Annotated in this window: 58 protein-coding genes and 2 tRNA genes (2 of these 60 only partly in view); 39 read left to right on the top strand and 21 right to left on the bottom strand. The window is 66.5% G+C overall.

From position 1 onward, the window contains the following. The 3 genes from H3309_RS12060 to H3309_RS12070 all read left to right on the top strand — a co-directional run. Positions 1–226, top strand: partial view of a DEAD/DEAH box helicase gene (locus tag H3309_RS12060; protein WP_182294942.1) — the end only. The gene continues 1,289 nt to the left of window position 1, outside the view; only the last 226 of its 1,515 coding nucleotides appear in the window; its start codon lies off the left edge, out of view; it ends in the stop codon at positions 224–226. A 166-nt stretch (positions 227–392) separates the two neighbouring features. Further along, complete coding sequence (locus H3309_RS12065) at positions 393–629, top strand: DUF4160 domain-containing protein (protein ID WP_182294943.1); 237 nt, start codon at positions 393–395, stop codon at positions 627–629. After that, positions 616–1,032 carry a DUF2442 domain-containing protein gene (locus H3309_RS12070; RefSeq protein WP_182294944.1) on the top strand — a complete coding sequence of 139 codons (417 nt, stop codon included), beginning with the start codon at positions 616–618 and terminating at the stop codon, positions 1,030–1,032. Before H3309_RS12065 ends, H3309_RS12070 begins: the two co-directional genes overlap by 14 nt. A 55-nt stretch (positions 1,033–1,087) precedes the next feature. On the opposite strand, the gene H3309_RS12075 is transcribed toward H3309_RS12070, so the two are convergent. Beyond that, entirely contained in the window at positions 1,088–2,080 is a 993-nt protein-coding gene (locus H3309_RS12075) for an adenosine kinase (RefSeq protein WP_182294945.1), read from the bottom strand. A 70-nt stretch (positions 2,081–2,150) separates the two neighbouring features. On the opposite strand from H3309_RS12075, the gene H3309_RS12080 reads away from it, so the two are divergent. Further along, positions 2,151–2,489: a hypothetical protein gene (locus H3309_RS12080; protein WP_182294946.1), complete on the top strand. Its 339-nt coding sequence runs from the start codon at positions 2,151–2,153 to the stop codon at positions 2,487–2,489. On the opposite strand, the gene queG is transcribed toward H3309_RS12080, so the two are convergent. Further along, the gene (gene queG / locus H3309_RS12085) at positions 2,486–3,517 is read right to left on the bottom strand and encodes a tRNA epoxyqueuosine(34) reductase QueG (RefSeq protein WP_182294947.1); all 1,032 of its coding nucleotides are present in this window, start codon (positions 3,515–3,517) and stop codon (positions 2,486–2,488) included. The genes H3309_RS12080 and queG overlap by 4 nt on opposite strands. Continuing rightward, a complete protein-coding gene (locus tag H3309_RS12090; protein WP_182294948.1) occupies positions 3,498–4,163 on the bottom strand; it encodes a glutathione S-transferase family protein in 666 nt (221 codons plus the stop codon). Before H3309_RS12090 ends, queG begins: the two co-directional genes overlap by 20 nt. 211 nt (positions 4,164–4,374) lie before the next feature. On the opposite strand from H3309_RS12090, the gene H3309_RS12095 reads away from it, so the two are divergent. Continuing rightward, a complete protein-coding gene (locus H3309_RS12095) occupies positions 4,375–5,583 on the top strand; it encodes an acyl-CoA dehydrogenase family protein (protein WP_182294949.1) in 1,209 nt (402 codons plus the stop codon). 110 nt (positions 5,584–5,693) lie between these two features. Next, positions 5,694–6,830, top strand: a complete 1,137-nt coding sequence (locus H3309_RS12100; RefSeq protein ID WP_182294950.1) for an acyl-CoA dehydrogenase family protein — start codon at positions 5,694–5,696, stop codon at positions 6,828–6,830. Positions 6,831–6,994: 164 nt separating this feature from the next. Here H3309_RS12100 and H3309_RS12105 read toward each other — a convergent pair whose 3' ends face one another. Next, a complete protein-coding gene (locus tag H3309_RS12105; protein ID WP_182294951.1) occupies positions 6,995–8,434 on the bottom strand; it encodes a TolC family protein in 1,440 nt (479 codons plus the stop codon). Between the two features lie 388 nt (positions 8,435–8,822). Between H3309_RS12105 and H3309_RS12110 the strand changes: the two genes are divergently transcribed. The 3 genes from H3309_RS12110 (at position 8,823) to H3309_RS12120 (ending at position 10,542) form a co-directional block, all read left to right on the top strand. Next, on the top strand, positions 8,823–9,428 hold the full coding sequence (locus H3309_RS12110; RefSeq protein ID WP_182294952.1) for an outer membrane beta-barrel protein: 606 nt from the start codon (positions 8,823–8,825) through the stop codon (positions 9,426–9,428). Positions 9,429–9,497: 69 nt separating this feature from the next. Then, positions 9,498–10,211: a helix-turn-helix domain-containing protein gene (locus H3309_RS12115; protein ID WP_182294953.1), complete on the top strand. Its 714-nt coding sequence runs from the start codon at positions 9,498–9,500 to the stop codon at positions 10,209–10,211. A gap of 76 nt (positions 10,212–10,287) precedes the next feature. Beyond that, on the top strand, positions 10,288–10,542 hold the full coding sequence (locus H3309_RS12120; RefSeq protein ID WP_182294954.1) for a hypothetical protein: 255 nt from the start codon (positions 10,288–10,290) through the stop codon (positions 10,540–10,542). A 42-nt stretch (positions 10,543–10,584) separates the two neighbouring features. Here the strand turns inward: H3309_RS12120 and H3309_RS12125 are convergent, their stop codons facing one another. Further along, positions 10,585–10,749, bottom strand: coding sequence for a hypothetical protein (locus tag H3309_RS12125; RefSeq protein ID WP_182294955.1), 165 nt, complete (start codon positions 10,747–10,749; stop codon positions 10,585–10,587). Between the two features lie 3 nt (positions 10,750–10,752). On the opposite strand from H3309_RS12125, the gene H3309_RS12130 reads away from it, so the two are divergent. The 11 genes from H3309_RS12130 to H3309_RS12180 all read left to right on the top strand — a co-directional run bounded on the left by H3309_RS12130 (position 10,753) and on the right by H3309_RS12180 (position 19,918). Next, on the top strand, positions 10,753–11,565 hold the full coding sequence (locus H3309_RS12130) for an LpxL/LpxP family acyltransferase (protein ID WP_182294956.1): 813 nt from the start codon (positions 10,753–10,755) through the stop codon (positions 11,563–11,565). 29 nt (positions 11,566–11,594) lie between these two features. Then, the gene (locus H3309_RS12135; RefSeq protein WP_182294957.1) at positions 11,595–12,797 is read left to right on the top strand and encodes an HlyD family secretion protein; all 1,203 of its coding nucleotides are present in this window, start codon (positions 11,595–11,597) and stop codon (positions 12,795–12,797) included. Next, positions 12,752–14,935 carry a peptidase domain-containing ABC transporter gene (locus H3309_RS12140; RefSeq protein ID WP_182294958.1) on the top strand — a complete coding sequence of 728 codons (2,184 nt, stop codon included), beginning with the start codon at positions 12,752–12,754 and terminating at the stop codon, positions 14,933–14,935. The genes H3309_RS12135 and H3309_RS12140 overlap by 46 nt, the downstream gene beginning before the upstream one ends. After that, complete coding sequence (locus tag H3309_RS12145; RefSeq protein WP_182294959.1) at positions 14,928–15,197, top strand: acyl carrier protein; 270 nt, start codon at positions 14,928–14,930, stop codon at positions 15,195–15,197. Before H3309_RS12140 ends, H3309_RS12145 begins: the two co-directional genes overlap by 8 nt. Positions 15,198–15,223: 26 nt before the next feature. Then, complete coding sequence (locus H3309_RS12150) at positions 15,224–16,402, top strand: beta-ketoacyl-[acyl-carrier-protein] synthase family protein (protein ID WP_243453717.1); 1,179 nt, start codon at positions 15,224–15,226, stop codon at positions 16,400–16,402. After that, positions 16,395–17,006, top strand: a complete 612-nt coding sequence (locus H3309_RS12155) for a DUF6932 family protein (protein ID WP_182294961.1) — start codon at positions 16,395–16,397, stop codon at positions 17,004–17,006. The genes H3309_RS12150 and H3309_RS12155 overlap by 8 nt, the downstream gene beginning before the upstream one ends. Beyond that, on the top strand, positions 17,003–17,473 hold the full coding sequence (locus H3309_RS12160) for a DUF6932 family protein (RefSeq protein WP_182294962.1): 471 nt from the start codon (positions 17,003–17,005) through the stop codon (positions 17,471–17,473). The genes H3309_RS12155 and H3309_RS12160 overlap by 4 nt, the downstream gene beginning before the upstream one ends. Before the next feature lie 23 nt (positions 17,474–17,496). Beyond that, the gene (locus H3309_RS12165) at positions 17,497–18,282 is read left to right on the top strand and encodes an alpha/beta hydrolase (RefSeq protein ID WP_182294963.1); all 786 of its coding nucleotides are present in this window, start codon (positions 17,497–17,499) and stop codon (positions 18,280–18,282) included. Positions 18,283–18,405: 123 nt separating this feature from the next. Next, complete coding sequence (locus H3309_RS12170; RefSeq protein ID WP_182294964.1) at positions 18,406–18,885, top strand: helix-turn-helix domain-containing protein; 480 nt, start codon at positions 18,406–18,408, stop codon at positions 18,883–18,885. 185 nt (positions 18,886–19,070) lie between these two features. After that, positions 19,071–19,487 (top strand): hypothetical protein, encoded by a 417-nt coding sequence (locus H3309_RS12175; protein WP_182294965.1) that lies wholly within the window; start codon positions 19,071–19,073, stop codon positions 19,485–19,487. Continuing rightward, on the top strand, positions 19,427–19,918 hold the full coding sequence (locus H3309_RS12180) for a winged helix DNA-binding protein (protein WP_182294966.1): 492 nt from the start codon (positions 19,427–19,429) through the stop codon (positions 19,916–19,918). The genes H3309_RS12175 and H3309_RS12180 overlap by 61 nt, the downstream gene beginning before the upstream one ends. Positions 19,919–20,215: 297 nt before the next feature. Here the strand turns inward: H3309_RS12180 and H3309_RS12185 are convergent. Then, positions 20,216–20,306 (bottom strand) — tRNA-Ser (locus H3309_RS12185). Between the two features lie 53 nt (positions 20,307–20,359). Further along, positions 20,360–21,766, bottom strand: coding sequence for an MFS transporter (locus tag H3309_RS12190; protein WP_182294967.1), 1,407 nt, complete (start codon positions 21,764–21,766; stop codon positions 20,360–20,362). Positions 21,767–21,863: 97 nt separating this feature from the next. Between H3309_RS12190 and H3309_RS12195 the strand changes: the two genes are divergently transcribed. Genes H3309_RS12195 through tmk form a run of 4 tightly spaced genes read left to right on the top strand, consistent with a single transcriptional unit; the run spans position 21,864 to position 25,329 of the window. After that, positions 21,864–22,790, top strand: coding sequence for a Coq4 family protein (locus H3309_RS12195; RefSeq protein ID WP_182294968.1), 927 nt, complete (start codon positions 21,864–21,866; stop codon positions 22,788–22,790). Between the two features lie 40 nt (positions 22,791–22,830). After that, positions 22,831–23,928, top strand: coding sequence for a lytic murein transglycosylase (locus H3309_RS12200; protein WP_182294969.1), 1,098 nt, complete (start codon positions 22,831–22,833; stop codon positions 23,926–23,928). Continuing rightward, positions 23,906–24,721 carry a septal ring lytic transglycosylase RlpA family protein gene (locus H3309_RS12205; RefSeq protein ID WP_243453718.1) on the top strand — a complete coding sequence of 272 codons (816 nt, stop codon included), beginning with the start codon at positions 23,906–23,908 and terminating at the stop codon, positions 24,719–24,721. The genes H3309_RS12200 and H3309_RS12205 overlap by 23 nt, the downstream gene beginning before the upstream one ends. Continuing rightward, positions 24,718–25,329 carry a dTMP kinase gene (gene tmk / locus H3309_RS12210; RefSeq protein WP_182294971.1) on the top strand — a complete coding sequence of 204 codons (612 nt, stop codon included), beginning with the start codon at positions 24,718–24,720 and terminating at the stop codon, positions 25,327–25,329. Before H3309_RS12205 ends, tmk begins: the two co-directional genes overlap by 4 nt. Positions 25,330–25,537: 208 nt before the next feature. Here the strand turns inward: tmk and H3309_RS12215 are convergent. The 6 genes from H3309_RS12215 to H3309_RS12240 all read right to left on the bottom strand — a co-directional run bounded on the left by H3309_RS12215 (position 25,538) and on the right by H3309_RS12240 (position 32,350). Continuing rightward, positions 25,538–25,614, bottom strand: a tRNA-Arg gene (locus H3309_RS12215). A 63-nt stretch (positions 25,615–25,677) separates the two neighbouring features. After that, positions 25,678–25,959 (bottom strand): ETC complex I subunit, encoded by a 282-nt coding sequence (locus tag H3309_RS12220; RefSeq protein ID WP_182294972.1) that lies wholly within the window; start codon positions 25,957–25,959, stop codon positions 25,678–25,680. 10 nt (positions 25,960–25,969) lie between these two features. After that, on the bottom strand, positions 25,970–27,193 hold the full coding sequence (locus tag H3309_RS12225) for a M48 family metalloprotease (RefSeq protein WP_243453719.1): 1,224 nt from the start codon (positions 27,191–27,193) through the stop codon (positions 25,970–25,972). A gap of 41 nt (positions 27,194–27,234) precedes the next feature. After that, positions 27,235–29,661, bottom strand: a complete 2,427-nt coding sequence (gene hrpB, locus H3309_RS12230) for an ATP-dependent helicase HrpB (RefSeq protein WP_182294973.1) — start codon at positions 29,659–29,661, stop codon at positions 27,235–27,237. Between the two features lie 103 nt (positions 29,662–29,764). Continuing rightward, complete coding sequence (locus tag H3309_RS12235; protein ID WP_182294974.1) at positions 29,765–30,361, bottom strand: PEPxxWA-CTERM sorting domain-containing protein; 597 nt, start codon at positions 30,359–30,361, stop codon at positions 29,765–29,767. 219 nt (positions 30,362–30,580) lie between these two features. After that, positions 30,581–32,350, bottom strand: a complete 1,770-nt coding sequence (locus H3309_RS12240; RefSeq protein ID WP_182294975.1) for an acyl-CoA dehydrogenase — start codon at positions 32,348–32,350, stop codon at positions 30,581–30,583. 44 nt (positions 32,351–32,394) lie between these two features. Between H3309_RS12240 and H3309_RS12245 the strand changes: the two genes are divergently transcribed. From H3309_RS12245 to parC, 9 genes are all read left to right on the top strand, one after another. Beyond that, the gene (locus tag H3309_RS12245; protein WP_182294976.1) at positions 32,395–33,354 is read left to right on the top strand and encodes an L-threonylcarbamoyladenylate synthase; all 960 of its coding nucleotides are present in this window, start codon (positions 32,395–32,397) and stop codon (positions 33,352–33,354) included. A gap of 65 nt (positions 33,355–33,419) precedes the next feature. Beyond that, on the top strand, positions 33,420–34,424 hold the full coding sequence (locus H3309_RS12250; RefSeq protein WP_182294977.1) for a DUF3011 domain-containing protein: 1,005 nt from the start codon (positions 33,420–33,422) through the stop codon (positions 34,422–34,424). A gap of 41 nt (positions 34,425–34,465) precedes the next feature. Beyond that, positions 34,466–35,989, top strand: a complete 1,524-nt coding sequence (locus H3309_RS12255; RefSeq protein ID WP_182294978.1) for a S10 family peptidase — start codon at positions 34,466–34,468, stop codon at positions 35,987–35,989. Between the two features lie 190 nt (positions 35,990–36,179). Continuing rightward, positions 36,180–38,462 carry a TonB-dependent receptor gene (locus tag H3309_RS12260; RefSeq protein WP_207791504.1) on the top strand — a complete coding sequence of 761 codons (2,283 nt, stop codon included), beginning with the start codon at positions 36,180–36,182 and terminating at the stop codon, positions 38,460–38,462. Positions 38,463–38,500: 38 nt separating this feature from the next. Next, entirely contained in the window at positions 38,501–39,217 is a 717-nt protein-coding gene (recO, locus tag H3309_RS12265) for a DNA repair protein RecO (protein ID WP_182294980.1), read from the top strand. A 97-nt stretch (positions 39,218–39,314) separates the two neighbouring features. Continuing rightward, positions 39,315–39,683, top strand: a complete 369-nt coding sequence (locus tag H3309_RS12270; protein WP_182294981.1) for a type II toxin-antitoxin system RelE/ParE family toxin — start codon at positions 39,315–39,317, stop codon at positions 39,681–39,683. Next, positions 39,667–39,996, top strand: coding sequence for a helix-turn-helix domain-containing protein (locus H3309_RS12275; RefSeq protein WP_182294982.1), 330 nt, complete (start codon positions 39,667–39,669; stop codon positions 39,994–39,996). The genes H3309_RS12270 and H3309_RS12275 overlap by 17 nt, the downstream gene beginning before the upstream one ends. 3 nt (positions 39,997–39,999) lie before the next feature. Beyond that, the gene (locus H3309_RS12280; RefSeq protein ID WP_182294983.1) at positions 40,000–40,464 is read left to right on the top strand and encodes a hypothetical protein; all 465 of its coding nucleotides are present in this window, start codon (positions 40,000–40,002) and stop codon (positions 40,462–40,464) included. 173 nt (positions 40,465–40,637) lie between these two features. Continuing rightward, positions 40,638–42,881 (top strand): DNA topoisomerase IV subunit A, encoded by a 2,244-nt coding sequence (gene parC / locus H3309_RS12285; protein WP_182294984.1) that lies wholly within the window; start codon positions 40,638–40,640, stop codon positions 42,879–42,881. 32 nt (positions 42,882–42,913) lie between these two features. Here parC and H3309_RS12290 read toward each other — a convergent pair whose 3' ends face one another. Then, positions 42,914–43,204, bottom strand: coding sequence for a hypothetical protein (locus H3309_RS12290; RefSeq protein ID WP_182294985.1), 291 nt, complete (start codon positions 43,202–43,204; stop codon positions 42,914–42,916). Between the two features lie 177 nt (positions 43,205–43,381). On the opposite strand from H3309_RS12290, the gene H3309_RS12295 reads away from it, so the two are divergent. After that, positions 43,382–44,602, top strand: a complete 1,221-nt coding sequence (locus tag H3309_RS12295) for a DUF418 domain-containing protein (RefSeq protein ID WP_182294986.1) — start codon at positions 43,382–43,384, stop codon at positions 44,600–44,602. Between the two features lie 45 nt (positions 44,603–44,647). Here the strand turns inward: H3309_RS12295 and H3309_RS12300 are convergent, their stop codons facing one another. The 5 genes from H3309_RS12300 to uvrB form a co-directional block, all read right to left on the bottom strand. After that, on the bottom strand, positions 44,648–45,412 hold the full coding sequence (locus tag H3309_RS12300; protein WP_182294987.1) for a THxN family PEP-CTERM protein: 765 nt from the start codon (positions 45,410–45,412) through the stop codon (positions 44,648–44,650). Positions 45,413–45,554: 142 nt separating this feature from the next. Then, complete coding sequence (locus tag H3309_RS12305) at positions 45,555–45,872, bottom strand: HigA family addiction module antitoxin (RefSeq protein ID WP_317983323.1); 318 nt, start codon at positions 45,870–45,872, stop codon at positions 45,555–45,557. Beyond that, positions 45,844–46,125, bottom strand: a complete 282-nt coding sequence (locus H3309_RS12310) for a type II toxin-antitoxin system RelE/ParE family toxin (protein WP_182294988.1) — start codon at positions 46,123–46,125, stop codon at positions 45,844–45,846. Before H3309_RS12310 ends, H3309_RS12305 begins: the two co-directional genes overlap by 29 nt. An 8-nt stretch (positions 46,126–46,133) precedes the next feature. Beyond that, on the bottom strand, positions 46,134–46,691 hold the full coding sequence (locus H3309_RS12315; RefSeq protein ID WP_182294989.1) for a hypothetical protein: 558 nt from the start codon (positions 46,689–46,691) through the stop codon (positions 46,134–46,136). A gap of 76 nt (positions 46,692–46,767) precedes the next feature. Beyond that, a complete protein-coding gene (gene uvrB / locus H3309_RS12320) occupies positions 46,768–48,945 on the bottom strand; it encodes an excinuclease ABC subunit UvrB (protein WP_182294990.1) in 2,178 nt (725 codons plus the stop codon). A gap of 115 nt (positions 48,946–49,060) precedes the next feature. On the opposite strand from uvrB, the gene H3309_RS12325 reads away from it, so the two are divergent. Continuing rightward, a complete protein-coding gene (locus H3309_RS12325; RefSeq protein WP_182294991.1) occupies positions 49,061–49,558 on the top strand; it encodes a DUF3617 domain-containing protein in 498 nt (165 codons plus the stop codon). A 79-nt stretch (positions 49,559–49,637) separates the two neighbouring features. Further along, positions 49,638–50,153: a sterol desaturase family protein gene (locus H3309_RS12330; protein WP_182294992.1), complete on the top strand. Its 516-nt coding sequence runs from the start codon at positions 49,638–49,640 to the stop codon at positions 50,151–50,153. 99 nt (positions 50,154–50,252) lie between these two features. On the opposite strand, the gene H3309_RS12335 is transcribed toward H3309_RS12330, so the two are convergent. Further along, positions 50,253–51,557, bottom strand: coding sequence for an aminotransferase (locus H3309_RS12335; RefSeq protein ID WP_182294993.1), 1,305 nt, complete (start codon positions 51,555–51,557; stop codon positions 50,253–50,255). Next, positions 51,557–52,999 (bottom strand): pyridoxal phosphate-dependent decarboxylase family protein, encoded by a 1,443-nt coding sequence (locus H3309_RS12340; RefSeq protein WP_182294994.1) that lies wholly within the window; start codon positions 52,997–52,999, stop codon positions 51,557–51,559. Before H3309_RS12340 ends, H3309_RS12335 begins: the two co-directional genes overlap by 1 nt. A 41-nt stretch (positions 53,000–53,040) precedes the next feature. Between H3309_RS12340 and H3309_RS12345 the strand changes: the two genes are divergently transcribed. The 3 genes in view from H3309_RS12345 to H3309_RS12355 are tightly spaced (at most 7 nt apart) and all read left to right on the top strand, a layout consistent with a single transcriptional unit that may run on beyond the window. Further along, the gene (locus H3309_RS12345; protein ID WP_182294995.1) at positions 53,041–54,351 is read left to right on the top strand and encodes an MFS transporter; all 1,311 of its coding nucleotides are present in this window, start codon (positions 53,041–53,043) and stop codon (positions 54,349–54,351) included. 7 nt (positions 54,352–54,358) lie between these two features. Further along, entirely contained in the window at positions 54,359–54,598 is a 240-nt protein-coding gene (locus H3309_RS12350; RefSeq protein ID WP_182294996.1) for a DUF1272 domain-containing protein, read from the top strand. Further along, positions 54,595–55,634, top strand: partial view of an FAD-binding domain-containing protein gene (locus H3309_RS12355; protein ID WP_182294997.1) — the 5' portion only. Its footprint extends 145 nt past the window's final position; 1,040 of the gene's 1,185 nt are visible here — the first part of the coding sequence; its start codon is at positions 54,595–54,597; the stop codon falls past the right edge of the window. Before H3309_RS12350 ends, H3309_RS12355 begins: the two co-directional genes overlap by 4 nt.

The raw sequence follows: 55,634 nt of genomic DNA on the forward strand, positions 1-55,634 counted from the left end.
CGACCGCGGACCGCGTCCCCAAGTCGCGCGCGACAGCCAGCGTCCGCAGGGGGCGCGCGACGGCGAGCGCACCGGCGGTGACCGCAGCATGACCACAGCACCGCGTGGCGACCGTCCCCAGGGCCAGGGCCACAGCAACGGCCGTGGCCCCGGCGCCTCGTCCGGCGGCCAGCGCCGCTTCGGCAACAACCGCCCCACCGGCAACCGCACCCGCGCCCAGGGCTGACCCCAACCCCCTCTCCCGCATGCCGGGGTCCCCACGAACTTGTTCGTAGGGTAGCTCGGGAGAGGGGCAAGAGGAACCCATGGCACAGCCATGGGAGGGTGAGGGCATGTCCCCGACCTCGCCATTCATCCTTGAAAACCCAATCCGCTTGGGTTACTCCTCAGCCATGGTCACCGTCCACCGCGCCCATGGCCTACGGTTCATCATCTATACCCAGGATCATGAACCCGCCCATGTCCATGTTCGCGGGCAGGCCGGCGAAGCGCGGATTTCGCTGCGGGAACATGGGCTCGTCAGCAATGCCGGCCTTTCGCGCACCGAACTGCGGCGGGCGATGGCCGAAGTACAGATCGAACGCGAGCGCCTGCTCGCCGAGTGGGAGCGTATCCATGGACCTGTCTGACACCGACATCGCCACGGCGAACATGCGTGGCCAAAGCCTGCTGGCCACCCAACCCCGCGCGCTCACCGCCCGCTATGATGCCGGCAGCGGCCGCATCATCCTCGATCTCACCAATGGCTGCCTGTTTGCTTTCCCCGCCCGGCTGGTCCAGGACCTGCACGGCGCCACCGACGAAGACCTGGCCCAGATCGAAGTTCCCAAGCCCGGTCTCGGCCTTTATTGGCCGCGCCTCGATGCCGACGTCTATGTTCCCGGCCTCGTCGCCGGCATTTTCGGCACCCGCTACTGGATGGCCAGCGAGATGGGCAGGCGCGGCGGCACCGCCCGCTCGCCCGCCAAGACCGCCGCCGCCCGCCAGAACGGCGCCAAAGGTGGCCGCCCGAAAAAAGCCGTCAAAAGCTAGACTCAAGCCCCTCCCGCGCCGGGGGGGTGGCAGCCGCAGGCTGGCGGAGGGGGCCCTACCCCAGCCGCGCCCGCACCAGCGCCTTCAGGTCTGCCTCCGGCCGCGCGCCATAATGGTCGATCACCTCGGCCGCCGCGATCGTGCCCATCACCGCGCTGTCCGAAAGCGACCGCCCCTGCGTGAACCCCGTCAGGAAGCCGGCGGCGAACAAATCCCCCGCGCCCGTCGTGTCGCGCACCCGCTTTGCCGGCGACACCGGCACCGCATGCCGCGCGTCCCCTTCCACCACCACCGCACCGGCGGCGTTCAGCGTCACCACCGCCAGCGGCAACCGCCGCGACAGTTCGGCCATCGCCGCCGCGGTGTCGGTCGTCCGGAACAGCGCCTGCACCTCATTCTCGTTGCCGAACAGCAGGTCGACATGCGCCCCCAGCAGCCCCAGCATGTCATCCCGAAAGCCATTCACGCAAAACACGTCGGACAGGGTGAACGCCACCGTCCGCCCGGCCGCCCGCGCCACGGCCATCGCCTTCTTCAGCGCCCGCGTCGGCGCCGGCGGATCCCACAGATAGCCTTCCAGATAAGTCACCTTCGCCGCGCGCACCATCGCCTCGTCGATGTCGCTCTCGTCCAGCTCCTGGCAGCTTCCCAGATAGGTGCTCATCGTCCGCTGTGCGTCGGGCGACACGATGATCAGGCACTGCCCCGTCGGCCGGCCGCCATGGCTCATCGGCACCCGATATTCCACGCCCGCGGCGCGGATGTCATGCGCGAACACCCGCCCCAGCTGGTCGTCGGACACCCGCCCCACGAACGCCGCGCGCCCGCCCAACGCGGCAATGCCGGCCGTGGTGTTCGCCGCCGACCCGCCCGACACCTCGCGCCCCGGCCCCATCTGCGAATAAAGCGCTTCCGCCTCCTCCGCCGAGATCAGCCGCATCGAGCCCTTGGGAATGGCCAGCCGCTCCAGCAGGTCATCGTCCGCCGCCGCCAGCACATCGACAATGGCATTGCCCACCGCCAGCACATCATAATCGTCGCTCATCATGGCTCCCGAAAGTGTCCGCGCGCCGCGCTACAATGGACAGCGCGAATAGGCCAGCGCATTACGTCACATCATGCGTACCCTTCCCCTCCTGCTGCTCCTCGCCGCCTGCGCCACCACCCCCGCCGCACCGCCCCCGCCCGCGCGCCAGGCGGCCCCGCCACCGCCACCCGGCATGGAGCGGCTGATCGGCAAGCCTCCCGAAACCGCCCTCACCCTCCTCGGCACCCCCCGCCTCGACCGCCGCGAAGGCCCCGCGCGCATCCTGCAATTCGCCGGCAAGGCCTGCGTCCTCGACCTCTTCTATTACCCCCGCCCCAACACGCCGGTCGCCACCTATGCCGCCGCCCGCGACCCCGCCGGCACAAGCATGGCCCCCGCCACGTGCCTCGCCCTCCTTGCCCCCCGCTAGTCCTCCAACCGCCCCACCGCCCAGCCCGCCGCCTCGGCCACCACCGCGTCCGTGTCCCCCATCAAGCGCCGCAACGCCGGCAAAAACCGCAACGCGCCGCTGTTTCCCGCCGCGACCGCGGCATTGCGCACCAGCCGCCCCCGGCCGATCCGTTTCACAGGTGAACCCGCGAACAACTGGCGAAACGCCGCGTCATCCAGCGCCAGCAAATCCCCCAGGTCGGGCGCCAGCAGCTCGCCGCGCGGCACGAATTCGCTCGGCGCTCGCGCGAACCGGTTCCACGGGCACACCGCCAGGCAATCGTCGCAGCCATAGACCCGGTTGCCCATCGCCGCCCGCAACACCGGCGGGATAGGACCCTTATGCTCGATGGTCAGGTATGAAATGCACTTCCGCGCATCCACCACATGCGGCGCCACGATCGCCTCCGTCGGGCAGGCGGCAATACAGGCGCTGCATGTCCCGCAACTGGCCACGCTCCCGTCGTCGCCGAACGGCTCCAGCACCGCCTCGCTGTAGATCGCCGCCAGGAACAGCCAGCTGCCATGCCTGCGGCTCACCACATTGCTGTGCTTCCCCTGCCAGCCGATCCCCGCCGCCGCCGCCAGCGCTTTCTCCATCACCGGCGCGGTATCGACAAAGACCTTCAGCGCGGCCCCGGTCTCCCGCGCCAGCCACCCCGCCACCGCCTTCAGCCGCCGCTTCACCAGGTCATGATAGTCCGCCCCCAGCGCATAGACGCTGACCACGCCGACCTCCGGCGACCCGGCATGCCGCAGCGGATCCACCACCGGCGTATAGGGAAAACCCAGCACCACCACCGAGCGAACATCCGCCCACAGCGCGCGCGGGCTCTCCCGCTCCGGCCGCTCCATCCACAACATGTCGCCATGGCACCCCGCCGCCAGCCACGCCCGCAACCGCGCCCCCGCCGCCGGCGCCGCGTCGGCCCCACACACCCCCACCGCCACGAACCCCTGGCCCTCAGCCTCGCGCCGCAACGCCCCGTTAAAAGTCGAGCTGGTCATAATGCGGCGGCGGCCGAACGCCTTCCATGCGGTCGCTCAGCAGACTGCGGAAACTCGGCCGCGATTTCAGCGCCGAATACCAGGTGCGCGCCGCCTCATGCCCGCCCCACTCGATGCCCATCAGATAATCCGCCACCGAAATCTGCGCCGCCGCCACCACATCCGCCACGCCGAAGGTCGGCCCCGCCAGCCAGCGGTTATGATCGAGCAGATATTCCAGATATTGCAGCTGCACCTCCGCCGCCCGCCCCGCCAGCCGGATCGCGTTGCCGTCGGGCGGCTCGCGCGTCACCACGCGCTTGTACATCCGCTCCCGCAGCAGCGGCGCCGTCACCTCGCCATAGAATCGCTGCGCGAACCAGGCCGCCAGCCGCCGCCCCTCGGCCCGCTCCGCCGCGCCCGCTCCCAGCAGCGGCGCGCGCTCCACCGTCTCGTCGAAATATTCCAGGATCGCCATGCTGTCGCACAGCGTCAACGTGCCATTCTCCAGCACCGGCGTCTGCCCCGCCGGGTTCATCGCCACCAGGGCATCGCGCCCGCCCCACGGCGTCACCGGCACCAGCTCCACCACCACGCCCTTCTCGGCGAGCGCGAAGCGCACGGCGCGGCTGAACGGACAAAGCGGAAACTGGTGCAATCGCCACATGTTGCGTCATCGTGTAGCAATCCCTTCCCGCTTGTGCCAGCTTGGCAGCCATGATTCCGGTTGATAACCGGGCCTTAGTTTGACAGGCACCGTCGATGTCGGCCCGCTCCCCCACCCGGGCACCCTGCGCCAGTATCCTATGGGTGGCCGGGTGAGGGAGCGGGCCCGCGCCGACTCCGGCGAAGCCGGCTTCGACCAACGGGAGAATAAAATGGACCTGGCTTTTTCCGCCGAAGACCTCGCCTTCCAGCAGGAAGCGCGCGCCTGGATCGCCGCTAACTATCCGGCCGAACTCCGCGGCAAGCAGGACGAGGGCGACGACATCGGCAAGGAGGACATGCTGAGCTGGCACAAGGTCCTGGGCGCCAAGGGCTGGCTCGCCGCCGCCTGGCCGCGCGAATATGGCGGCCCCGGCTGGACCGCCACGCAGCGCTATATCTGGTCGGAGGAACTCGCCCGCGCCGACTCGATCACGCTCCTGCCCTTCGGCCTCTCGATGGTCGGTCCCGTCATCTACACCTTCGGCACGCCCGAGCAGAAAGCGCGCTTCCTCCCCGGGATCGCCGACGGCAGCGTCTGGTGGTGCCAGGGCTACAGCGAACCCGGCGCCGGCTCCGACCTCGCCAACCTGCGCACCAAGGCGGAACGCTTCACCGGCGACGACGGCCGCGAATATTACCGTGTCAACGGCCAGAAAACCTGGACGACGCTGGCGCAACATGCCGACTGGGGCTTCTTCCTCGTCCGCACCGACCCCGCGGCCAAGGCGCAGGAAGGCATCAGCTTCCTTCTCATCGACATGAAGACGCCCGGCATCACCGTCCGCCCGATCATCACGCTGGGCGGCGAGCATGAGGTCAACGAAGTCTGGCTGGAGGATGTCATCGTGCCGGTGGAAAACCGCGTGTACGAGGAGAACAAGGGCTGGACCTGCGCCAAGTTCCTGCTCGCCCACGAACGCACCGGCATCGCCGCCGTCGCTCGCTCCAAGCGCGGCATCGAGCGCATCAAGCATATCGCCCGCACCGAGCTGGACGAGGACCAGCCCCTCATTCACAATCCCTTCTTCAAGCGCAAGATCGCCGAGCTGGAGATCGACCTGACCGCGCTCGAATATACCGAACTGCGCACGCTCGCCGGCGAAGCCTCCGGCAGGGGCCCCGGTCCCGAATCCTCGCTCCTCAAGATCAAGGGCACCGAGATCCAGCAGCGCATCACCGAACTCGCGCTGGAAGCCGTCGGCCACTATGGCGCGCCCTACTTCCGGGCATTCGGCGCATCGGACAATGAACACCCCATCGGCCCCGACTACGCCCACCGCGCCGCGCCCACCTACTTCAACGTCCGCAAGACCAGCATCTACGGCGGCAGCAACGAAATCCAGCGCAACATCATCGCCAAAATGGTGCTCGGCCTGTAAATACCCCTCCTGCCCCGCGAAGCGGAGAGCGGGAGGGCGACTCGCGCCAGCGAGCGGGGGTGGGTGCCGCCAAACCGGCCAATAATGAGCATTCAGGGGACGGAACGACCATGGACTTCAACTTCACCGAAACCCAGACCATGCTGCGCGACAGCCTCTCGCGCTGGCTCGCGGACACCTACACCTTCGATGCCCGGCAGAAGATGCTCAGCCGCCCCGAAGGCCGCGACCCCGGCATCTGGCGTGCGCTCGCCACCGAACTCGGCATCCTGGGCGCGCCGTTCAGTGAAGACCGCGGCGGCTTCGGCGGCGGCGCGCTCGATTCGATGGTCGTGATGGAAGAACTCGGCAAGGCCATCGCCGTCGAGCCCTATGTCCAGACCGTCGTCATCGGCGGCACCGCATTGGAGCGCGCCGGCGGCGCCCATGCCGACGCGCTGATCCCCGCCATCATCGCGGGCGAATGCATCATCGCCTTCGCCTACGCCGAACCGCAGGGCCGCTACGAACTGGCGAACCTCACCACCACCGCCAAGGCCGACGGCAGCGGCTGGACGCTGAACGGCCACAAATCCGTGGTCATCGCCGCGCCCTATGCCACCCACTATCTCGTCACCGCCCGCACCGGCGGCTCGCGCCGCGAAGCCAGTGGCGTCAGCCTTTTCCTGGTGGACGCGCAGGACAAGGGAATCATCCGCCGCGACTACCCCACCGTCGACGGCTTCATGGCGTCCGAACTCTTCTTCGAAAACGCCAACGTCGGCCCGCAGGCCCTGCTCGGCTACGAAGGACAAGCCCTTCCCCTCATCGAGGAACTCGTCGACCGCGCCACCGCCGCGGTCTGCGCCGAGGCCAGCGGCGTCATGCGTGTCATGCACGCCATGACCCTCGATTACGCCAGGCAGCGCAAGCAGTTCGGTACCCCCATCGCCAAGTTCCAGGTGCTGCAACACCGCATGGTCGACATGTTCCTCGAGGTCGAACAGGCCGTGTCCATGACGCTGATGGCCACGCTGAAGCTCGATGAACCCGCCGCCGACCGCATGGCCGCGGTCAGCGCCGCCAAATCGAAGATCGCCAAGGGCGCCCGTTTCACTGGTCAATCAGCGGTTCAAATCCACGGCGGCATCGGCATCACCACCGAACTCGCGGTCGGCCATTATTTCAAGCGCGCCACCATGATCGAAAGCCAGTTCGGCGACGCCGACCACCACCTCCGCCGCTTCGAACGCCTGACGCTCGCCTGAGCTGCCAAGACGGGTGCATCAACCCATAGGGAGCGCTGCTCCTGCGGGAATATCCTGTGGGCTGCCCGGGTTGGTGCGTGGCAGAGGCCCGGGCAAACGGGTTTGCCGTACCAAGGGCCAATCATCACACCTTTGGTCGGCGGGTCCACGGTCTCATGCCGTATTCAGCGCGGTTCTGCGGTTGTTGGGCTGACATCGCCGTTTTGGGGCGCCACATTGATGGTGGAGGTTCCAGGCGCGTCATAGCTGCGCTTGCCGTCGGCCCAATCGCTCCAGCTGCCGCGCGGGCTGGGCAAGGGTTGCGCGTCACGGTCCGCGGGAACAGCCCCCTCGAGCATGGATGCATCGATCACCCCCATCGTGGAAAGCAGGGCGAAAGCCGCCACATTCGAATTTCGCTCGCTGCTGGCATGCGCCACTTGGCTGTTCAAAAACTCCCGTTCCAGATCGAGCACTTCCAGCAGGGTTCGCAAACCCATGGCATATTCCTTCTGGGCACCTTTCACCGCGCGGATATTGGCGGCGATTGCCGCTTCCGCATCGGCCTGGAAGGCCAGCGCCAGGCGCCAGTTCGCATAGGCCGTTCTGGTCCTTGCGATGACGATGCGCTGTGCCTCCGTCACCTGCTCCAGGGCAGCCGAACGTTCGGCCCGTGCGCGCCTGACGCGCGAAGCGGGCAATCCGCCCTGATAAAGCGGCACGTCGAGCGTCACGCCGGCCCGAACGGCAAAGCCGTCCATGATCGGCCGGAACGGCAAGGCCCTGCCGATCGAATCCAGATAGTTGAAATAATTCACCGATGCCGTGCCGGTGATGCGGAACGAGCGTTCAGCCTGCGCCGCCTTGATCCGGTGCTCGGTCGCTTCCACCCGAAAACGTTGACCCTTCAGAATGTTGCTTCGTTCCAGGGCGATGGACACTGCCTCCCCGACGCTGTCGGGCAGATTCTGCAACTGCGGCGCCGCGGCGATCTGGGTGGGTGCCCGGCCGACGATGCGAACATATTCCTCGCGGCTGGTGATCAACTGCGCGCGATAGGCTTTCAGGCCGGCTTTCGCCAGTTCCAGGCGGCCTTCGGCCTGGGCGACATCAGTCACCGTCAGGTCACCGATGCGGAACCGGCCCCGCGCCGCGCGCAAGGTGGCCTCCAGCACATTCACATTCTGCTGGCCATATCGAACGATCGACTGGTCCCGTATCACATCATTGTACACGACGGCCACGGCGCCGAACAATTGTACCACGGCTTCCTTGTAGTCCTCGGACGATGCCCGAAACCGGGCCTGCGCATCCCTGACCGCATTGCGCACCGCGCCACCACGATAGAAGGGGACACTGACCGCCAGGTCGGACCGCAATGTCCGGTCGGGAAGGAATTGGCTGGGAATTGCCTGCTCGATGTCCTCGGTATGGGTGGTCAGCACGCTCACCCGCGGACGGCCGACTGCCTTTGCCTCCAGCACATCCTCACCATCGACGCGCAGGTTTGCACGCTCGATGCCGAGCACCGGGCTATGGGCATAGGCATAGGCCAATGCATCCTGAAACTGCTCCGCGGCCGCCGGCGACGGGAGGGCCACAAGCAGGAAGGACAGTCTCGTCACCCATTTCGCCCTAGCAGCAGGCCTGGTCGCTGCGGCCAAAGACGAGCAGCGGCCTTTGTCATGCACGTTCATGGAGAATTGCACCTAAGTTTCGATGCAGGCGTAGCAAAACGATCCGCTGCCCCACCTGTAAATTGCGTTCAATTCGGATGGTATCCGGTCGTCATTCGGCACCGAAAACGGCGCTTTCCTCGCCTGAACCCCCACCGCGCCAAGAGGCGACGGCCGGCACCTGCGCACAAGACTCAAGACAATCAAAGAGTTGCGCAACCGTCCCTGCGAAAGACAGCAATCAGTTCAAAATGAGTTTCAATCACCGGAATCGCCCAATGACAGCCAGAAACGATTGGTTCAAACCAGTGCCAAGGCAGTAATGGGAGCATCAATAGTGCAAAAACAGCTGAAGTCAGCAGCATTTATTGCACTTTTCGTGCCATTTGCAATGTCACATACTGCGGCATCGGCGGACGATGGCCTGGGATTGACGGGATTCTATGCTGGACCCGAGATTGGGTTGCACGAGCATCATGTCTACATCGCCGAGACGGACATCCCGACAGGACAGACACGCGGGCAATATTATCGCGGCTGGGGCGTGGGCGGTGGCGCGTTCATCGGCTATGACTTCGCGGTCGCACGGCGGACCCGATTGGGGGTGGAGGCCGGCGTCAGCCTGGGCGGTGAGGGACCGACTGCCCGCTTTGCCGATGGCGCCTTCTACACATCGAAACCGCGCTGGGGATATCGTCTGACGGGCAAGGCGGGCTATTTCGTGACCACGCGCCTGCTTGCCTACGCGACATTTGGTTATGGCGGGCACAGGTACCGCGTGCAGAGCCTCGGCATCGACGATGTGAAAAGCTCGGGCAGCAGTTTCACGGTCGGTGGCGGCCTGGAATACCGGATCTCAGACGCGGTCGGCGTGCGGCTCGATTTCCGTCATCTCGACAATCAGATGAGCCATCTGCTGATCGGCATTCCAATTCGATTCTAGACGGGCACCGTACAACATGAGTCATCGGCTGTTTCATCCATTTGTTATTGCACCATCCTCGCAAGGGACTTGGGGTCATTCTTCCAGGCGATGTTTCAGCCGCACAATTTCATCAGGATCGCGCCTGACCATGCGGACGTCATCATGAAAACGCCACTCGCTGCCGATGATGTCGCCCGGCTTGCCCGGTCGGCGGAACGCTTCGTCCGGCTCGCACAGGAAATCAGTCGACGCAGTCAGCAGCCGGCCCTGCCGGAGCCCGAGCCGCCGACAGCAGATCTGCTCGACCCGCGGCAGCCCCTGGATGACAAAGTGGCGGCGGCCGCGCAGCAGTTGATCGCCGACTATCGGGCTCGACCGGATTTCGGTGTCCCCGACTGCTTCTGCGACCGCGGCTGGCTGCTGCTCCTCGAACTGTTGGTCGCCCAAAGTCGCGCCATCGATATCTCGGTGAAGACGGCCTGCCTCACCATCGGCGGCGCGCAGACGACGGCGCTGCGCAGCATCCTGCAACTCGAAAAGCGTGGCATCCTGCGAAGCACCACCGATGAAAAGGATGGCAGGCGCCGATTGCTCAGCCTCTCGCCTTCAGCCGAGGCAACGCTGCGCCGCTATGTCGGCAGCCGGGTCGACGGGCAGTTTCAGCAGATGCGCATGTCGCTCCGCATGACCACCCGAGCGGTCGACGAGGAGGGGAAGGGAACCGCGCAGACCGACAGGCCACACAGAAACGGTTCAATTGCGGCTCAATCCGATTCTGAAGTCGAAACGGTTTTACAATGATGCAATCACGGGCGATTGAAGTGATACCGCTTCTTTGTTCAAAGAACGGGGCGATCCTCAAATCGGAGTTGATGTCATGCGTGAACTTTCTTTGGTCGAACTCGAACTCATCGTCGGCGGCTATGGCGGGGGCGGTGGTGACGGCACCTACAGCTATGGCCAGACCACGCTGTATGAGGACGCGGTCGGCGACTATGGTGGGGTCGTCGCGCAAAGCGATGCGCAGGCGCTCGAAGGCCAGGCAACGTCGATGGCCATCGACTGGCGCGTCGAAGGCACCGTCAGCAACGGCGGCTGGAGCGTCAAGGCTTCCGTCGGCGGCAAGTCGTAAGCTGTTGAAGGGGCGGCGCCGGATAGCCGGCGCCGCCCCTCTTCACGCACGCCATGCCAGCAGCGCGGCGTGAAGGTTCCATTGCCTCTTGGCGGGCTGCTGGATCGCTTGGCGCGCTTGCGCCAGCACGCCCTTCACATCAGCCTTCGCCGCCTGGCCATTCATCCCTTCGCGGTTCGCCGAGCCAGCCTCAGCCTGCTGTTCCATACCGTGGGTCGCCATATTGTCGGCCGGCCCGATGACCGTCTTGTCGCGGCCTGTGCCCAGACGCTGGGTCTTTCATCGAAGGACAGTTGCAAATTCCTCTACCGTTCGCTGCTGCACGATGGCCTGTTCCAGATGGAATGGCTGGCATTGGGCAGCCGCAGCAAGCCCGGCCTGCTGGCCGATGCCCGGCATATCGCGGTCGACGATCCTGACAAGCTGACCTGGCTTGCCGCGCAGCAGGGCGCGCTGATCGCCACCATGCATTTCGGCCCCTATTCGCTGGCCCTAGTTTGGCTGCTGCACCGCTATTTCCAGGGGCGGCAGGTGCTGATCGTCAAATCGCAGACGGAGGATCCGGACGAGGCGCGCGCCATCGCCAGGCTGCGTGAGCTGGGTGCCCATGTCGAGTTTCTCTCCCCCGACGAGCCGCAGGCGTTTCACCAGATGGTGAAGCGGTTGCGGCAGGGCGCGCTCGGCATCATTCTCATCGACCTGCCACCATCCTATGGGCGCAGCGACCCGGTGCAGCTTTTTGGCCACCAGCTGCACATCGCGACAGGCGGCGCCGACCTCGCGGCCCTGTCGGGCGTGCCGATCATGCTCTTCCGCGTGCGCGCGCGACTGACCGGCGACATCCTGGAAACCGGCGACCTGTTTCATGTCGGCCGGCGCGACGATGCCTCCCGCACACGTGCCGTGGCCAGAATGACGCGCTTCATCGCCGCCTCGGTGCGGGACTATCCCGATCACTGGCACATGTGGAGCCGCTTCGGCGAGTATCTGCCGGTTCCGCGCGGTTCGAAGGTTCCGGCATGAAGAACAGCGGCAACAGCTCCGGCTATAACATGCATTCTCCGGTCCTGCTGGCGCAGCCGCTGATGGACCGCGTGCTGTCCGGCTTCCTGGGCACGGTGTTCATCGCCGGCGTCACCTTCTGCGCGCTGGCGCAATATACCCGCGTGCAGACGGCGCGAGGCGAGGTCACCGCGGCCTCCGGCTTTTCCGCCGTCGTGACCGACGAGGGCGGTGTCATCTCCGAGCTTCTTGTCCGACCGGGGCAGAGCGTCGAGAAAGGGGAGCCGCTGGCGCGGCTGTCAAGGACCCAGGTCGTCAGCGAGCAGGGCGATACCACGCTGTTTTCGATCACGCAGGCGACGCAGGCACTGGCCAACGTCGACCTGCGCCTGCGCGAGACCGAACAGGCGATCGCGGCGGCGCGTGGGCACATCGCGCAGATGCAGCGCAGCGCTGGCATATCGACCTCCGCTGCCACGGCGCGGCGTGCGCTCAGCGAGCAGCGCAGGCAGGTCGCGGCCAAGCGGCTCGAACAGCTCGAAGCGCTGGCGAAGGAAGGCATCGTCACAACGATGGCGGTCGACCAGGCCCGGGTGCAGTCGATGCAACTGCTGCAGGAGGCATCGGATGGGGATCTCACCATCAATGAGATCGGCCGCGCCCGCGACGAACGGGTGGCGGCGCTCGAAAGCCGGATCCGCGACCTGGTCAACGTCCGGCTGACACTCGCAACCGAACGCCTGCACACCGAAAAGCAGCTGATCGACCTGCGCGCACGGCAGGCGGTTGCCATCGTCGCTCCCGCGGCCGGCGTCGTTGCCGCCATATCGGTGCGTCCCGGACAGCGCATAGAGGCCGGTCATCGCGCCTTCGCCGTTGCCCGACCGTCCGCCAGGCTGACCGTGGTGCTGGAGGTGCCATCGAAGGCGATCGGCCTCATCGAGGCCGGCCAGCGCGTCTCGCTCAAATATGATGCGTTCCCCTACATGACCTTCGGCCTGCGCTACGGACGGGTGGTCAGCGTCGAGAATGCCTCGCTGGAGAGCGGTCAGGCGCTTTCGACCGATGGCCGGGAAACCGACCGCAAATTCCTCGTCGAAGTCCTGCCAGAGGATAGCTCCGTGGTGGCCTATGGCCGGGAACGCTCGCTGAGGGTGGGCATGATGCTGACCGCCGACATCCAGGTGGAACGGCGAAGCCTGCTCGAATGGTGGCTGACACCGCTGTCCACGTTGCGGGAGCGGATCGGATGAACCTGTTCTCCTTCTCCCGCCGCCGCCTGCCGCTGATCCTGCAGGACGCCAACGGCGAATGCGGTATCGCCTGCCTTGCCATGATCGCCGGCTGGTACGGCCATCGGCTGGAATATCCGCAATTGAAGGCCAGCTACCCCACCACCCGTCGCGGGCTCAGTCTCGCCGACTTGGCCGCGGTCGCCGACCAGCTGAACTTCGACGTGCGGGGCTACAGGATCGACGATGTCGCCGATCTCGGCAAGGTCAGGCTGCCGGCCATCCTGCACTGGGGCGGCAACCATTTCGTGGTGCTGAAATCGGTCCGAAAGGACCGGTATGTGGTTCACAATCCCGCCGTCGGCGTGCGCAAGCTGACGCGCAAGGATATCGAGGACAGTTTCTCGGGCTTTGTACTCGAGGTCCAGCTGGGCGAGACGTTCCGCACCATCGTCCAGGAAAAACGCTATCCGCTCGCGCGTATCCTGGAACTGACATACGGCCTGAAAATCTCCATCGTCCAAGTGGTCGCCATCGCCATCGTCGGCAGCATGGTGATGATGCTGATGCCGCTGTTCGTGCAGGCCGCCATCGACACGGTGCTGCCGCAAAGCGACCTCGAACTCCTGACCGCCCTTGCCATCGGCCTGCTGCTCGTGACGCTGACGGCGGCGTTCGCCGACTGGCTGCAAACGCGCATCATCTCCAATGTCGGCGGTTCCTTCTTCGCCCAGTTGACGCGCAACGCCGTCGGGCAAATGCTCAGGCTGCCGCTGCGCTATTTCGAGGGGCGGCATCCGGGCGACCTGGCGACGCGCCTCGAATCGGTGGATTATATCCGCGTCGTCGTCACCAAATCCTTTGTGGCAGCCGCGGTCGACGGCATCATGATCACGCTGAGCGGGCTGATCATGTTCCTCTACGCGCCGAAGCTGGCGCTGATCATCTCGTCCATCTTCCTGGTGGTCGTGGGCATCCGGCTCAGCCTTTACCCGCGCATGCGGCGGCAGGCCACGGATGCGCTGAAGTCCCGGTCTGAAGAACGCGCCAAAATGATCGACACGCTGCGTGCGATTTCGGCGCTGAAGTCGAAAAACGCCACCTCGGCGGCGGCGTCGCGCTGGTATGACAGCTTTGTCCAATATGTGAACGCCACCTTCAAGATTCAGATGACGGAGGCCAACGCGGTGCTTCTCGTCGAAATCGTGACGGCGATCGGGACCGCGCTGACCCTCTACCTCGGCATCGCGGCGGTGCTGAAACAGGAACTGACGGTGGGGATGCTCTATGCCTTCTTCACCTATCGCACCCTGTTCTTCGGCCGGATCGACAATCTGGTGACGACGATGACCGAAATCTCGATGCTTGGCGCCAACATGGGACGGCTCGCCGACTTTCTGGAAATGGAGCCCGAGCCCAAGACCAACGTGGTCGAACGTCAGATCCGCGACTGTGTCCAGCTGCGGGATGTGACCTACCGGGCGGGTTTCGCTGACAAACCGATCCTGCACGAGACCAACCTGCGACTGGTGCCGGCGAACGGCGAGCTGGTTGCGATCCTCGGCCCCTCGGGTTCCGGCAAGACGACCCTGCTCAAAATGCTGGCCGGCCTGTACGAGCCGTCCACGGGCACCGTCGAGATCGACGGGACCCCGCTGAAACAGTGGGGCCTCACCGCCTATCGTCGCAACATCGGGCTGCTGCTGGGCGCCGACAAGCTGATGCACGGCTCCATCACCGAAAATGTGACGGCATTCGATCTGGACCCGGACCCGGCGCGGGTGATGGAGGCATTGCGCATCGCCTGCCTGCTGGAAGCGGTGGCGGAACTGCCGCGCGGGATCGACACGGTCATCAGCGAGGAAAACGGGGTGCTTTCCAGTGGGCAGCGGCGCCGCCTGATGCTTGCCCGCGCGCTCTATCACCAGCCGCCGCTGCTCTTGCTCGACGAAGTCACAGCCAATCTCGACGCCGAGACCGCCGCGGCCGTGATCGCCAACCTGGCAGCGCATCCGGCGACCAAGGTGATCACCTCACATGACCTGCAGGTGCTGCAGAACTGCTCCCGGGTCTTCCGGATGGAAGCAGGGCGGCTTGCGCCGGTCTTGCATCAACCCCCCATGACGCAACAGCAGCAGAGAGAGGAAAGTCATGCTTAAGGACGACGTGATCACCCAGATCGCCGGCTTCATCCGTCATGTGCGGCGGGATGAAGCGCTGGCCATCGACGCCGACACCCGGATCGACACGCTCGGCATCGACTCGCTCGATTTCGTCGAACTGCTGTTCATGATCGAGGAGAAGTTCGATATCGACATCGGCTTCAACGCCAACGCCGACGGCAGCTTCCCGTTCGAAACCGTGGGCAGCGCCGCCGACGCGGTCTGCCAGCTCGTGGGCAGCAAGACGGTTCCAGCGTGAGGCGCGTCGCGGTTACGGGAATCGGCATGATCTGCGCCGGCGGGCTGACCGCCGGGCAAAGCTGGGAAACCGTGCGCGACGGCATCAGCCGGGTGGCACCCGCGCAGGCCGGACGCGATCGCAGCACGGCCGCCATACCGGTCGCCGCCATCGCCGGCTTCGACCCTGCCGGGCATTTCGAACGCAACCAGCTCGTCGCGCTGGATCCCGTCGCCCAATATGCCGTCATCGCCGCAAGAGAGGCAATCGCCCAGTCCGGCCTTGCCCTTGCCGATCATGCCCCCGAACGGACCCGCTGCATCGTCGGTTCGGGGACCGGCGGCGAAGTCACGCACGACCACGCATCCCGCCAGGTCTATGATCAGGGTGCCAGCCGCCTGCATCCCATGACGGTTCCGAAGATCATGCTGAGCGCGGTCGCCAGCCATGTCGCGCTCGACCTCCAGATAAAGGGCGGGGTCTATGCGGTCAGCTCCGCCTGTGCCTCCGCCGCCCACGCCATCGGACAGGCATTCTGGGACATCCGTCATGGCATGGTCGATGTTGCCGTCGCCGGGGGAAGCGAAGCCTGCCTGACCTATGGCTGCCTCAAGGCGTGGCAGGCGCTGCATGTGCTGTCCGATGACCTGTGCCGGCCTTTCTCGCTTGGCCGGCGCGGCCTGATCCTGGGGGAAGGCGCCGCGATCCTGGTGCTGGAGGCATTCGAGACCGCGCAGGCAAGAGGCGCCGACATCCTGGCGGAGATCGTCGGGTTCGGCATGAGCTGCGACGCCGCGTCGATCACCGCGCCCGACGCGCATGGCATGGCGCGCGCGATGAACAGCGCCCTCGCCGATGCCCGGCTACCCGCCACCGCGGTCGATCACGTCAATGCCCATGGCACGGGCACACACGCCAACGACCAGACCGAAAGCCATGCCCTGCGCCTCGTCTTCGGCGATCGGCTGCCTGCCATTCCCGTCACGGCGAACAAGTCGGTGCTCGGCCATGCGCTGGGTGCATCGGGCGCGCTGGAAATGGCGGTCGCCATCATGACGCTGCGCACCGGCATCATCCCGCCTACCGCCAATCATCTCGAAGCCGATCCCGGCTGCGCCGTTGACTGCGTGCCGAACGCGGCGCGCCAGGCTCATGTGAAGACGCTGCTGTCGAACAGCTTCGCCTTCGGTGGTCTGAACGCCTCACTGGCGGTGTGCCATGTCTGAGGCCCTCGAACGCTTTCGCCTCGCCTGCGGCGACATCAACGCCACCGCCGCATCGCTCGGCTTTCCGCCCTTCTGCACCGGGTTGCGCACCGAAACACCGCTGAACAGCGCCCCCTATGTCGTCGACCTGCCTGGCTTTGCGGCGCTGCTGGGAACCGATGAACGCCGGCGCGCGATGATCGCCACGCTGGAAGCGCAACTGGCGGCGCTCGCCACCCAGGGCGTCGAATGGCGACTTGCCCTGATCGGCGGGAGTTTCCTGCGGGACGCCGCCATCCCCGCCGACATCGACGCGCTGATATTCTACGCCATCGATCCTGACCGGTTGTCACAGGCAAAGGCCGCCCTCACGCGGCTCGCGGCGGCACGATCGGCGGCCTGTCTCGATCTCAGCTTTTGCCCGGTCGATGTCGATCCGATGATCCTCGTCAAGCGCTCGATCTTCTTTTCGAACCTGTTTGCCTATGATCGTGACGCGCGGTCGCTGGTGAAGGGGACGGTGCTGCTCGTGCCACCCTTGCCATCCGCGCGGCGTGAAACCGATCACCGGGCCAAAATGACGCCTGAAACACCCTCAACCCTGTTCAGCGGTGCCGCTTCGTGACCGACACCTCCCCCACCTGCCATCTGCAGTCGCCCGCCGATGCGCCGATCCTGGCTGAGAGCAGCCCGCACATGCTGGACTTTGGCACATTTGCCGATCGTTTTGCCACCTCGCCGGCACGCAGGCATCTGCTCCGGGCCCTTGCCGATCGTCTCGGCAGGCTGCGAGACCATGGGGTCGAACCGCTCTTCCTCCTGGTCGGTGGCGGCTTTGTCCGCGCGCAACACGAACCCGCCGACCTTGATGCGCTTGTCGGATACCGCCTCGGCGCCAGCGGCGTGATGACCGACTCCATGGTCGCCCTTCTGCGGGAACGCGGCTCCGGGCTGGACCTGCGCTTCGTCGCCGCGGACGGGCGGCCCGAACTGCTCGTGCGCATGGCCTGCTTTTTCCACACGCTCTATCAATCGCGTGACAAGGGATATTCTCAGCCAAGTTTTCTCGTGACGATTGGAATGCCGACGTGAAGACCCCGTCACCTCGCACCTTCGTGCTGGCCGCTTCGCTCGCCTGCCTGCTCGCGCTTGCCACCACCGGCTGCTCCGCGTCGGTCATGCGCGACCGTGTGTTCAAACCCGATCCAATGCCCGCCCGGCTGGAATGGCAGTCTGTCCCTGAACCCGAAACGGTCACCGTAACCAACGAGGACGGGCTGGTTCTTCGCGGCTACCGCTGGCCAGCGAAAACCCGCAATCATGTCAGCCTGGTCTTCTTTCACGGCAATGGCGGCAACCGCTACACCGCCGCCCTGATGGCGGCACCGCTGCGCCGGCCGGACGCCGAAATCATCGTGGCCTCTTATCGCGGATATGGGGACAACCCCGGTGAGCCCGACGAGAAAGGCCTGTTCCGGGATGCCGCCGCCTTCCTGAAACTCGCCCGACAGTCCGAGCCCCGCAAAATCTACCTGTTCGGCTTCTCGCTCGGGGGGGCCGTCGCGCTGCACACCGCCGCCACACAGCCCGTGGACGGCGTGGTCACACTCGGCACATTTTCGTCATTGCGATCGATGGCACCCGCCTTGATCCGCGGCATGATCCCCGACCAATTCAACAGCGCTGCGATAATCCGCACGATCAAGGTGCCGCTTTTCCTGCTGCACGGCACCGCGGATACCACCGTGCCGTTTGAACAGGGGCGCAAGCTGCGCGCCGCGGCTGCCGACAATGCTCTTTTGGTGCGGCTGGTCGACGCGCCGCACAACATCACGCTCGACCAGATCCAGGACAGGATCTGGACGGCATTGCTACAACCAGCATCGTCCACACTTCCATAGCGGCGGTGAGATGGCCGCTGCGCATGCAAGGCTTCGCCTCGTTCCCCACGCGCCATCGACTGTCCTGAATTAACATAGGGTTCACCGCTGGTTCAGGGCGCCCGACTGGTGTAGGGCGCGATCATGAGCCTGCCGGACATCGCCGTGAAGGTCGCGTTATTGACCGCTACCCAAAGGACATATCTGCAACTGGTGGCACAGGGATATACGTCAAAGCAGATCAGCCAGATCGTCGGCGGTTCACACCACACCATCAATGTCGAGATCGGCATCGCGATGCGCCTGCTGGGAGCGAGCAGCCGCAAACAAGCGGCAGCAATGGTGAAGGATTGTGATGTATCCACCTCATATGAACAGTCATACGAAGCAAAAATCATTGCCAATCCCGCTACATCTCTCATTAACCACAACAAGTCGGGTGGAGTAAAAGCCCTCAGTCAGTTGCCGTTGCCAGTATCGACAGTCAAAACGCCAATAAACAATATGACCGCCGCCCAGAGAATTATGTGGATTCTCGTTCTTGCAGCGGCGATTGCATTGCTGCTTGGCGGCCTTACGAGTGGAGTTACTGCGCTGATCGTGTCAATACAGCACTGGCTTTGAATTCTTCCGATAGGGGTCTTGATTGGGAGTGACAGAATGACCGATCCAGTATCGACATATAGATAGACCGGCTCCGCGAACGCCCGCCCAGGATATCGGGATGCCATTGGTAAGCCATGCCCTCGGGGACATGACAATGGCACGACCCGGACATCGCATCCGCTTTCCGGAGATGCAGGGATTTGTTGACAGGCAAGACCTTCTACCATGGTTTGCAGCTTGCGAGCCTGTTGCTGACCAGCCTGTTGGCATTTCGCCTCGGCAGTCGCACCGAAAAGATTGGTGCGGCTATCCTTCTGGCGGCGGGCATTCCCACCATCCTCATTCTTCAATCCGACCGCCTGTCCGAAGTCACCGTGAATGCCGCGCTTGTTGTCATCGACACGCTGGCGCTTCTGGCCTTTGTCAATCTGGCGCTCAGATCACGAAAGTTCTGGCCACTATGGGGAACTTCCATCCTCTTGATCGCAGTCACAAAACATCTCGTCGTCTTTCTCCAGCTCCGGGCAACACTCCAGCCCTATACGCCGTTTCACAGCCTGTGGATGATTCCTGTCATGTTGCTCATCATTTTGGGTTCACTTCGGGATCGCCGCCGCTGAACATCTCCTGTGCCGCCACCGCTGCCGGTCTGCAAAGCATCGAACTGGCGCTGCAACGGATCAAGGCCGAGGTGCAACGCCTTGTTCCCGGCCGCGAGGGCCAGGATATGGAACTGCGGCGGCTCGCCGACCATGCCCGGCACCTGTACAATCTGCGTCGGCAACGGGGAAAACTGCTTGGCGACCTGTTCGGCGAACCGGCCTGGGACATGCTCCTCGATCTGTTCATCCGGACAGCCGAGGGAAAGAAGACTCCGGTCAAGAACCTCTGTCTGGCGGCTTGCACACCGACCTCCACCGCGGTGCGCTGGATCGACCGGCTCATCGAATCGGGCCTTATCGAGAAAACCACGGACGAAGAGGACGCAAGGCGCTCCCTTGTCGCCCTTACCGAACGCGGCTGGCGGGCGCTTCATGCCCTGTTGAAGTAGACGATGGAACAAAGCGAATGCCTGGCGCTGATGTTTGACAAGCGGTTTCGGTCTGAAGCGCCGTGACTCTTTTGTCCGCCTTGGGTAATGGCCTACGTGACAAGCGGGGCGGTCACTCCCGGCGCGGAGCCGCCGATGATCGACCGTGCCAAGCGGGATGCCGTGCAAGCCCGCACAAAGGCCCGCAACCCCGGGGGACGCCGCTGGAGCAGGTGGGCAATCGCACCCTCCCTACCGCCCTGATCCATTGCACCAGGGCGTAGGACAACGACCACCGGCACCAGCTTTGTTCCAAACTGGCGGAGCGGGAGGGATTCGAACCCTCGATGAGCTTTTGACCCATACACACTTTCCAGGCGTGCGCCTTCGACCACTCGGCCACCGCTCCGTCAGGCGCTGACTAGGCACAGGCCGTCGGTCGCGCAAGGGGGGCGTTCGCCGCTAACCCTCCCGCGCGGCGATCCGCGCGCGCAGCGCGGCATGGCTTTCACGGGTCAGGCGATAGCGTGAAAGGCACCAGATCGACGCCAGCAGCATCACCACCGTCAGCCCCAGAAAGCCATAGACCAGCGCGTGAACCGTCGCGGTCGGCACCTCCCCCGGCTTCGCGCCTTCGGGGAAACCCACCGCCGCCAGCAACATGCCCGACATGAACACCCCCAATCCAGTCACGCATTTCTGCACGAACAGGTTGGCGCTGAAATACAGCCCCTCCGCCCGACGGCCGGTCGCCGCCGTGTTCACATCGATGCTGTCGGTCAGCATCGACGTTCCCAGGATCGCCGCCGCCACGATCAGCATCACGGTCAGCGCGGTGAACAGCAGCAGCGTCGTCAGCAGCGCCGGCGTGCCATTGTCCGGCATCAACCCCAGCAGCCGGCCCAGATAAGGCATGGGAATCACCGCGATCGCCGCGCCGAACAATGCCAGCGCACCGAAACGCTTGTCGGTACGCGCCGACAGGATGCCCGACAGCGGCAGCGCCAGCGTCGAGCCCACGAAGCTGGACAGCACCAGAAAGCTCATCTGCGTCGACGTCAGCCCCCAGAGGAAACTGTTGAGATAGATGTTGAGCGACGTGCCCAGCCCGTTCGCCATCTGGCTGAACACACCGCTGAACAGCACCGCCAGGAACGCCGGGTTGTCGAAGCTCTCCCGGATCTCGCCCCAGCGCTGGCGAAAACTGCGGCCCGGCGGCGCCGGCAGCGGCTGAATGCCCGCCATCGCCCGCTGCGTGCCCAGCGCCGACACCAGCATGAAGGCCAGCATCGCCACCGCCGCCGCCGCGCCATAGCGGCGATACCCCTCACCGTTCAGCACGCCCACCTCCACCCCGGCCGCGGGTTGTAGGAACAGCGCGAAGGCGATGAACCCCGCCGCGATCCCCGCCGCCCAGCCGAAGAAAAAGCGCCAGGCGACATAGCGCGTGCGCAGGTCATAATCCCCGGTCAGCTCCGCCGCCATCGAGGTGCTGGGGATCTCATAGGCGGCCATCAGCATCCGCAGCAGCACCAGGGTCACCATCAGCCAGGCGAACAGCCCCGCATCATGCAGCGCCGGCGGGTTCCACAACGCAAAAAACGCCAGCGCCGCGGGGATGGCGGCGGCGTACATCCACGGGTGCCGCCGGCCGATGCGCGAGCGCGTCCGGTCAGAGGCATAGCCGATCATCGGGTCGACGAAGCCATCGATCACCAGCGCGATCATCAGCGCCGCGCCCACCCATTGCGCCGGCAGCCCGAGGACCTGATTGTAATAGAGCAGCAGGAGATAGTTGAGGCCATTGTCCTTGATGCCGAACGCGCCCGCCCCGGCGCCATAGATCAGCCTGCTGCCCAGCCCCGCCATGCACACTCCCTTTTGCCACAGGCTGGCAGCGCGGGCGCCCAAGTCAACTTGTTGTATCGCCAGCCCCGGCCTATTTTGCCGCCAGAGGGAGAGCGCCATGCAGCCACAGCATTTCGAGACCGCCGTCGAAAGCGGTGTCGTGCCCGCCGGCACCCCCTTCGGCCTGACCGCTGCGGCGCTGATGGCCCACGCCGCCTTCGTCGATCCGGAGCAGTCGACCGCCATTTTCGATGCGCTCGCCGCCGTCATGCCGCTGCCCGAACCCGAGCGGCTGGCGGCACTGGCCCTGCCGCCGCTGACGAACGGTCGCGCCCTGCCCCGTGCCCTGTGGCAGGGGTTCTGGGACATCGCCGGCGCGCCGCCCGCCGGCAATGTCGATCCGCTCGCCTTCACCGTCGCCGTCGTGGCGCTCGGCAATCATTATGATACCGAACTGATCGACCGCTGCGAACGCGCGCTGCTGCACCATGACAATGTCCGCGCTCTGATCGCCACGCCCGAAACCCGCATGAAAACCAGCGACCTCGAAGGCTGGCCGGTGGACAGCCTGGGCACCGACCTCCTCACCATGCTGCGCGCCCAGGGCTATGACCTGGAAGTGATCGACGCCGACACCGTGGTGCTGCCCGGCGACTATCCGGCGCAGAACCGTACCAACCGCCGCATCCTGCAACTGCATGACGTCTGGCACCTGGTCGCCGGCTATGGCTTCACCGGTGCCGGCGAAGTCGCCATTTCCGGCTTCCAGATGGCGCAGTTCGGGCAGAATTATTCCACGCGTTTCCTGGCGACCGTCGCCACGCTCGCCGCGCTCCACCTCGGCCCCATCGCCGAGTTGCTGTTGCAGGTCAGCTTCGACGGCTGGCGCCATGGCCGCGCCACGCCCGACCTCCTCACCATCCCCTGGCACGCGCGGCTGGGCGAACCCATCGCCGCATTGCGTGACCAGATCGGCATCACGCCCTTCAGCAGCCCGACCGCCAGCATGATGGACATGATGGAGGCGCAGGCGAAAGCGGCGTAAGGCTTTCCTCCCGCCGCCGCTCTGTGCCAAAGGGTGGCCGATGCGTTTCCTGTTGCCGTTCCTGTGCCTGTTCGCCCTGTCGCCCGCCCTTGCGCAGGAGGTCACGCCGCCCGAAGCGCCGCCGGCCGACAATGCCGAGGTCGCACCGCCCACCGACGAGCAGCGCTTCGAGGCCTGGCTCTCGACCTATCGTGCCGGCGCGCTGGCGCGCGGGCTGAAGGCGGAATGGCTGGACGCGACGCTCACCGGCCTCACCCTCAGCCCGCGCGTCATCGAGCTCGACCGGGCGCAGCCCGACGACAGCAACAGCCGCTCGGTATTCGCCAACTATCGCGCCCGCCAGATCAACGACAACCGCATCAACGGCGGCCGCAACCGCGCCGCGGACCGCAGCCAGCTGCTGATCAGCCTTGAAAACCGCTACGGCGTGCCAGGCTCGATGCTGGTCGCCATCTGGGGGGCCGAAAGCAGCTATGGCGCGGTCACCGGCGGTTTCGACCTGCCGCGCGCGCTGGCGACGCTGGCGTTCGAGGGCCGGCGCGCCGCGCTGTTCACCGGCGAGCTCGACGCCGCCGTGCGCATGGTGGGGGAGGGCCATATCGCCCGCGAAGCCTTTCGCGGCAGCTGGGCCGGCGCCACCGGCCAGCCGCAATTCCTGCCCAGCAGCTACCTCGCCTGGGCCGCCGATGGCGACGGCGACGGCCGGGCGGACATCTGGGGCAACGAGGCCGACACGCTCGCCTCCATCGCCCGCTATTTCGCCGGCCATGGCTGGCGCCGTGGCCAGGGCTGGGGCGTCGCGGTCAGCGTGCCGCCGGCGCTGGAACGCTGGCGGGTGCGCAATCTGGTGGCGCCGACCCAGTGCGTCCGCCCGATGTCGCGCCACAGCCGCTGGATCAGCGTGAAGGAATGGCGCGCGCTGGGCGTCACGCCGGTCGGCGCCCCCCTGCCGCCGGACGACACGCTGATGACGCTGGTGGAACCCGACGGCCCCGGCACCGACGCCTGGCTCACCACCGGCAATTACCGCGTCATCATGGAGTATAACTGCTCCAACTTCTATGCGCTGGTCGCCGGCATCCTGTCGGACGCCATCGCCGCACCGGAGGCCGCGCTTGCGCCCGCTCCTGCTCCTTAGCCTGCTGGCGCTCGCCGCCTGCGCCAGCACGCCGCGTCCCGCAACCAACACACCGCGCGTCGCCGGGCCAAAGGCGCCACCCGGCGTGAAGATCGGCGCGCCGTATGTGGTGTTCGGCCAGACCTACGTCCCCGCGGACGACCGCAGCTATGACGCGCGCGGCATCGCCAGCTGGTACGGCCCGGGGTTCCACGCCAAGCTGACCGCCAATGGCGAGACCTATGACCAGGACGATGTCACCGCCGCGCACAAGACGCTGCCGATGCCCAGCTGGGTGGAGGTGACCAACCTCGACAATGGCCGGGTGCTGACGGTGCGCGTCAACGACCGCGGGCCGTTCGTCGACGGTCGCATCATCGACCTGTCCCGCCGCTCCGCGCAGCTGCTCGGCGTCGACAAGGTCGGCCTGGCGAAGGTGCGCGTGCGCCGTGTGTTCCCCCCGGAAAGCGCCGCCTTCACGCCGCCTGCCCCGCCCGCGCCGGTCATTGCCGCGCCGCCGCCGGTCGTGGCGGCTCCGGTGCCGCCGGTGGTGGCCACGCCGCTGCCCGCCTCGCCGCCCGCCACAGCCGCCACCGCCGGCCTGTTCATCCAGGTCGCGGCGCTGCAGGACGCCGGCCGCGCCAGCTGGCTGGCCGCCTATCTCGCGCCCTTCGGCACCGCCGCCACCTCGCAGACCCCGTCCGGCCTGTGGCGCGTCCGGCTCGGCCCCTATGCCAGCGCATCGGATGCGGCGGATGCGCTCGGCGAAGTGCAGGCCGCCGGCTATCCCGACGCGCGGATCGTCAAGCCGTGACGGGCAAGTTCATCAGCTTCGAGGGCGGCGAGGGCGCGGGCAAATCCACCCAGATCGCACGGCTGGCAGCACGGTTGCGCGCCGCCGGCCGCGCGGTCACCGAAACCCGCGAACCCGGCGGCACGCCGGGCGCCGAGGCGATCCGCGCGCTGCTGGTCAGTGGAACAGCGGACCGCTGGGACGCCATCACCGAGGCACTGCTGATGAACGCCGCCCGCGCCGACCATGTCACCCGCGTCATCCGCCCGGCGCTGGCTGCGGGACAGGTGGTGCTGTGCGACCGTTATGTCGATTCGACGCTGGTGTATCAGGGGCAGGCGGGCGACCTCTCCGCGCTGCGCCAATTGCATAAATATGCAACGGGCAATCTGTGGCCGGATTTGACGCTCTGGCTTGATTTACCAGTGAAACAGGGTTTGATCCGTGCATCGACACGTGGCGACAGCGGGCGGTTCGAGGCAAAGGGCCTGGCGTTTCATGAACGCGTTCGGGCAGGGTTCGCGGCGTTGGCCGCGGCGGAGCCGGCCCGCGTGATGCGGGTGGATGCGAGCGGCGATGAGGAGGCGGTGGCGGAGCGGGTTTGGGGGGCGGTTGCGTGGCGGCTGTAGCACCGGACATTCGAACCATGGTCCCTGCGCGGCAAAGCCGCGCGAACTCGTGCGGCGGGGGAGCAAGAGAGAAAGAAGAAAAAAGGAAGAAAGAAAAAGGCGGGCAAAGCCCGCTGTCGGACGTGTCGGTCGGCGTCGCCGCCCGCACGCCGGCCAGGCACTGCGGCGAGTCGGCAAATAGCTTCGCTATTTGCCGCCGCCTTGGCCTTGGCGACCCCGGCAGGACTCGAACCTGCGACATCCCGCTTAGAAGGCGGGTGCTCTATCCAGCTGAGCTACGGGGCCGGACGTTATCTTGTCGCGCATTTTATCGAAAAACCGCTTCACACTTTTTCGAATGCGCTCACCCTATCTGAAATTCTCGGCATAGCTTTGCAAAATCAGCGCCTTCGCCGGTGGCGGCACGACCACGGCGCTCAAGCCGTTGCGCGCCGCATAATCCTGCGCCGCCTGGCAACTCGGAAAGGTCAGCCGCACCTGCTGCTCGGTATCGCCGCTGCCGGCCCAGCCCATCAGCGGGTCGGGCCGCTTCGCCTGCTGCGGCTCATGCTCCAGCACCCAGACACCAGCCCGCGCCTTGCCGCTCTGCGTCGCCATTTTGCCCTGAAGAAAGATGCGTGCGTCTGCCATGGCGGCCGCTCTACTTGCTTGCGGCGCCCGAATCCACGGCTTTATCCATAGCTTTCGCCTTCCACGCCATCGCATTGCGCACGCGCCAGCTCACCGACGGGTGGCTGTAGAAGATGATCTCCTGCAAGCGGTTCGGATAGGGGTAGCGATAGTCCGCCGTCTTCACCAGCGCAGTCGCCAGCCCGTCCGGCTCGCGCGCCAGGTTCAGCGAATAATTGTCCGCCTCGGCCTCGCTGATGCGCGTGTTGCTGTTCATCACCGGCGTCATCAGCAGCATGTAGAGCGCCAGCAGCGTCAACAGCACCGGCAGGCCGGCGGGGTCGCCGATGCCCGTCACGCCCTGCGCCCCCATCAGCCGCGCCGCCGGCGCGAACAGCCGGTTCACCAGCCAGAACCCCAGCACCGCGATCACCACCAGCATCACCACCGCGCGCCACACATGCCCCAGCACGTAATGGCCGATCTCATGTCCGGTCACGCCGCGCACCTCCGCCAGCGTCGCCGATTTCAGCGCCACGTCGGCGATGGCGATCCGCGCGCTGCCGCCCAACCCGCTGACATTGGCCGTAAAATTGTTGCTCTGCCGGCTGCTGTCGAACATCACCAGCCGCGCGTCCGGAATGCCCGCCTTCGCCTTCAGCTCCTCAAGCGCCACCTTCACCGGTCCCTCCGGCAGCGGCGTGAACTTGTTGAACAGCGGCTCGATCAGCACCGGGCTGATCAGCAGCATCACCGCGATCGCCACGCCGGCAAAACCGCTGCCCCAGATCCACCAGCGTTTCGGCGCCCGCCGGATCAGCGCATAAAGCCCCATGAAGAACAGCCCGCCCAGCAGCACCGACAGCGCCATGGACAAGGCACCTTGCCCCAGCCAGTCCGCCAGCGGCTGGCTGCTGCGGCCATAGTCCACCTCGCGCTTCCAATCCGCCCAGATCGACCAGGGCAAGCTGAGCAGCCAGCTCAGCAGGAAGAACAGCGCCCCCACCAGGAACGCCGCCAGGTTGGGCCGCGGTCGCCCCCGTTCCAGCCGGGCCCGCAGCCGCACCAGCACGCCCCAGCGGAGCACCAGCACCGCCACCAGCGCGCCCACCACGAAATTCCACAACAACAGCCAATGGCTGCCGATGGTATAGGCTTTCGCCTTCGCCAGCTGCTCGGCGCTCAGCGCACTCATGATCACATCGGTCGCGGCCACGGGGTCGAACGCCATCATCTCATCCTGTCGATCGAGCATCCCCCGCTCGACTGCACACCTTCCACGCTGTGCCGCACCGGTCAAGTCCCGCGCGGTTTCGCCCGCAGCGTCGGCGGCGCTTCCCGCGGATCCTCCGGCCAGGGATGGCGCGGATAGCGGCCCCGCAGCTCCTTGCGCACCTCCGCCCAGCTTCCCGTCCAGAAGGCCGGCAGGTCGCGCGTCGTCTGGATCACCCGCCCTGCCGGAGAGGTAAGGGCCAGCGTCAGCGGCACGCGGCCGGCCATCGGATGCACCGTCAGCCCGAACAGCGCCTGCACCCGCACTTCCACCGTCGGGCCGCCATCGGCGCCATATCGAATCGCGTGCGACGACCCCGCCGGCGTCTCGAACCGCGCCGGCGCCGCCCGCTCCAGCGCCTCGCGCGTGCTCCAGTCGAGCAGGTCGTGCAGGGCACCCGCCAGCGGCACGCCTGCCAGCCGACGCGCTCCGCCGATGCGCGGCGCCAGCCAATCGTCCAGCCGCGCCAGCAGGCCATCGTCGCTGACATCGGGCAGGCCCGCCACGCCCTGGGCGGCCGCGAAGGCGATGCGCGCGCGCAGCATCACCTCGCCTTCCGGCCAGTGCAACCGCGCCAGCCCATGCGTCCGCACCGCCTCCAGCAGCAGCGCCGGCACCGCCGCCGGATCAGGCGCGGCGAGCGGCCGTCGCGCCGTGGTGATCGCCCCCAGCCGCGTGCCGCGCTCCGCCACCACCTCATCATTCGCCGCATCATAGTGCAACCGGTCGCGCGTCTCGCCATGCGCCGCCACCCAGGCCACGGCCTCCGTCTCTCCCATCGCCGCTGCCAGCCGCACGCGGGCATTTGCCCCCGCGCCCGTCGCATCCGCCACCACCAGCCATTCGTGGCCCGCCAGCGCGTCCGATGCCTCCAACGATACCCCACGGCCATTCGCCATCAGATAGTCCGCCGTGGCATCGGACGCCCCCGGCTTGCGGCGCCGCCGTGCCACCCGGTCGGGAAAGGCCCCGGCCAGGATCGTGGCCGTGTCCTGCACGCCCTCCCCGCCGCCCGCCAACCGGGCCCAGCCCTCCGCCAGCCGCCGCGCCGAGGTTGCGCGCGGGGACCGGTCGCGCTCGAACAGCCGCAGCCGCTCATCAAGGTCACTGCTCCCGCCGCCCAGCCCGCGCTCGCCCAGCAACAGTGCGATGCGCGCCGCCCTGTCCCTGTCCGTCGCCCGCAGCAGCATGTGCGCCAGCCGTGGCGGCAGCGGCAGCCGCGACAGGGCCTTGCCGTGCAGGGTCAGCCGGCCATCGCCGTCGATCGCGCCCAGCGCCAGCAATCGCTCCCGCGCTTCTGCGACCGCCGCCGCCGGTGGCGCATCCAGCCAGCGCAACGCCGCCGGATCGCGCACCCCCCACGCCGCCAGATCGAGCAGCAGCGACGACAGGTCGGCCTCCAGGATTTCCGGCGGCTCGAACGCCGGCCGGCCGGCCGTCTCCGCTGCCTCCCACAGCCGATAGGCCACCCCCGGCGCCGTCCGCCCCGCCCGCCCGGCGCGCTGCGTCACCGCCGCCTGGCTCGCCCGCTCGGTCGACAGGCGTGTCAGCCCGGCGGCCCGGTCATAGCGCGGCCGCCGCGACAGGCCGCTGTCCACCACGATGCGCACGCCATCGATCGTCAGCGAGGTTTCGGCAATCGACGTTGCCAGGATCAGCTTGCGCGTGCCCGGCACCGCCGGTGCCAGCGCGGCGCGCTGGGCGGCCGGATCGGCCTGCCCGTGCAGCCGGTGCACCGCCACGCCATCGGGCAGCGCCAGCCGCTCCGCCGTCCGCTCGATCTCCGCAACGCCTGGCAGGAAAGCCAGGCAGTCGCCGGTTTCCTCCACCATCGCGCCGCGGATCGCCTTCGCCATGGCCTCCTCCAGCCGCTCCGCCGGATTGCGGCCGATATGCCGCAACGCCACGGCAAAGCCGCGGCCCGCGCTCTCGATCACCGGCGCATCCGCCATCAGCGCGGCAAAGCGGGCGCCGTCCAGCGTCGCGCTCATCGCCAGCAGCCGCAGGTCGGGGCGAAACCCGGCTTGCGCGTCCAGCGCCAGCGCCAGCCCCAGGTCGCCTTCCAGGTTGCGCTCATGCACCTCGTCGAAGATCACCAGCCCCACCCCCGCCAGTTCCGGATCGGCGATGATGCGGTTGCTGAACACGCCTTCGGTCAGGCATTCCACCCGGGTCGCCGCCGACACCCGGCTTTCCAGCCGGGTGCGATAGCCGAAGGTCGCGCCCACGGCCTCCCCGGCGAGCGCCGCCATCCGCTCCGCCGCCGCCCGCGCCGCCAGGCGGCGGGGCAGCAGCAACAGGATGGAACGACCGGCCAGCCACGCCGACTCCAGCAGCGCCGGCGCCACCCATGTGGTCTTGCCGGCGCCCGGCGGCGCGATCAGGACCGCGTTGGGGCCGGTTGCCAGCGCGGACCGCAGCGCGGGCAGGGCTTCGACCACGGGGAGCATCGGGCCGCGATGCCGTGGTGACCGAACCGCGTCAACCGACACAAAGACCCCCGCCGGTGTCCCAACCGGCGGGGGCCTGTGCTTGCCGACGCTGTTTCGACAATCAGTTCAGGACGCGCGTAACCTTGCGGCGACGTGAGGCAAAGCCGACCATGCCGAAGCCGGCGATCAGCATCGCCCAGGTGGCGGGTTCGGGCACCGCCGAGGCGGCAATGTCGTCGAACTCATAGGCCACGCCGGTTGAGGTGAACGTCAGACCGGTGATCACTTCGCCCGCGCCGGCCGTGATGAACACGCGGCGGTTGGTGATGCCGGCGCCCTGGTCGCCATTGGCCGGCGGCAGCATGCTGCCGGTGATGGTCAGCAGCGTGACGCCACCCGCACCCAGCACGTCGAGGCTGTTGTAGGTGTCGATCGAGCCCCAATAGAAGCTGATCGACCGCAGGTTGGGCGTGCTCAGCGTGGCGCTGTTCGGCGTCAGCGCGCTGGAGACATAGCCATAGCTGGTCATGTCGCCGGCCGGTGCGGCCGCGCTGCCGGTGGTGCCGGAGGTGATGGCGAGGCCACCGGTGAAGCTGTAGCCCGGCGCATTGGGGTTATCGAAATCGACGACGATGGTCTGGCCCATCGCCGGGCCGGGGTCGGGCGCACCCGCCGCCGTGATGAAGGTGACCGCCTGTGCGGCCGTCAGGGGCAGCATTGCAGCAGCCGCGATAAGGGCAAGTGTCTTCATGTTACGCATTCCTCCGATACCCGGGCTCCGACAGCCCGCATCCACCGTCATGCAATCATCATGCCAAGCAGTTTGGCGCGACTATTCAAAGGGTTGATGCTGAGGAAGATGAATGCGACGTAAACGATGCCGACAATAAAATCCCACTACGGTTAACACCGATTAAACCGCAACTTTATCAGATATTTATCGAGCAAGAAGCTGCTCTTCCGGCACGGCGTAAAGCGACAGCGCGCCGCGCGTGATCGGCCCCAGCAGGGCGGGCGCCGCCGGCAGCAGTTGTTCGGCAAAGAAACGCGCCGTCGCAACCTTGGCCCGCAGGAAGTCGGGATCACCCTGGGCCGCCGCCAGCTGCCCACTGGCAGCCGCCGCCTGCCGGATCAGCAACCAGCCGCCGACGGTCAGCGCGAACATCCTGAGATAGGGGGTCGCCGCGGCCGCCGTGTCCTCCAGCGCGGCACCGTCATTGCCGCTCATCCACACCGTTGCGGTCTGCAGCGCCGCCAGCGCATCGTCGAGATAGGGCGCCATCGCCCCCAGGTCGCCACCTTTCGGCAACCCGGCAAGATCCGCGCGGATGTCGGCGAACAGCCCCTGCCACCGCCCCTGCCCCAGCTTCCGGCCCACCAGGTCGAGCGCCTGGATGCCGTTCGTCCCCTCATAAATGGGCGCGATCCGCGCATCGCGCAGATGCTGCGCCGCCCCCGTCTCCTCGACATAGCCCATGCCGCCGAACACCTGCACGGCCAGGCTGGTCATTTCCACGCCCACATCGGTCGCGAACGCCTTCGTCACCGGGGTCAAGAGATCGGCCAGGCGCGCCGCCTCCGCATCCCCGGCATGGCCGCGGTCCACCGATGCCGCGGTCAGATAGGTGATCGCGCGCGCCGCCTCGATGTTGGCCTTCATCGTCATCAGCATGCGGCGCACATCGGCATGCTCGATGATCCGCACCGGCGCCCGCCCGCCGCCGAACTTCGCCGACTGCACGCGGGTGCGGGCGTAATCCAGCGCATGCTGATAGGCGCGCTCCGCCACCGCCAGTCCCTGCAACCCCACATTGATCCGGGCATGGTTCATCATGGTGAACATGGCGCGCATGCCGCCGCCCTCCGCCCCCACCATGAACCCGACGCAATCGTCCCGGTCGCCAAAGCTCATGGTGCAGGTGGGCGATGCGTGGATACCCAGCTTGTGTTCGGTGGCGATCGCCCGCACATCGTTGCGCGCCCCCAGCGAGCCGTCGGCGTTCACCAGAAACTTCGGCACGATGAACAGGCTGATGCCCTTCGTCCCCGGCGGCGCGTCGGGCGTGCGTGCCAGCACCAGGTGGATGATATTGTCGGCCAGGTCATGCTCGCCCCAGGTGATGTAGATTTTCTGGCCCTTGATGCGCCAGCTGCCGTCGGCATGCGGCACCGCCAGCGTGCGCAGCGCGCCCACGTCGCTGCCCGCCTGCGGCTCGGTCAGGTTCATGGTGCCGGTCCATTCGCCGCTCACCAGCTTTTCCAGATAGAGCCGCTGCTGCTCCGGGCTGGCGTGCGCCTGCAACGCCTCGATCGCGCCGGCGGACAGCATCATGCACAGGCTGAATGCCATGTTGGCGCTCATCAGCTGCTCCATCACCGCGCACGACAGCACAAACGGCAGCCCCTGCCCGCCATGCGCCGGCGCCGCGTTCAGCCCGGCCCAGCCGCCGGCGATCCAGCTGGCATAGGCGTCGCGGAACCCCTCCGGCATCGTGACCACGCCATCGACCGCGCGCGCGCCGACCTTGTCCCCCACGCTGTTCAGCGGCGCGAATTCACCCGCCATCAGCCGCGCGCTTTCCGCCAGCACCGCGCCCACCAGGTCCGGCGTCGCGCCCTCAAAGCCGGGCAGCGCGGCAATCCCGGGCAGGTCGGCCACCGTTTCCAGAACGAACATCTGCTCACGAAGCGGGGCGGTATAGGTCATGCAAAATCCCTGTCGATTCCGGTTGCCGCGGCTATAGCGAGCCGATGCAGCCGGAACAAACCGCCCCTTTTGACACGGTGACGCGGCCCGCCGACGCCGATGGCATCGCCGCCGCCGTGGCGCTGCTGGCGGCCGGCGGCACCGTCGCGCTGCCCACCGAGACCGTCTATGGCCTCGCCGCCGACGCCGCCAATGGCGCGGCCGTCGCCCGCGTCTATGCCGCGAAGGGCCGCCCCGCGTTCAACCCGTTGATCGTCCATGTCGCCGACCTCGCCATGGCGGAATGCTATGCCAGCTTCGACAGCCGCGCCCGCGCGCTCGCAACCGCCTTCTGGCCCGGCGGGCTGACGCTGGTGCTGCCGCTGCGCGAACGGGCGCCGGCCGCTTCGCTCGTCACCGCCGGCCTCCCCAGCATCGCGCTGCGCATCCCCGCCCATCCGGTCATGCAGGCCGTGGTCCGCGGGCTTGGCCGTGGCGTGGCCGCCCCCAGCGCCAACACCAGCGGCCGCCTGTCACCCACCCGCGCCGCGCATGTCGCCACCAGCCTCGCCGGCCGCATCCCCCTCATCCTCGATGCCGGTCCCTGCGCGCTCGGCCTCGAAAGCAGCATCGTCTCGCTCACCGGCGAAACGCCCCGCCTGCTGCGACCCGGCGCCATTCCGCTGGAGGCCCTGCGCGCGCATCTCCCGAACCTCGCCGCCCCGGCGACGAACGACGCCGTCATCGCCCCTGGCATGACCGACAGCCACTATGCCCCCGCCAAGCCCCTGCGCCTCAACGCCGCCGCCGCCGACGCCAGCGAGTGGCACCTGGGTTTCGGCGCCATCGCCGGCGACGACAATCTCTCCCCCACCGCCGACCTGACCGGGGCCGCCGCCCGCCTGTTCGACGCGCTGCACCGGGCGGACGCCGGCCCGCACGCCGCGATTGCCGTCGCGCCCATCCCGGAAACGGGCCTGGGGCTGGCAATCAACGACCGCCTGCGCCGTGCCGCGCATCGCTGAGCGGAACCGCCTTGCACGAACGACAACAATCGGCATAAACTCGAGAAAAATCGGGGAGACTCGCCATGCAGCTGGGGAATCGGGTCGTCACGCTGGCCTTGGCGCTTACCATGCCGGTCTCCGCCATCGCGCAGCAAACGGCGCCGACCGACCGTACCGCCCCCGCCGCGCGCCCGGCCCCTGCGACCCGCCCCGCCCTGCCGCCCCGCCCCGAACGCCCGCAGCGCCCGGAGCGCCCGCGCCCTCCCGCCATCGAGCGCCCGCTTCCCGAACGGCCGGTGGTGAAGCCGCGTCCGCCCTCCGGCCCCGCCCGCCCGCCCATCGCCACGCTGCCGTCGCGCCCACCCGTTTATCCGCCCCGCCCGCCCGTGGTTGTCATACCGCCCCGTCCGCCGGTCTATCCGCGCCCGCCGATCATCCTGCCGCCGCCCGGCGGCTCCGGCTGGCAGAACAATCGCCCCGGCGGCAGCGGCTATTGGGGCGGCAACGGCTTTGCCGGTCACCGCGACTGTTCCAGCCGCAATGGCCGCTACGAACGCTGCGGCGTCTATACCGACAACCGCGTCGTCCTTGCCCGGCAATACAGCAGCCAGTCCTGCATCCGTGGCCGCAGCTGGGGGTTCACCCGCAGCCACATCTGGGTGGACAATGGCTGCCGCGCCCGCTTCGCCTATGGCTATGGCCGCTACGGCTTCGACAACAGCGGCTCGGACGCTGGCGTCATCATCGGCGGCACCATCATCGCCGCCGGCCTGATCGCCATCCTCGCCGCCAACAACCGACCGGTCGAGCGGCTGCAGGACCGCACCGCCGAGCTCGTCGCCGACACCAGCGCCATTCCCTCGCCCGAACGCGAGGTCGCCAACTATTGCCTCTCCGAAGCCGCGCGCCAGGTCGGGCAGACGGGCGGCAGCCGCCTGCGGCTGGACAATGTCAGCCGCATCGCCCCGGAACGCGACGGCTGGACCATGACCGCCTATGCCAGCATCACCTATGACCGATCCGTGAAACCCGTGGAACTCCTGTGTCGCACCGGGCCGCAGGGCATCACCTCGCTCGACTTCCGCTGAGCCGGTTGCGCGGCGCGCGCGGCGTGGCAATAATCGCGCCCATGAGACATGCCCTGCTCGCCGCTGCCCTGTCGCTCGCCCTGCCGCTTCAGGCACAGGACAAGCCCAAGGACACCCCGGCCGACGTCGCTGTGGCCGCGCCGATCGTTTCCGTCACCCGGCACCAGGGCGTCTTCGGCGGCCAGACCATCAGCTTCACCGCCACCGCCGGCGAAACAGTGCTGAAGGACAGGGAGGGCAAAGCGGTCGCGACAATCGTCTCCACCGCCTATGTGCGCGACGGCGGCGGTCCCAACCGCCCGGTCACCTTCCTGTGGAACGGCGGACCCGGATCGGGCAGCGTCTGGCTGCACATGGGCGCCTTCGGGCCAAAGCGCGTGGTCATCCCCGGCGACGCCCGCGACGATGGCGCGCCGCCCTTCCCGCTGGTCGACAATCCGCACAGCCTGCTCGATGTCACCGACATCGTCTTCATCGATCCCGTCGGCACAGGCTTCAGCCGGGTCGTCGGGAAAGGCGACCCGAAGGATTATTGGGGCGTCACGCAGGATGCAAAATCGGTCGCCACCTTCATCCGCGCCTGGCTGCGCGAAAACGGCCGCTGGAACGCGCCGAAGTTCATCGGCGGCGAAAGCTATGGCACCACCCGCAGCGCCGCGGTCATCAACGAGCTGGAAGGCAGCTTCAACGATGTCAGCGTCAACGGCATCATCCTGATTTCCACCATCCTCGATTTCGGCCTGCAAGCCGAGGTTCCGGGGAATGAGATGGCCTTTGTCGTCAACCTGCCCAACTACACCACCGCCGCCTGGTATCACAAAGCGCTGCCCGCCCCCGGCTTTGCCACCGTGGTCGACGCCGCTGCCGCAGCCCGCGCCTTCGCGGCGGGGCCCTATCTGTCGGCCCTGGCCAAGGGCAACGCCCTGCCGGCGGACGAACGCGCCACCGTGCGCAAACGCCTTGCCGAGTTGACCGGCCTCAGCGAAGCCTATCTGGACAAGGCCGACCTCCGCGTCCTGCCCGGTCGCTTCTACAAGGAGCTGCTGCGCGAACGCGGCCTGACCATCGGACGCCTCGATGGCCGCTATATCGGCATCGATTTCGACCGCGCCGGGGAGGAGCCGGACAATGACCCCAGCTTCTACGGCATCGACGCCGGTTACACCGCCGCCATCAACGCCTGGATGCGCGGGCCGCTGAAATTCAACCCTGAACGCGAATATTCGACGATCGGTGGCGTCAGCGATTGGGATTGGCGGCTGGGCGCGCGCGGCGGGCGCAACGGAGACAATGCCTTTTACATGAATGTCACACCCTACATCGGCCGCGCGCTGCGTGAGAACAGCGGCCTCCGGGTGTTCGTGGCGCAAGGCTGGTATGACCATGCCACGCCTTTCTTCGGCGCCGAATATGCGCTCAGCCGCACCGGCATCCCCGCCGGCCGCGTCGAATATCATTACTATGACGCCGGCCACATGATGTATGTGCGCGAGGCGGACCTCGCCAAACTCAGCACCGACGTCCGTGGCTTCATCCGGCGACAGGTGGCCGCCACCGGGCGCTGACTGTCACAAACCGTCATCTTTCTGCAACAGAGCAGTGGATTCCGCGCCGCACCATGTCGCCGGCGGTTGACCGCGCCTGTCACCGATTTAAGCCGGGGCGATGGCGCGGGGTGGCGCCGGGTTCCGTATAAAGGATGATTTGATGCGCGCATCGGACGTTTCGCAGGCCGCTCTGGCATTTGCAGTCGCCATGACAGCGTGGAGCGCCACACAGGCGCAGACCGCCGCTGCGCCGGCGGGCGAGGGCCTGGAAGAGATTGTCGTCACCGCGCAACGCCGCAGCGAAAACCTTCAGGACGTGCCGATTTCCATCACCGCGGTGCGCGGCGAGCGACTGGAGGCAGCGATGGCCGCCGGCATGGACGTGCGTGGCCTGTCCGGGCGGGTCCCCAGCCTGATCGTCGAGAGCAGCTATGGCCGCACCTTTCCGCGCTTCTACATCCGCGGCCTCGGCAACACCGATTTCGATTACAATGCCTCGCAGCCGGTCAGTCTGGTCTATGACGATGTCGTGCTGGAAAACCCGGTGCTGAAGGGTTTTCCGGTGTTCGACCTCGACCGGGTGGAGGTGCTGCGCGGGCCGCAGGGCACGCTGTTCGGCCGCAACACCACCGCCGGCATCGTCAAGTTCGATTCGGTGAAGCCCGGCGCCGACACCAACGGCTATGCCAAACTCTCCTATGGCCGCTTCAACAACGTCAACGCCCAGGGCGCGGTCGGCACGCGGCTGGGGGACAAGGCCGCCGTCCGCATTTCCGCGCTCTATCAGCGGCAGGACGGCTATGTCGACAATGTGCTCCCCGGCGGCACCACCAAAGACCGTTTCGAAGGCTATGAGGAATTCGCCGCCCGCGCGCAGTTGCTGCTGCAACCCGTCGATACGCTGGATGTGCTGCTGACCGGCCAGGTGCGCACGCTCGATGGCACCGCTCGCCTGTTCCGCGCCAACGTCTTCACCCGCGGGCAGGAAGGCCTCAACGGCAATTTCGTCCGCGACCGCGTCTCGGTCGATGGCAAGAACGACCAGTCGGTCAACAGCTGGAACCTCTCCGGTCGCCTGACCTGGGATCTGGGCGCGGTGCGGCTGGTCTCGGTGACCGCCTATTGGGAGGGGGATTCCACCTCGGTCGGCGATGTCGACGGCGGCTTTGGCGCCTCCTTCCTGCCGCCGGCGCTGACCGGCCCGGGCTATATCCCCTTCACCGCCGAAACCCGCGACACCGTGCCTAAGCTGAAGCAGTTCACCCAGGAAGTCCGCCTGGAAAGCAAGGGCGATGGCCCGCTCAGCTATCAGGGCGGCGTCTTCTATTTCGATGAGACACTGCGCATCGTCAGCGAGAATTATTCGACGCTCGGCGATCCCAACAACGCCGCCGGCGGCGTCAACATCATCGTCTCGCAACGCCAGGCGAGCAAGGCCTGGGGCCTGTTCGGCTCGCTCACCTACAAGCTGACCGAGGATTTCAGCGTGACGGGCGGCCTGCGCTACAACAATGACAAGCGGGACTATGGCGTGGTGCGCAGCAGGGACACGCAGTTCCCCAACTTCCTGCAAAACCCGCTGGGCACGGTGAACCGCAACGTCAGCGCCGACAATGTCACCTGGGACCTCAGCGCCCAGTATAAGGCGAGCGAGGATGTGAACCTTTACGCCAAGGTGGCGAAGGGCTTCCGCGCCCCCAGCATCCAGGGCCGCATCCTGTTCCCGCCGGCGACCGCGACACCGCTCGAATCGGGCGTCACCGTCGGCCGTTCGGAAACCATCATGTCCTATGAAGCGGGCGTGAAAACCACCTTCCTCGATGGCCGCGGCCGCTTCAACCTGTCGGGCTTCCTCTACGATCTCAAGAACGCGCAGCTCACCGCGGTCGGCGGCGGCGTCAACGCCAACCGCCTGATCAACGCGAAGAATGTCCGCGGCTACGGCCTGGAGGCGGATTTCGAGATCAAGCCGGTGCCCGAGCTGCTGCTGACCGCCGGCATCAGCTACAACCACACCGAAATCCGCAGCCCCGGCCTGACCACCGCCGCCTGCGGCGCGGTGCGGGTGGATAGCTTCCCCAATGTCTCGCTCTGCACCATCCTCGACCCCGTGGTGGTGCCAGCAGCGCCGTTCAGCCCGGCGATCGTCAACATCAACGGCAACAGCCTGCCGCAAAGCCCGCGCTGGATCGCCAACTGGACCGCGCGCTATGGCGTGCCGGTCGGCGACGGCGAGCTCTACGCCTATACCGACTGGGCCTACCGCTCGAAGATCAACTTCTTCCTTTATGATTCCGTCGAGTTCCAGGACAAGCACATGCTCGAAGGCGGCCTGCGCATCGGCTACAAGACCGATCGCTTCGACGTCGCCGGCTTCGTCCGCAACATCACCAACGATAGCTCCGCCGTGGGCGGCATCGATTTCAACAACCTGACCGGCTTCGTCAACGAACCCCGTGTCTGGGGGATCGAGGCCGGCATCCGCTTCTGAGGCTTTGACGGCACCTGATGATGCGATAGTCGGTCGGCGTGCAGCTGACCGACACCGCGCTCATCCTCTCCGCCCTGCCCCATGGCGAGACCGGCGCCGTGGTGCGCGTGCTGACCGCCGACCATGGCCTGCGCGCCGGCTTCGTCGCCGGTGGACGCGGCCGGACGCTGCGCCCTGTCCTGCAACCCGGCAACCGCGTCGCCGTCTCCCTACGCGGACGCGCCGCCAGCCAGTTGCCGTCGATGACGCTGGAACTGCTGCAAAGCCGCGCGCTCCTCGCCTTCGACCCGACCAGCGCCGCCGCGCTCGACTGGCTGACCCGCCTGACCGCCGCAACCCTGCCCGAAGCCGACGCCCACCCGGCGCTGTTCACCGCACTCGACGGCGTGCTGAACGCGATGGACGGCCCCATCGCCGGCTGGGCCATGGGCATCCCCCGCTACGAACTGCTGCTGCTCACGGAGCTGGGCTTCGGCCTCGACCTCACCACCTGCGCGCTCACCGGTGTCCGTGAAGGCCTTGCCTTCGTCAGTCCCAACAGTGGCCGCGCCGTCAGCGCCGCCGCAGTGGCCGGCACCGACTATCGCGACAAGCTGCTCCCGCTGCCGGCGTTCCTGCTCACCGGCGGCTCCGCGACGACCGACCAACTCGGCGCCGCCCTCCGCCTTACCGCCCATTTCCTGCCCCGCCTGCCCGGCCTGCCCGACCAAAAAATGCGCGAAAGGGTGCTGCGTGACCTTGCTTCCGGGGGATAATGCCGTCGATGAGGACATCAATCGTCACGCTTGATCTATAACGCCCAGTGTTATATGTGATCCATCTATTCGGAGGCAGGTCATCACGCGCATTTTCATGAACGGCTGGTTCGAACGCTTTGCCAGGAAGGAAAGGCTTTCGACATTGATCCTTCGGGAGGCTGTTGCACGGGCTGACAAGGGCCTGATCGATGCCGATCTGGGCGCCGGGGTCATCAAGCAGCGGGTGGCGCGCGCGGGACAGGGAAAGTCGGGCGGATATCGAACGTTGATCCTGTTCCGGCACGGCGACCGTGCCATTTTCGCCTTTGGTTTCGCCAAAAGCCGGCAGGCCAATATCCCACGGGCGGACTTGGCCATTTTGAAGGATGCGGCTGCAGAGGCGTTGGCATGGAGCCAGGACGAATTGAACCAACTGGTGGTGTCGGGTGCATTGGTGGAGATAAGGGATGAGCGTGAAGACTGAAAAAACCTATCGCAGCGCGATTGCCGGCGCGGTGCACGAAATGATGCGCGACGCCCATGACGCCGGCGTGGTGTCCCGCGCGACCATGCGCAGCTTCGACGCAGCATGCCTGGCACCCGCGCCAATGTTGGCGGGCGAAGACATCCGCTCGATACGCGAACGGGAGCAGGTGTCCCAACCGGTATTCGCAGCCTACCTTAACGTCTCGCGCAACCTGGTATCAGATTGGGAACGCGGCGTGAAACGCCCAGGTGGCCCCGCGCTGCGATTGCTCTCGATCATCCAGCGTAAAGGGTTGGAAGCGGTAACATGAGAGATGTTAGGTTTTCCGTTGACGCGATCGTTTGGTCATGCTGTCTTCATGGGCAGTTTATCTTCTGAATTCCCTGCTCTCCTGACAGAGGTAGATATGGATTTTCGCAGCATGAGCCTTTTGTTAGCGACAATCATGTTGTCTGGATGTGGCGTGTTTGGTTCACCTGGCGCGCCGTCTTATCCCTTCTCGGTTCGATGTGCGGCCTTGGCAGGTGTGTTTATAAATCGAATGGATCCAACGTATAAAGATGGATCCAAGCTCATAGCGAACGCTATAACGTTAAAAGCGCAAGCAGTGGCGGCAGCAAATCAACAGGCGACAGCATTGGGAAAAGATGCAGAGGATGTAGAAATAGAAATTATGAATCTCGGAACTATGACGACTGCAAAATTAAATGAAAGCAAGGATGAAAACTATAGAATACTAATCGAGGAAATAAATACGTGCTATCGTAAATTCCCGTAAATTTTTCTTATCTCTCGCATCGATTCTCTAATATACGAATATGTCTTGTATGTTGGAAAAGATATGATTATCGTTATGAGCCGATATATGGTCGTGATCCTTGATGTCTACCCAGCGGCCCTTGGGGCTATCTGCTTTGATCTGATCGACCGCATCAGACAGATTTGTTCCAAATGAGTGCCTCTCCATCGCCCACCAATGCGATCGTCGAAGAACCGTTTGAGGCGGCGCTCTCCGAACGCTATCTCGTCTATGCCCTCTCCACCATCACCAGCCGCTCGCTGCCCGATGTCCGCGACGGGCTGAAACCCGTTCACCGCCGCCTGCTCTGGGCGATGCGGCTGCTGCGGCTCGACCCGGAAAACGGCTACAAGAAATGCGCCCGTGTGGTCGGCGACGTCATCGGCAAATATCATCCGCACGGCGATGTCGCCGTGTATGATGCCATGGTGCGGCTGGCGCAGGATTTCGCGCTGCGGGTGCCGCTGGTCGACGGCCAGGGCAATTTCGGCAATATCGACGGCGATAATCCGGCCGCCATGCGCTACACCGAGGCGCGGCTGACCCGTGCCGCCATCCTGCTGATGGACGGCGTGGACGAGGACACCGTCGGCTTCAAGCCGACCTACAATGGCGAGGAGGAGGAGCCGGAGGTCTTCCCCGCCGCCTTCCCGAACCTGCTGGCCAACGGCGCGTCCGGCATCGCTGTCGGCATGGCAACCAGCATCCCGCCGCACAATGTCGCCGAGATCGCCGCCGCCGCCACCCTCCTGATCGACAATCCCGACACCAGCCTGATCGACCTGATGGCCGTGCTCCCCGGCCCGGACTTCCCCACTGGCGGCGTCATCGTCGACGGCCGCGACGCCCTGATCGAGGCCTATGGCAGCGGGCGTGGCAGCGTGCGCCTGCGCGCCGCTTGGGCGGTGGAGGAAGGCGCGCGCGGCAGCTGGGCCATCATCGTCAGCGCCATCCCCTATCAGGTGCAGAAATCGAAATTGATCGAAGCGATCGCCGCCCTCATCAACGAAAAGAAGCTGCCGATCCTGGAGGATGTGCGCGACGAGAGCGACGCCGAGATCCGCCTGGTGCTGGAGCCGCGCGCCCGCACCGTCGATCCCGCGACGCTGATGGAAAGCCTGTTCAAGCTGACCGACCTCGAAGTGCGTGTGTCGTTCAACATGAACGTGCTCGACGACCGGCGGACGCCGCAGGTGATGGGCCTGCGGGGGTTGCTGCTCGCCTGGCTGAAGCATCGCCGCGAGGTGCTGGTACGTGCCGCCGAACACCGCCTCACCCAGATCGCCGATCGGTTGGAGCTGCTGGCGGGCTATCTGATCGCCTATCTGAACCTTGATGAGGTGATCCGCATCATCCGCGAGGAGGATGCGCCCAAGCCCGTGCTGATGGCACGCTTCGCCCTCAATGACCGGCAGGCCGAAGCCATCCTCAACATGCGCCTGCGTGCGCTGCGCCGGCTGGAGGAGCTGGAGATCGGGCGCGAGGATGCAAAGCTCCGCGAGGAACAGGCCGGTTTGCAGGCGCTGGTCGGGTCGGAGGCGCGGCAACGGACCGCGCTCAAGAAACAACTGGCCGAACTGGCGAAACTGTACGCGACCGACACCCCGCTCGGCAGGCGACGCACCACCTTTGCCGATGCGCCTGCCGCCATGGCGCTGACCGCCGAGGCGATGATCGAGCGCGAACCGCTGACCGTGATCGCCAGCGCGAAAAACTGGATTCGCGCCATGAAGGGCCATGTCGATCTGACGACCACGGACCTCAAATACAAGGATGGCGACGGCGCGGCTTACGCCTTCCATGCCGAGACCACCGACCGGCTGCTGCTGCTCACCTCCTCGGGCCGCGCCTTCACGCTGGCGGCGAATGACCTGCCCGGCGGGCGCGGGTTCGGCGAACCGATGAGCCTGATGGTCGACCTGCCCGCCGGCGATGCCGTGGTGCACCTGGGCGCATGGCGTCCCGACACGCGCTGGTTGCTCGCCGCCAGCGACGGCCGTGGTTTCCTGTGCGAAAGCAATGACCTGCTGGCCGAAACGCGCAAGGGCCGGCAGGTGCTGAACCCGCGCGAAGGCGCCCGACTGGCGGTGGCAAGGCCGGTTCCCGCCGGCGCCGACAGTGTCGCGGTGGTCGGGGACAATCGCAAACTGCTGGTGATGCCGCTGTCGGACCTACCGGTCATGGCGCGTGGCCAAGGTGTCACCCTGCAAAAATATCGCGATGGCGGCTTGTCCGATGCCCTGCCCTTCCGGCTGGCGGACGGCCTCAGCTGGACCATGGGCGGCGACAGCGGCCGCACCCGTACCGAGGCCGATCTCACCCCGTGGCGTGGGGCGCGCGGTGCCGCCGGGCGGTTGCCGCCCAACGGTTTCCCGCGCGACAACCGCTTCGGCTGATCCGGCGCCGATACCGACGCCGGATCATCCCGTCACTGCGGCGGCGGCGCGCTTACCGTACCGTCGGGCAACACCGTCACTGTCGCCTGACGACCATTGCGGCTGGCCTTTCCTTCCCAGCTGCCGTCGGCCTTGCGCGTCATCTCCTGGATGTCGGCATAGCCGGCACCTTCCAGCGCCTTGCGTGCCGTGGTCGCGTCGATGCCCGCCCCGGTGGTCGCGGCGGGCGGCGCGGGTGGTGCCGCCGGTTCATTCTGCATGGTCTGCGCGCTGGCGGCGGTGGCCAGCAGTGCAGCCGCAATGGCAAGGGTCATTCTCATCATCTGTCTCCCAAGGGGCGGAACAGCGTCCCGCCAGGCAAAGCCCCCCTGCTGCAACGCGACATGCGGCTTTCGCTCCCCACCGTCCACGTCCGATGGGATGGGCCGATTGTCCAACAGGACGGGCGGAGTGGGGCGGCAACCTTGTCACGCCTGATCCGTTGCAGCAGCATCCAGCCCATGACCGCCGATCGCATCACCACCATCGACACCGTCCGCGGCTTCGCCGTGCTGGGCATCCTGCTGATGAACATCGCCAGCCTGGGGCTGCCATCCGACGCCTATGTCAATCCTGCGCTCGCCGGCGGCAGCACCGGCGCCGACCTGTGGGTATGGGTCGGAAACTGGCTGCTGGTGGATGGCCGGATGCGGGCGCTGTTCACTCTGCTGTTCGGCGCGTCGCTGCTGCTGGTGGCGGAACGCGCGGGCGACGCCGGCCTCGGCACCACCTGGCGGCGGCTGTTCTGGCTGTTCGTCATCGGCATGATCCACGCCTGGTTGATCTGGTACGGCGACATATTGGTGACCTATGCGCTGGCCGGCGTGATCGCCTTCCTGCTGCGCAACCGGTCGGTGCGTTTTCAGGCCGGCGCGGGCTGCGTGATCCTGCTGGCGCTGATGCTCTACGGCTTCAGCGGCTGGTGGTGGTTCGGACAGCAGGCGGCAGTCCTGGCCAGCCCGGCGGCAAGCGCCGACGCGCTGGCAGGCGCGCGCGAGCAACTCGCCGCCATCACCGTCTCGCCCGATGATGTCGCACGGGAGATCGCCGGCTATCGCGGCGGTTTCGCCGCCGTCTTCGAAACGCGGGCACCGACCACGCTATGGTTCCAGACCTATCTGCTGCCCACCTTCACCCTGTGGGAGGCTGTCGCGCTGATGCTGATCGGCATGGCCCTGTTCCGCCGCGGCTTCTTCAGCGGCGCCTGGTCCGCCGCCAGCTACGGCCGTCTGTTCTGGCTGCTGCCGCTCGGGGTGGCGGCAACCGCGCCCACCGCCTGGTGGCTGGTGCGCACCGGCTGGGACCCGGTGGTACAGCTCGCCGCCGATGCGCTTCGGCTGCCGGTGCAGGTGGGGATGGCGTTCGGCTATGTCGCGCTGGTGGTGCGGCTGGTGCAGACCGGCACGCTGCCCGGCCTGATGGCGCGGCTGGCGGCGTGCGGCCGCACGGCGCTCAGCAACTATCTCGGCGCCAGCATCCTGACCACGACGCTGTTCTACGGCTATGGCTTCGGTCGCTTTGCCCACTATGGCCGGGCGGAGCTGCTGCTCGTGGTGGCAGCCGTCTGGGCGTTGCAATTGTGGCTGTCACCGCTCTGGCTGCGCCATTTCCGCCACGGCCCGGCAGAATGGCTGTGGCGCTCGCTCACGCGAATGCAGCGGGTGCCGATGCGGAACGGATGACGGCCGCCGCGAAACCTCCGCGGCGGCCGTCCGCTTGTCCCGCGATCAGGCCGCCAACGCGGCGCGGCGGCGCAGGGTGCCGCCCACCAGGCCGAAGCCCATGATCATCATCGCCCAGGTGGCGGGTTCCGGCACCGCGGCGGTCGCCACCGTCACGCGGCCGATCAGCTGCGCGGTGTTGACCTGCTGTTCGGTGGTGGAGAAACCGCCGGCGGGCGATCCCCCCAGCGAGAAGCCCAGCACGTCGAGCGTGTAGGTATCGAGGCCGATCATGAAGGTGTCGGAGGTGCCGGCGAAGCTGGCCGTCACATGGTCGGCGCAGCCGTTGATGTTGATGCCCTGGCCATTGGCGCCGCCATAGGGGCAGGGATCCAGGCTGTTGGTGGTTTCATCGTGCAGGAATTTGAAGATGAAGCTCTTCGCACCCACCCCCGTGCCATCAACATCGACATCCGCGGTCAGCTTCAAGAAGACCGACGCGGCGGACGGCGGGAAGACCGGCAGGTTGACATGCTGGAAATCGCCCAGGACCAGATCGGGTGACGCGCCCGGCACCGTCAGGCTGGTGACCACCGTTCCGGCGGCGACATAGTTATAGCCGCTCTGACCGAAACCGGAATCACCGCCCCAGCGCACCGACGGGTTGATGGTCCCGTTGTTGGTGAACACGGTGATCGGATTGCCGTCAGTCAACGTGCCGTTGAACCAGGTGCCGGTCAGGTTGGAGAAGGTCACGATCGCGGCGTCGGCGGTGGATGCGGCAAACGCAACAGCCGAGACAAGCGCGAAACGCGCAACATTTTTGAGCATGAATGGGTCCCCATATATGTTTTCCCGCGCGATTCGGCGGTAAGAAATTTTACACACGTTATATGCCAAAACAATTCCCGAATGCGCATCGGGCCATTCATAATTTTTACAGGTGAGACGCGTTATTGGATGAGAGGAAGGCTCATGCGGCGTGGGGCACGATGCGATCAAGCTCGCCATTCAGCGCACGGCGAGCCAACGTCAACTCATATTGATCGCGCATGCGCAGGAAAAAGCCCGCCGACATGCCGAAATAACGCCCAAGCCTCAGATCAAGCTCCGCCTCGATCCGTTTTTTCCCCGCGACAACCGGTTCTACCTGCTCGACCGGCAGATTGATGGCATTTGCCAAAGCCTCTATCGTCAACCCCAACGGCGCGATGAACTCCGCCCGCAACATCTCACCAGGATGTTCCAGTGCGATATGCTGATCAGTGGTAGTCGACAATTTCGACATCATGCACGTGCCCGTCTTTCCAAACAAAGCATATACGCCATTGCATCGAAATTGAAATAGAGTGCTGTCCGTCGCGATCGCCGCTCAGCGCGTGTAGCCGATTGCCGGGGGGATTGCGCAGGTCGTCGAGTGTCTCTGCTGCGTGCAGCATGGCGAGCTTTGTGAAAGCGCGGGTCTGGAGGTTAGGGGGAAGCGAACGCGCCAACTTGCCCTCAAAAATGCTTCGGGCGGCACGGTCTTTGAAGCTGCTAATCATCCTGCCGCTCAGCCGGCAGCAAGCGCAAGAATTACGTTAGCAACCCGCTTCGCCTCCGAAGGCGTGAAATCGAACGGCACCGGCCCAACCTGAATAATCAGGTTGTCGCGCACTTGAATCGGCACAATCGACCCCATTGGGACAGGCGACCCAACAGTAGCAGATTCCTCCGCAACAAAGGGTCGTTGGGTTTTGATACGAGCGCCTTTACCCTTATCGCCAGATTTTTCGACAACATCCGACATATGGTTGCGGGAGCGTCCAGATGGGCGAAAACCGATCGGATTTGCCCGATACGCCTTGAAGTCGGCAAGCGCACTTTCCAACCTGCTCCGATATGTCCGCAAACTGTCAGGGGTGTAATTCTTGCCCAGCTTGTTGGTGAAACGCATCATGGCGTGCTCAACGTCAAGCTTCGTGACGTCCACCAAATCCTCAGGATCAAGCGCTCCGAGCACCTTGTTCGCTGTCGCCTTGCGCGCTTGCGCCGTATTCGCCGGGAGCAACCCCTTTTCCGCAACCCACGCGAGGAATGCCACGAAATCGCCCTTTGTCACACCATTCATCGATCATCCCCTACGAGATGTTCGAAAGATGGCGTCAATGTCACATTTTGTCAAACAGACATGTTAGCCATCACCCTCACCGTCCCCACTTCCGCTGCGTCTTCCCGAACCGCGTCTTCCGCGTCCCCGGCCGCCCCGCCTCCGCCCGGCCTTTCACCGGCGCCGCGCGCTCGGTCGTCACACTCAGTTCGTCCGCCTCCAGCTTGCGGATTTCATCCCGCAACCGTGCCGCTTCCTCGAACTCCAGGTCGGCGGCCGCCTTCTGCATCCGCCCCTCCAGCTCCTTGATGTAGGCGCGCAGATTGTGGCCCACCAGGTGCGGCGTGTCCTCGTCGATCTCGACCGTCAGATGGTCCTTGCTCGCCACATGCGCCATCAGGTCGGCGATGCCGCGCTTGATCGTCGTCGGCGTGATGCCATGTTCGGCGTTGTAGGCCAGTTGCTTGTTCCGGCGACGTTCAGTCTCGGCCAGCGCCCGCTCCATGCTGCCGGTCATCCGGTCGGCATAGAGGATCACCCGCCCCTCCACATTGCGCGCCGCCCGCCCGATGGTCTGCACCAGGCTGGTCTCGCTGCGCAGAAACCCCTCCTTGTCCGCGTCCAGGATCGCCACCAGGCCACACTCCGGAATATCCAGCCCCTCCCGCAGCAGGTTGATGCCCACCAGCACATCATAGACCCCCAGCCGCAGGTCGCGGATCAGTTCGATGCGTTCCAGCGTCTCCACGTCGCTGTGCATATAGCGCACCTTCAGCCCGGCCTCGTGCATGAACTCGGTTAGGTCCTCCGCCATGCGCTTGGTCAGCGTCGTCACCAGCGTGCGGTATCCGTTCCGCGCCACCATCTTGCATTCGGCGATCAGGTCATCCACCTGATCCTCCACCGGGCGGATGGTGACGACAGGATCCACCAACCCCGTCGGCCGGATCACCTGTTCCACGAACACGCCGCCGGTCTGCGTCATCTCCCAGCTGCCCGGCGTGGCGCTGACATGCACCGTCTGCGGCCGCATCGCCTCCCATTCCTCGAATTTCAGCGGCCGGTTGTCGATGCAGCTGGGCAGGCGAAAGCCATATTCCGCCAGCGTCACCTTGCGCACCCGGTCGCCGCGACTCATCCCGCCGATCTGCGGCACGGTCACATGGCTCTCGTCCACGAACAGGATGGCATTCTCCGGCAGATATTCGAACAGCGTCGGCGGCGGCTCACCCGGCAGCCGTCCGGTCAGGAAGCGGCTGTAATTCTCGATGCCGGCGCAGCTTCCGGTCGCCGCGATCATCTCCAGGTCGAACTGCGTCCGCTGCTCCAGCCGCTGCGCTTCCAGCAGCCGGCCCTCGGCGTTCAGCTCCTTCAGCCGCTCGCCCAGCTCATGCCGGATCGCCACCGTCGCCTGCTGCAACGTCGGCCCCGGTGTCACATAGTGGCTGTTGGCGTAGATCTTGATATAGTCCAGGTTGGCCACTTTGTTCCCGGTCAGCGGGTCGAACTCGGTGATGCTCTCGATCTCCTCGCCGAAGAAGCTGATGCGCCAGGCGCTGTCCTCATAATGGCTCGGAAACAGCTCCAGCGTGTCGCCGCGCAGCCGGAAAGTCCCCCGCGTGAAGGCCGCCTCGTTGCGCTTGTATTGAAGCGCCACCAGCTTGCGGATGATCTCCCGCAGGTCATGACTGTCGCCCTTCTTCAGGCTGAAGGTCATCGCCGAATAGGTCTCCACCGAACCGATGCCGTAAAGGCAGCTGACCGACGCCACGATGATCACATCGTCCCGCTCCAGCAGGGACCGGGTGGCCGAATGGCGCATCCGGTCGATGGCCTCGTTCACGCTCGATTCCTTCTCGATATAGGTATCGCTGCGCGGCACATAGGCCTCGGGCTGGTAATAGTCGTAATAGCTGACGAAATATTCGACCGCATTGTTCGGAAAGAAACTCTTGAACTCGCCATAAAGCTGCGCCGCCAGGATCTTGTTCGGCGCCAGCACCAGTGCCGGCCGCTGCACCGCCTCGATCACCTTCGCCATGGTGAAGGTCTTGCCGCTGCCGGTCACACCCAGCAGCACCTGGTCGCGTTCGCCGGCCTCCGCCTGTGCCACCAGCTCGGCGATCGCGCCCGGCTGATCGCCCGACGGGCTGTAATCGCTCACCAGTTCGAACCGCCGGCCGCCCTCCGATTTCTCCGGCCGGTTCGGCCGATGGATGATAACGGGGCCTTCGCGCTCGACGTCGGCCAGGCTGGTGCGAATCGTGATGCTCATGCCCACATTATGCGCGGCGGTCGCGCTTTGTTCCACTCACCTTTTGTCGCCTCCATCCAATCCACCTGACCGGGGCCGGGCTATCAGACCCGCTGTTCTCGTTGCGGAGCATATCATGACCCCATCCCTCTTTCGTCTTTTCGTCGGCCTGGCGCTGCTCGGCGGCACCACCGCCCTGCTGTCGGCCGCGCCGGACCTGCGCCCGGGCGAGTGGGAAGTGACCATGCAAAACCAGTTCCAGAAAATGCCCGAAGGCATGCCGCCCGAAGTGGCGAAGATGATGGCCAGCCAGGCGGGCAAGGGCCGCACGATGCGCTATTGCATTACCGCCGAGGAACTGCGGCGCGATCCCGCGGCCTGGGCGGGCAAGGACGCCAATTGCACCGTCAGCAACTACCGCATGTCCGCCGGCACCATGACCATGGACCGCGTCTGCCGCCATGACGGGGAAACGACCGCCACCTCGATGCGCGGCAGCTATACGCCGACCAGCTATGCCATGTCGGGCGCGATCAACCACAGGGGATCGAAGCGCGGTTCCGGCGACATGGCGATGACGCTGAAGATGCAGGGCCGCTGGGTCGCCGCCACCTGCTCGGCAAAGGCACGCTGAAGCCATCGGATCAGGATTCGCTCGCCGCCGCGACAAGCTGTGACTGTCCATGCGCCCCGCGCGGCGCTATAGCCGCGCCATGAGCCTCTGGACCGGCCTTCTCCTATTGCTGCTGACCATCCTCGTGATGGAAATCGTCGCCTATGTCAGCCACCGCTGGGTCATGCACGGCTTCCTGTGGAGCCTGCACAAATCGCACCACGAACCCCGCCATGGCCTGTTCGAGAAGAATGACTGGTTCGCCGTGATGGGCGCCGTCCCCTCGATCATCATGATCCTGCTCGGCACTCTCCCCGGCTTCTGGGACGGCTGGCTGTACATCGGCCTCGGCACCACCGCCTACGGCGCCATCTATTTTGGCTTCCACGACATCATCGTCCACCGCCGCATCGAAACCGGCTATGTCCCCCGCTCCGCCTACATGAAACGCATCGTCCAGGCGCACCGGCTGCACCACGCCGTCGCCTCCAAACATGGCACGGTCAGCTTCGGCTTCATCTGGGCGCCGCCGGTGCGGGAGCTGCTCGCGGAACTGGAATCCAACCGCTCCGCCGTGCTGCGCACCAACGACAGCCAGCTCGCCCGCGCCGACTAGAGCGAGTCTCGATCTGACTGCGTCAGATCGGCCGCTCTAACTTATTGTTTTGCCGCATGGGTTTCCGATGCTGGTGATTCCACCAGATCGGAACATGCTCTAAACCGACCGCAGTGCCGCCTCCAGCCGGTCGAACAGCAGGTCGATCTCGGCATCGCCGATCACCAGCGGCGGGCAGATCGCCACCGTGTCCACCACCGCGCGCACGATCAGCCCCTCCCACAACGCCGCCGCCTGCACCCGTGCCGCATCGGCCGCGTCGGCCATCTCCACCCCGCCGATCAGGCCGATGCCCCGCGCCTCCCGCACGCCGGGCACCTGGTTCAGCGCCGCCAGCCGCCGCTGGAAGCGCGGCGCCTTTGCCGCCGCCGCACCAACGATGTCCCGCTCGCGATAGAGGGCCAGCGTCTCCCGCGCCACCGCACAGGCCACCGGATGCCCGCCATAGGTGAAACCATGGCCGAAACTGCCGCGCCGGCCCGACTCTTCCGCCACTGTCGCGTAAATCGCCTCGCTGACCATCAGGGCCGACAGCGGTTGATAGCCGCTGGTCAGCTGTTTCGCGCACACCAGCATGTCCGGCACCATGTCAAAGGTTTCGCACCCCCACATCCGGCCCGTGCGACCGAACCCGGTGATCACCTCGTCGGCGATCAACAGGATGCCGTGGCGCCGCAGGATTGGCTGGATCGCCGCGAAGTAACCCGCGGGCGGCAGGATCACACCCCCCGCCCCGATCAGCGGCTCAGCGATCATCGCGGCGATCGTCTCCGCGCCCTCCGCCGCGATCACCGCTTCCAGCTCATCCGCCAGCCGCGCCGTGAACGCGGCCTCGCTTTCCCCCGGTCGCGCCTGCTGTGCCGCGTGCGGCGCGGTCAGGTGGATGGCGAACGGCCGCGGCAGGTCGAAACCGCCATGGATCCCCGGCAACCCGGTCAATGACCCGGCCGCCACCGTCACACCATGATAGGCGCGCCGCCGCGCCAGGATGCGCTTGCGCCCCGGCTCACTGCGCGCATTCCAGAAATACCAGGCCAGCTTCACCGCGCTGTCCACCGCCTCGCTGCCCGAGGTCGCGAAAAAGGCCCGCGTCAGCCCCGCCGGCGCGATCGCCGCCAGGTCCGCGGCCAGCCTGATGCCCGGTTCATGCGCGCGATGGCCGAAGCTCTGCTGATAGGGCAGCGTCTCCAGCTGCCGCGTCGCCGCCGCCACCAGCCGCCGCTCCGAATAACCCAGCCCCACGCACCACAGCCCCGCCATGCCGTCCAGCAGCCGCCGGCCGTCGTCGGTCTCCAGCCACACGCCCTCGCCGCGCGCGATGGTCAATGGCCCGACACTGGCGTGCAGCGCCAGGTTGGTCTGCGGATGGAAGCTGTGGGCCAGGTCGGCCGCGCGCAGGTCCATCACGCCGCCTTCGGCGACACATAGAGGTCGTTGAAAAATTCCGTCATCACCTTCGCCGCCACCTCCGGTTGCATGGCATTCAGCATCTCGTTGATCGCCGTCGTGCCCTCCGGCAGCCCCTCGCTCGTCCCCGCCGCCGCCATCAGCTGCCGGTAGGTCTCGGGCGTGAAGCTGTCGGCGCTCAAACTCCCCAGCAGCGCCTTCATCGGCGCCGGGATCGCCGCCTCGTTGCTGCCGCGGGCCTCCTCGATGCTGGCCCGCAGGTCCGGCAGGAACCGCTCCACCACATCGATGGTGCTCTGGTCAATCGACAGATGGATATTCTCCCGGCTCCCCATATAGCCCAGTTGCGGCTGCACGAACCATCCCCGCCGCCGCATCGCATCAACGATGGGAAAGATGCTGAACTCGTCGCTGGTGAACGCCACCAGGCAGGATTCGGGTTCCGCCATCAGCCGCACGCCCGGCGTTGCGCGAACGGCATCGGCGATGCGCCGCGTCGCCGCCAGCGTCCGCTCGGCAAAACGCATGTAACCCTCGTCGCCCAGATAGTTCAGCACCGCCCAGCACGCGGCAAGCGGCCCGCCGGACTTGGTGCTCTGGATGGTGGGGTTGATCACGCTATAGCCCGTCCAAGTCGCCGCGGTGAAAATCTGGTGCCGCCGCAGTTCCTTGCTGCGATAGAGGACGACGCTCGCCCCCTTCGCGGCATAGCCATATTTGTGGAAATCCATGCTGATGCTGGTGACGCCCGGCACCGCGAAATCGAAATCCGTCACCGCCGCACCCAGCCGCCGGAAGTAAGGCAGGATGAAACCGCCGATGCAGCCATCGACATGCAGCAGCACTTGCCGCTCCAGCGCCAGCGCCCCCAGTTCGGGGATCGGATCGACCACGCCATGCGCATATTGGCAGGCGCTGCCGACGATCAGCGCGGTGCTCTCGTTCATCGCCGCCGCCATGTCCTCCGCCCGCACCTTGAACGTGTCGGCATCAACCGGCACCAGCCGCATCGGCATGTCGAGATAGTGCGCCGCCTTCTGGAAGCAGGCATGCGCCGTCACCGGCAGCACGATCTCCGGCTCGGCGATGCCCCGCACCGCGCGCGCATGGTCGCGCGCGGCTTTCACGGCCAGAATGCAGCTTTCGGTGCCGCCGCTGGTGAAATTGCCCACGCAATCGGCGTCGCCACGCAGATGGTCCACCGCCATCGCCACGATCTCGGTCTCGAACCGCAGCAGGCTGGGATAGACCGTCGGGTCCAGCGCATTTTCCGTCAGGTAACGCATATAGGCGGCCTTCACCACCGCCTCCACGTCCCGCCCGCCTTCATAGACATAGGCAAAGGTGCCGCCTTCGCGCCACGGCAGGTCATGCACACCATACTCCTCCAGCGCCGCCATGATCTCGGCTTCGCTGCGACCTGTCGCCGGTATCCGCATCCTGTCCTCCCCGTTTGTCACAGCCTGGAATGCGGCGCCGCTTGCGTCAACCGCCCGCCTGCCGCACCGTGACGCCCGTGACGGGGCGGGTGCGGAAAACAGCCTGGGTGCTGGCGGAATCGGCGAACGAGCCGACCTATGGCCTTATCCAGCGCTATGTCTTCGCCAGCTATTTCGTCAGCACGCTGGGTGCGGGCAGCGCTGGCGAAGCCATGTGGGGCCTGACGCTCGGCCTCGCCGGCCTCATCGTCGCCCTCTTCGGTCCGGTCGTCGGCGCACTGGCCGACGCTGCCGGCCGCGTGAAGCCATTGTTGCTGCTCTGCGCCACCGGCCTGTTCCTCGCCAACCTATCGCTCTGGTGGGCGGTGCCCGGCGTGCCGCTGTGGCAGGTCGCGCTGCTGGTCGCCGCCGGCGCCGCGCTTGTCGAGTTCGTCGCCATCCTCACCAACGCCTTCCTGCCGCGCGTCGCCGGCGCAGCGGACGCGGGAATCCTCTCCGGCCTGTCGCTCGGCCTCGCCCAGCTCACCGGCATCGTGCTGCTCCTGCTCATCCTCCTGCTCGGCGGCAGCGCCGCCACGCCCCACCTTGCCGACCGCGCCGCCGGCCCGCTGGCCGCGCTCGCCCTCGCGCTCTTCCTGCTGCCGCTCCTGCTCCTCATCCCGGACAACCCCCGCCGCGGCACCCCCGGGCCATTGCTGCGCAAGGGCCTCACCACCCTGCTCGCCACCCTCAGGGACGCCTGGGCCAACCGCCCCATCCGCTGGCTGCTGATCGGCCGCATGTTCGGCAACGACGGCATGGCGCTGGTCTTCGCCTTCGCCGGCATCCTCGCCGGCAGCGCCTATGGCTGGGGCGCGCGCGAACTCGCGATCTACGGCATCGCCGTCACGCTGGCCGCCGCCAGCGGCGCGCTGGCCAGCGGCTGGATCGCGCTGCGCCTGGGCACCACCCGCCTGCTGCTGGCCTCCCTCATGCTCGTCGCCCTCGGCCTGGCCGGCATCCTCCTCACCGACGAAACCCGCCTCTGGGGCGTCGCCACCGGCGCCCCCGCCGGCACCTTCCTGCAAAGCCCGCAGCAGATCGGCTTCCTCCTCACCGCGATGCTGGTCGCGCTGGGCGCCGGGCCCGCCTATGCCGCCATGCGCGCGCTGATGGCCACCCTCGCCCCGCCCGATCGTGCCGCCAGCTATTTCGGCCTGTTCAGCGTCGTCGGAAAGGCCAGCGCCTTCGTCGGGCCCCTGGCCGTGGGCCTCGCCACCGCCGCCACCGGCAACCTCCGCCTGGCGCTCACCATCGGCATCCTGTTCCTCATCGCCGCACTGGGCTGTTTCGCCCGCATCCGCGTGGCATAAGGCGGCGATGCTCGACCTCCGCCCCCATTGCGAATGTTGCGATGCCGATCTGCCGCCCGCGGCCGACGCCCGCATCTGCTCCTTCGAATGCACCTTCTGCGCCCCCTGCGCGGACGCCATGGCCGGTCGGTGCCCGAACTGCGGCGGCAATCTGGTGCCGCGCCCCATCCGTCCCCCTGCCGCGCTTGCCGCCTACCCGCCGTCCGCCGTCCGCATCCACCGCCAGACCCCCTGCCCGCCGGCATGACCTTCGCCCTCACCCGCGCCGCCGCGCTCGAACGCCTCGCCGCCTTCCTGCCCCACGCCGGCCGCGCCTATGCCGGCACCCGCAACCTCGACCGCGGACCCGGCAAGCGCAGCAACGTCAGCGAGCTTTCGCCGGCCATCCGCCGCCGACTGATTACCGAGGAGGAGGTGGCCAAGGCTGCCCACGCCGCCCATGGCCACACGGCGGAGAAGTTCATCGCCGAGGTCTGCTGGCGCAGCTACTGGCGCGGCTGGCTCGAAGCCCGGCCGTCGGTGTGGCAGGATTATCTCACCCAGGTCGCGGCCGCCGACCTCGACCTCTCCCGCGATGCCGGCCTGCGCACCGCCTATGCCGACGCCGTCAACGGCCGCACCGGCATCGACGCCTTCGATGGGTGGGCGCGCGAACTCACCGACACCGGCTATCTCCACAACCACGCCCGCATGAGCTTCGCCAGCATCTGGATCTTCACGCTCCGCCTGCCCTGGGCGCTTGGCGCCGCGCATTTCTACCGCCACCTGCTCGATGCCTGCCCCGCGTCCAACACGCTCGGCTGGCGATGGGTCGCCGGCCTCCAGACGCCCGGCAAGACCTATCTCGCCCGCGCGGCCATCATCCGCGACACCAGCTGCGGCCGCTTCCGCGTCGAGGCCTCGCTCGCCACCAGCGCACCCCCGCTCGCCGGCCCACCCCACCCCGCACCAATCCCCCCGTCGCGCCTGTCCCCACCCGATCCCGCCGCCCGCACCCTGGTCTGGATCACCTCAGAGGACTGCACCCCCGAAACCCTCGATTTCGGCATAAGCCCGCTGGCCATCGTCGCCGTGGACTCGATCGGCGGCGACCCCGCCGATGCGAAGCGCGCCGCCGCCGACTCCGCGCTCGCCGATGCCTGCATCCGCGCCGAGGCCCATTTCCAGGCCCCCGTCACCCGCCTGCCCGAAGCCGCCCTGCTCGATGCGCTGGACGACGCCGCCACCGCGGCCCGCGCCACCCAGATCGTCACGCCCTACGCCCCCGTCGGCCCGGTCGCCGA

Origin of the sequence: Sandaracinobacteroides saxicola (assembly GCF_014117445.1) — a bacterium.
Taxonomy (GTDB): domain Bacteria; phylum Pseudomonadota; class Alphaproteobacteria; order Sphingomonadales; family Sphingomonadaceae; genus Sandaracinobacteroides_A; species Sandaracinobacteroides_A saxicola.

What these genes read in the sequence shown, in the direction of transcription:
- H3309_RS12090 (WP_182294948.1), bottom strand. Translation starts at nt 4,163, where the DNA reads ATGTGGCGATTGCACCAGTTTCCGCTTTGTCCGTTCAGCCGCGCCGTG.
- H3309_RS12155 (WP_182294961.1), top strand. Translation starts at nt 16,395, where the DNA reads ATGTCTGAGGCCCTCGAACGCTTTCGCCTCGCCTGCGGCGACATCAAC.
- parC (WP_182294984.1), top strand. Translation starts at nt 40,638, where the DNA reads ATGAGTGCCTCTCCATCGCCCACCAATGCGATCGTCGAAGAACCGTTT.
- H3309_RS12260 (WP_207791504.1), top strand. Translation starts at nt 36,180, where the DNA reads ATGACAGCGTGGAGCGCCACACAGGCGCAGACCGCCGCTGCGCCGGCG.
- queG (WP_182294947.1), bottom strand. Translation starts at nt 3,517, where the DNA reads ATGACCAGCTCGACTTTTAACGGGGCGTTGCGGCGCGAGGCTGAGGGC.
- hrpB (WP_182294973.1), bottom strand. Translation starts at nt 29,661, where the DNA reads ATGCTCCCCGTGGTCGAAGCCCTGCCCGCGCTGCGGTCCGCGCTGGCA.
- H3309_RS12170 (WP_182294964.1), top strand. Translation starts at nt 18,406, where the DNA reads ATGAGCCTGCCGGACATCGCCGTGAAGGTCGCGTTATTGACCGCTACC.
- H3309_RS12270 (WP_182294981.1), top strand. Translation starts at nt 39,315, where the DNA reads ATGAACGGCTGGTTCGAACGCTTTGCCAGGAAGGAAAGGCTTTCGACA.
- H3309_RS12280 (WP_182294983.1), top strand. Translation starts at nt 40,000, where the DNA reads ATGTTAGGTTTTCCGTTGACGCGATCGTTTGGTCATGCTGTCTTCATG.
- H3309_RS12095 (WP_182294949.1), top strand. Translation starts at nt 4,375, where the DNA reads ATGGACCTGGCTTTTTCCGCCGAAGACCTCGCCTTCCAGCAGGAAGCG.
- H3309_RS12150 (WP_243453717.1), top strand. Translation starts at nt 15,224, where the DNA reads ATGATCTGCGCCGGCGGGCTGACCGCCGGGCAAAGCTGGGAAACCGTG.
- uvrB (WP_182294990.1), bottom strand. Translation starts at nt 48,945, where the DNA reads ATGAGCATCACGATTCGCACCAGCCTGGCCGACGTCGAGCGCGAAGGC.
- H3309_RS12195 (WP_182294968.1), top strand. Translation starts at nt 21,864, where the DNA reads ATGCAGCCACAGCATTTCGAGACCGCCGTCGAAAGCGGTGTCGTGCCC.
- H3309_RS12340 (WP_182294994.1), bottom strand. Translation starts at nt 52,999, where the DNA reads ATGCGGATACCGGCGACAGGTCGCAGCGAAGCCGAGATCATGGCGGCG.
- H3309_RS12310 (WP_182294988.1), bottom strand. Translation starts at nt 46,125, where the DNA reads ATGATTAGCAGCTTCAAAGACCGTGCCGCCCGAAGCATTTTTGAGGGC.
- H3309_RS12240 (WP_182294975.1), bottom strand. Translation starts at nt 32,350, where the DNA reads ATGACCTATACCGCCCCGCTTCGTGAGCAGATGTTCGTTCTGGAAACG.
- H3309_RS12255 (WP_182294978.1), top strand. Translation starts at nt 34,466, where the DNA reads ATGAGACATGCCCTGCTCGCCGCTGCCCTGTCGCTCGCCCTGCCGCTT.
- H3309_RS12135 (WP_182294957.1), top strand. Translation starts at nt 11,595, where the DNA reads ATGCATTCTCCGGTCCTGCTGGCGCAGCCGCTGATGGACCGCGTGCTG.
- H3309_RS12290 (WP_182294985.1), bottom strand. Translation starts at nt 43,204, where the DNA reads ATGATGAGAATGACCCTTGCCATTGCGGCTGCACTGCTGGCCACCGCC.
- H3309_RS12305 (WP_317983323.1), bottom strand. Translation starts at nt 45,872, where the DNA reads ATGATGTCGAAATTGTCGACTACCACTGATCAGCATATCGCACTGGAA.
- H3309_RS12140 (WP_182294958.1), top strand. Translation starts at nt 12,752, where the DNA reads ATGGTGGCTGACACCGCTGTCCACGTTGCGGGAGCGGATCGGATGAAC.
- H3309_RS12070 (WP_182294944.1), top strand. Translation starts at nt 616, where the DNA reads ATGGACCTGTCTGACACCGACATCGCCACGGCGAACATGCGTGGCCAA.
- H3309_RS12335 (WP_182294993.1), bottom strand. Translation starts at nt 51,557, where the DNA reads ATGGACCTGCGCGCGGCCGACCTGGCCCACAGCTTCCATCCGCAGACC.
- H3309_RS12225 (WP_243453719.1), bottom strand. Translation starts at nt 27,193, where the DNA reads ATGCTCGATCGACAGGATGAGATGATGGCGTTCGACCCCGTGGCCGCG.
- H3309_RS12295 (WP_182294986.1), top strand. Translation starts at nt 43,382, where the DNA reads ATGACCGCCGATCGCATCACCACCATCGACACCGTCCGCGGCTTCGCC.
- H3309_RS12250 (WP_182294977.1), top strand. Translation starts at nt 33,420, where the DNA reads ATGCAGCTGGGGAATCGGGTCGTCACGCTGGCCTTGGCGCTTACCATG.
- H3309_RS12190 (WP_182294967.1), bottom strand. Translation starts at nt 21,766, where the DNA reads ATGGCGGGGCTGGGCAGCAGGCTGATCTATGGCGCCGGGGCGGGCGCG.
- H3309_RS12220 (WP_182294972.1), bottom strand. Translation starts at nt 25,959, where the DNA reads ATGGCAGACGCACGCATCTTTCTTCAGGGCAAAATGGCGACGCAGAGC.
- H3309_RS12245 (WP_182294976.1), top strand. Translation starts at nt 32,395, where the DNA reads ATGCAGCCGGAACAAACCGCCCCTTTTGACACGGTGACGCGGCCCGCC.
- H3309_RS12065 (WP_182294943.1), top strand. Translation starts at nt 393, where the DNA reads ATGGTCACCGTCCACCGCGCCCATGGCCTACGGTTCATCATCTATACC.
- H3309_RS12120 (WP_182294954.1), top strand. Translation starts at nt 10,288, where the DNA reads ATGCGTGAACTTTCTTTGGTCGAACTCGAACTCATCGTCGGCGGCTAT.
- H3309_RS12325 (WP_182294991.1), top strand. Translation starts at nt 49,061, where the DNA reads ATGACCCCATCCCTCTTTCGTCTTTTCGTCGGCCTGGCGCTGCTCGGC.
- H3309_RS12330 (WP_182294992.1), top strand. Translation starts at nt 49,638, where the DNA reads ATGAGCCTCTGGACCGGCCTTCTCCTATTGCTGCTGACCATCCTCGTG.
- H3309_RS12275 (WP_182294982.1), top strand. Translation starts at nt 39,667, where the DNA reads ATGAGCGTGAAGACTGAAAAAACCTATCGCAGCGCGATTGCCGGCGCG.
- H3309_RS12200 (WP_182294969.1), top strand. Translation starts at nt 22,831, where the DNA reads ATGCGTTTCCTGTTGCCGTTCCTGTGCCTGTTCGCCCTGTCGCCCGCC.
- H3309_RS12125 (WP_182294955.1), bottom strand. Translation starts at nt 10,749, where the DNA reads ATGGAACAGCAGGCTGAGGCTGGCTCGGCGAACCGCGAAGGGATGAAT.
- H3309_RS12145 (WP_182294959.1), top strand. Translation starts at nt 14,928, where the DNA reads ATGCTTAAGGACGACGTGATCACCCAGATCGCCGGCTTCATCCGTCAT.
- H3309_RS12315 (WP_182294989.1), bottom strand. Translation starts at nt 46,691, where the DNA reads ATGAATGGTGTGACAAAGGGCGATTTCGTGGCATTCCTCGCGTGGGTT.
- H3309_RS12350 (WP_182294996.1), top strand. Translation starts at nt 54,359, where the DNA reads ATGCTCGACCTCCGCCCCCATTGCGAATGTTGCGATGCCGATCTGCCG.
- H3309_RS12080 (WP_182294946.1), top strand. Translation starts at nt 2,151, where the DNA reads ATGCGTACCCTTCCCCTCCTGCTGCTCCTCGCCGCCTGCGCCACCACC.
- H3309_RS12300 (WP_182294987.1), bottom strand. Translation starts at nt 45,412, where the DNA reads ATGCTCAAAAATGTTGCGCGTTTCGCGCTTGTCTCGGCTGTTGCGTTT.
- H3309_RS12100 (WP_182294950.1), top strand. Translation starts at nt 5,694, where the DNA reads ATGGACTTCAACTTCACCGAAACCCAGACCATGCTGCGCGACAGCCTC.
- H3309_RS12075 (WP_182294945.1), bottom strand. Translation starts at nt 2,080, where the DNA reads ATGATGAGCGACGATTATGATGTGCTGGCGGTGGGCAATGCCATTGTC.
- H3309_RS12235 (WP_182294974.1), bottom strand. Translation starts at nt 30,361, where the DNA reads ATGCTGCCCCTGACGGCCGCACAGGCGGTCACCTTCATCACGGCGGCG.